Source organism: Colwellia sp. Bg11-12 (assembly GCF_014076955.1).
In the GTDB taxonomy this organism is placed as follows: Bacteria; Pseudomonadota; Gammaproteobacteria; order Enterobacterales; family Alteromonadaceae; genus Colwellia_A.
Genome location: NZ_JACGUZ010000078.1, coordinates 173015 through 230685, shown reverse-complemented (window position 1 = coordinate 230685; position 57671 = coordinate 173015). Strand labels below are relative to the sequence as shown.

Genomic DNA, 57671 nt, shown 5'->3' with positions numbered 1-57671 from the left:
GTTGTACGATTTACCCTGTTTTTTTTTAATCAACAATGTCGTTTAAAAAAAATAGGCAGCGGATTATATATTAAACAGGGCAAGTTACACAAGTTTTTTAAATAGAAAGTTTTGCTGGTCTCATCCATGATGAACAAACCCAGTAAACCTTTTATTAAGCGTAAAAAAAAAGGCTAAAGATTTAAATCTTTAGCCTTTTGTGTATTGGACAGTTTTAGTTTAGTGAGGTACTAGCCTTTTTCGACTTGACCAAACTCTAAATCTACTGGTGTAGAGCGACCAAAGATCAAAACCGAAACTTTAATACGGTTCTTATCGTAATCTAACTCTTCAACAACACCATTAAAGTCGGCGAATGGACCGTCAATAACACGAACCACTTCACCGGGCTCAAAGAGTGTCTTAGGACGAGGTTTATCGGTATCTTCGAGACGTTGTAAAATACGGTCAGCTTCTTTTTGTGAAATAGGTGCTGGACGATCACTGGTTCCACCAATAAAGCCTAATACGCGTGGCACACTTTTGACTAAATGCCATGCTTCAACATCCATTTCCATTTGAACTAAAACATATCCTGGAAAGAATTTACGTGAACTCTTACGCTTTTGACCTGCGCGCATTTCAACAACTTCTTCGGTAGGAACAAGTATTTGACCAAACTTTTCATGTAAACCCTGAATCTCGATATGCTCAACTAATGTTTTTTGCACACGACCTTCATAGCCAGAGAAAGCTTGAACAACATACCAACGCAATTTTGGGTTAGTATTCACTACTTTTTCTTCGTTTTGTTCATTCTCTTCAGATGGTAAATTTTCTTCAGTCATAATTAAACCTGTAAACCTGTAATAAAGCCAACTACCCAAAATAGAGTAGAATCAAGTCCCCACATAACGAGTGACATGATAAAAGTAGCAAATAAAACGATACCTGTCGTTTGTATAGCTTCTTGGCGAGTTGGCCAAACAACTTTACGAATTTCAGTACGTGATTCTTTTGCGAATGCAACGGCATTATGACCTTTAACTGTTTGCATGGCGATAAAGCCAGCAACAACTATACCTACAACGGCACCTATCGCACGATATAGAACGGATTCATCACCGTAAAAATAATTAGCGAAAACGACTCCAGCTAAAAGAAGGAGGACGATCATCCATTTTAGCGAATCAAGAGACCCGTTTGGCTGGCTTTCTGTACTTGCATTCATAATATTGACCCGTAAATATTTGCCTAAGGCATGTTAACTTCATCACTGAAGTTACTTCAAAGTATTAAAAACTACTTTATAAAATATGGCAGGGGTAGAGAGATTCGAACTCCCAACCGTCGGTTTTGGAGACCGCTGTTCTACCAATTGGAACTATACCCCTAATTTACTTTTCATCTTAGATGAAGAGTTACACTTTTCTGGTGAATCTTAGTTTTTTTGGGAATTTAAAGAGACTCAAGAAGTGAGGCGCTATTATACTAATGATATTACTTTTCTCAAGTGATATTTTGTTTTGTCTGCTGTTTGTTAGTTTGAAATATCTTTTTACTGTTATCTTAACTGATCACTAGTAAAAATCTATCGATGCAAGTTAAGATATTATTAGATAATTAGTAAATATAAGGGATAACAATGAAGGCAAGTGTAAAATGGATAGGTAAAGAATTATTTATGGGCACTTCTGATAGTGGCCATACAATTGTTTTAGACGCGAATGCAGGAGCGTCAGCGCCTAGTCCACTAGAAAATGTACTCATTTCTTTAGGGGCTTGTTCCTCTGTTGATGTTGTTAGTATTCTAGAAAAATCGCGCCAAAACATCAGTGCTTGTCGTGTAGATATTCAAGCAAAACGCGTAGATTCTGTGCCTAAGCTGTTTTCAGACATTCATCTTCATTTTGTTATCTCGGGGCAAGAAGTCGCTGAAAAGCATGTTGAAAGAGCGGTTAAACTTTCGGCTGACAAATATTGCTCTGTTGCATTAATGTTGAATAAAACGGTTAATATTACTCATGACTTTGAGATTGTTGACGATTAGCTCATATTACTGGTGCTGTAGTTTTTTTGAACACAGCACCTTTATTCTATAAATCAGTCATCCAATCTAACTGCTGATTAGCTTTATGCTTCTTGTTCATTAAATCTTGAATAAGCGGTGTTAACAGTAATTCCATGGCAAGCCCCATCTTCCCCCCAGGCACAACTAAGGTGTTAATACGTGACATAAACGCTCCGTCAATCATTGATAAATAATAAGGAAAGTCTACGCCAGTTGCTTCACGAAAGCGGATGACGACAAAGCTTTCGTCAAGACTAGGGATTGCTTTTGCACTAAAAGGGTTCGAGGTGTCCACCGTTGGCACACGTTGAAAATTGATATGTGTTTTTGAAAACTGCGGTGTAATGTAAGAAATATAGTCTTCCATGCTACGAACTATACTTGCGGTTACTGCTTCTCGACTGTGACCACGATGGTTGGTATCGCGAATTATTTTCTGGATCCATTCTAGGTTTACTATCGGCACCATGCCAATTAATAAATCAACATGCTTAGCAACATCGTTTTTTTCGGTAACCACCCCACCATGTAATCCTTCATAGAAGAGTAGATCTGTGCCATCCCCTAACTTCTCCCATGGCGTAAACGTACCAGGCATTTGGTTATAAGGCACCGCTTCATCGAAAGTATGAAGATATCGGCGCATCTCCCCTTTACCTGTTTCAGAATAATTTCTGAAAAGCTTTTCTAAAGCATCGAAGTCATTAGCCTCATCGCCAAAATAACTGATGTTTCTTCTGTCTTCTCTTGCTTTCCGCTTCTCAAGATCCATTTCTTGTCGGGAATATCGATGAAAGCTATCTCCTTCTACGGTAGCTGGAGTAACTCCAAGAGAGCGAAATATATGTGCAAACGACTCTATTGTAGTAGATGTTCCTGCTCCTGATGATCCGGTTACAGCAATAATAGGATTGCGTGATGACATAGTTAATTCTCTTTGGAGTGGGGTAAATGTTATACGGAGAATTTGAAGGTGGGTCAAGTTTTACAAAAATATCATTTAGCTTATTTTAAAAACAAAAACGGAGCCGAAGCTCCGTTTTTAATTTTAAAGCAAATTTAGCTAAGCTAAATTAAGCTTCAGTTGACTCTTCAACTTCTTCAACAGCAATATCTGCTGCAGGACGGTCTACTAATTCAACATAAGCCATAGGCGCTTTATCACCAGTACGGAAACCACATTTTAAAATGCGAGTATATCCACCTGGACGTTCTTGGTAACGAGCACCAAGTTCGTTGAATAAAATACCTACTACTTCTTTATCTTGTGTACGAGCAAATGCTAAACGGCGATTTGCAACACTGTCGGTTTTGGCCAATGTAATCAGTGGCTCAACAACGCGACGTAGTTCTTTAGCTTTAGCTACAGTCGTTTTAATAACGCCGTGCTTAACTAGTGAACTTGCCATATTGCGGAACATCGCTTGGCGATGACTGCTATTACGGTTTAACTGGCGACCGCTTTGACGATGGCGCATAAGTTAATCCTTCTCTCAAACTATTAAAAAACGATAAACGAATTAGTCGTTATCAGCAATGCTTTCAGGTGGCCAATTTTCAAGGCGCATACCTAAAGATAAACCACGAGACGCTAAAACGTCTTTGATTTCTGTTAAAGACTTCTTACCTAAATTAGGTGTTTTAAGAAGCTCAACTTCCGCACGCTGTACCAAATCGCCAATATATTGAATTGCTTCTGCTTTTAAGCAGTTTGCTGAACGAACTGTTAATTCAAGATCATCTACTGGACGAAGCAAAATAGGGTCAAATAAAGGCTTAGCTTCTACTTGCTCTACTTCTTTAATATCACGCAATTCTACAAACGCATCTAGCTGTTCAGCTAAAATTGTTGAAGCACGACGAATAGCCTCTTCTGGATCCAATGTACCATTGGTTTCCATATCAAGTACAAGTTTGTCTAAATCGGTACGCTGTTCAACTCGAGCTGAGTCAACATCGTAAGCAATTCTTACAACTGGACTGAACGAAGCATCTACTAACAAACGTCCTATAGCACGATCTTCATCCTCGGCGTCGCGTCTTACTGAAGCAGGAACATAACCACGTCCCATTTCAATTTTGATGCGCATACTGATAGAACCTTCACCTGTTAAATTACAGATTACATGATTTGGATTTGCAATTTCTACATCACCATCATGTTGGATATCAGCTGCCGTTACAGGGCCTTCACCGGATTTAGTTAAAGTAATAACAGCTTCGTTTTTACCTTCTAAACTTATAGCTAATCCCTTAAGGTTCAACAATATTTCGATGATGTCTTCTTGAACACCCTCTTTACTACTGTATTCGTGTAGAACGCCATCAATTTCAACTTCAGTTACAGCACAACCTGGCATTGAAGATAAAAGAATGCGACGTAACGCATTACCTAAAGTATGACCAAAACCACGTTCTAATGGCTCTAAAGTTACCTTAGCACGAGTTGCACTAATGGTTTCAATACCAACCAGTCGTGGTCTAAGGAATTCGGTTACAGAACCCTGCATATGTGTCCTCTCTTAAGTGCTACTTTACTTAGAGTAAAGTTCAACAATTAACTGTTCATTAATTTCGGCAGACAAGTCAGAACGATCAGGAACACGTTTGAAAACGCCTTCAAGTTTCTTGTTATCTACTTCAACCCAGACTGGTTTCTCACGTTGTTCAGCTAATTCTAAAGCAGCGATAATACGTGCTTGAGTTTTAGACTTCTCACGAATAGAAACTGCATCTTCAGCTTTAACATTGAAAGATGGAATATTAACAACTACGCCGTTAACTACGATAGCTTTATGGCTAACTAGTTGACGAGCTTCAGCACGAGTGCTTGCATAGCCCATACGGTATACTACGTTATCAAGACGCTTCTCTAAAAGTTGTAACAAGTTTTCACCTGTATTACCTTTCAAACGAGCCGCTTCTTTATAGTAATTACGGAATTGTTTTTCTAGTACGCCATATATACGACGAACTTTTTGTTTTTCACGAAGTTGAATACCGTAATCAGACAAACGACCGCGACGTGCGCCGTGCTGACCTGGTATTGTTTCGATTTTACATTTAGTGTCAATTGCTCTAACACCGCTTTTAAGGAACAAATCTGTTCCTTCGCGACGACTAAGCTTTAACTTAGGACCTAAATATCTAGCCATTTTCTTTCTCCAACTATCCTAGAAAAGTGCGATTAAACGCGACGTTTCTTAGGAGGACGACAACCATTATGAGGAATAGGTGTAACGTCAGTAATGTTGGTGATTTTAAAACCAGCAGCATTTAAAGCACGGATAGCAGACTCACGTCCTGGTCCAGGGCCTTTAACGAACACTTCAATATTCTTCAAACCAAACTCTTTTGCAGCGGCGCCAGCGCGGTCTGCAGCTACCTGAGCAGCAAAGGGTGTAGATTTACGTGAACCACGGAAACCTGAACCACCTGCAGTTGCCCAAGATAAAGCATTACCTTGACGATCTGTAAGAGTTACGATTGTGTTGTTGAAAGAGGCGTGGATATGAGCCATGCCATCAGCAACTTGTTTTTTAACGCGTTTACGCGTACGTACAGGTGTTTTAGCCATTGTCTAGTTCCTCTTACTTCTTAATTGGCTTACGAGGACCTTTACGGGTACGCGCATTTGTTTTAGTGCGTTGACCACGTAGAGGAAGACTGCGACGATGGCGTATGCCACGGTAACAACCTAAATCCATAAGACGTTTAATATTCATTGAAACTTCACGGCGTAAATCACCTTCTACGGTGTATTTATCCACTTCAGCACGTAGCAAATCTATTTTTGCTTCGTCTAATTCACTGATCTTCGTTGATTCTGCGATACCTGCGGCTGCACAAATTGCTTTTGCGCGAGTCGCTCCGATACCGAAAATCGCAGTAATGGCGATTACTGCATGCTTACGATCAGGGATGTTAATGCCAGCGATACGGGCCACTAACACATCTCCTATTTAAGGTTAAAATTATCAGGTTGGAAAGCCCGTTAGGATACCCAACCCGTCTTCTTTTCTGCAAATCGAAGCGGCATTATACAGAAATCTCTGCACAATGCTACTTCTAAAAGATATTGCTGTCAGCTTAGATTAATCTAAACTTAACCTTGTCTTTGTTTGTGCTTAGGTTCAACACAAAGAATGCGTACTACGCCTTTGCGTTTAACCACTTTACAATTACGACAAATCTTTTTTACGGATGCACGTACTTTCATTTTATACTCCGTTTACCTATTAAATTAAGCCTAACGGCCTAACCTTTTAAGTTAGCTTTCTTAAGCACATTATCATATTGATGAGACATCATATGCGTCTGTACTTGTGCCATAAAGTCCATAATAACCACTACTATAATAAGTAATGATGTACCACCAAAGTAGAACTGAACGTCCCATGCGATGATCATGAACTGAGGTACCAAACAGATAAAGGTAATATACAACGCACCCGCTAAGGTTAAACGTGTCATCACTTTATCTATATATTTAGACGTTTGCTCGCCAGGACGAATCCCAGGAATAAACGCACCTGATTTCTTTAGGTTATCTGCTGTTTCACGCGGATTGAAAACAAGAGCCGTGTAAAAGAAACAGAAAAATATTATCGCTGCCGCAAGTAACATAACGTACAACGGCTGACCTGGAGAAATAGCAATAGATACTTCTTGTAAAAAGTCAGCAACTGCACCTTCACCTTGTCCGAACCAGCTCGCTAGAGTGCCAGGGAACAAGATAATACTTGATGCAAAGATCGGTGGTATAACACCAGCCATATTCACTTTTAGCGGTAAATGTGTACTTTGGGCAGCAAAAACCTTACGGCCTTGCTGACGTTTAGCATAGTTAACAACAATACGTCGTTGACCACGTTCCACAAATACTACAAAAAATGTTACAGCGAATACTATGACACACATCAGCAATAATACTAATAAGTGCAATTCACCTTGACGCGCCATTTCAGCTGTTTGTGCAACAGCCGAAGGCATGCCAGCAACAATACCTGCAAAAATCAAGATTGATATACCGTTACCAATACCACGTTCAGTAATTTGTTCGCCTAACCACATTAAAAACATGGTACCGGTTACTAAACTTACTACCGCAGCAAAGTAGAAACCAAAACCAGCGTCCATTACTAGACCCGGCATCATTCCTGGTAAACTTCTTGCAATTGCAATTGATTGTACTGTCGCTAAGACTAACGTGCCGTAGCGGGTGTATTGGCTAATCTTACGACGTCCAGCTTCACCTTCTTTTTTCAGCTCTGCCATTGCGGGATGAACCACAGTTAGCAATTGCATGATAATTGAAGCTGAGATGTACGGCATAATACCAAGCGCCAATACAGAGGCTCGCTCAAGTGCACCACCAGAGAACATGTTAAACATTTCTACAATGGTGCCCTTTTGTTGTTCAAACAACTGAGCTAATACAGCGGCGTCAATACCAGGGATTGGCACAAATGATCCTAAACGGAACACAATGAGGGCGCCGAGAACAAACCATAATCTTTGCTTAAGCTCAGACATTCCGCCTGCGCCTTTACCACTTTGTGAAGTAGCCATTCCTGGTGTAGCCATGCTGTACTATTCCTCGATTTTTCCGCCAGCAGCTTCAATAGCTGCACGTGCGCCTTTAGTAACACCTAAACCACGAACCGTAATTGGACGGTTAATTTCACCAGACAACATAATTTTTGCTGTTTTGATGTTACGTGTAATTAGGTTTGCATCTTTAAGAGCAAAGATATCGACAACATCACCTGTGATGTTGTTTAGTTCATGTAAACGTACTTCAGCGCGAACTAAAGATTTACGTGACGTGAAACCAAACTTAGGTAAACGTTGTTTCAATGGCATTTGACCACCTTCGAAACCTGGACGTACACTACCGCCAGAACGAGACTTCTGACCTTTGTGGCCACGTCCGCCTGTTTTACCAATGCCTGAACCAATACCACGCCCACAGCGCTTCTTAGCTTTCTTTGCACCTGGTGCAGGAGATAAAGTATTTAAATGCATAATTAGTCCTCCACCTTAACCATATAAGATACTGTGTTAATCATACCGCGTACAGATGGAGTGTCTTCTAACTCTACTGTATGACGGATACGACGTAATCCAAGACCTCTTAATGTAGCTCTATGCTTCGGTAAACGACCGATAGAACTTTTCATTTGAGTTACTTTTACTGTTTTAGCCATGCTCAATTACCCCAGTATGTCTGCAACGGTTTTGCCACGCTTAGCTGCAACACCTGCCGGCGATTTCATATTCGCAAGAGCTGAAACAGTAGCACGAACTACGTTGATCGGGTTAGTAGAACCGTATGCTTTTGACAATACGTTCTGAACACCTGCTACTTCTAGTACTGCACGCATCGCGCCACCGGCGATGATACCTGTACCTTCAGAAGCTGGTTGCATGTAAACTTTAGAACCAGAGTGCTTGCCAATAATGACATGCTGAAGAGTTGTACCCTTCAAATCAACGGTTACTATGTTACGGCGTGCTTTTTCCATTGCTTTCTGGATTGCAGCAGGCACTTCACGTGCTTTACCGTATCCGAAACCAACGCGACCAGCACCATCACCAACTACTGTAAGAGCAGTGAAACTGAATATGCGACCACCTTTAACCACTTTTGAAACGCGGTTAACGGCGATTAGCTTTTCAGCCATATCACTTTGTTGTGAGTTTTCTTGATTATGATTAGCCATTATCAACTCCTAGAACTGCAGACCAGCTTCACGAGCTGCTTCTGCTAACGCTTTTACGCGACCGTGATAACGGAAACCAGAGCGATCAAAAGCAATGCTTGTGATCCCTTTAGCTACTGCACGTTCAGCAATTGCTGTACCGACTGCAGTTGCTGCGGCAACGTTACCTGTTTTATCTAACTGAGCACTGATTTCTTTGTCTAAAGTAGACGCAGATGCGATAACTTCAGAACCCGTTGGAGCGATCAATTGCGCGTAAATGTGGCGAGGAGTACGAAATACAACTAAACGATTCGCACCCAACTCGCTAATTTTTGCACGAGCGCGTTTAGCGCGGCGCAAACGAGATGTTTTCTTATCCATAGTATTATCCTACTTCTTTTTAGCTTCTTTACGGCGAACATGCTCGTCACTATAACGTATACCTTTACCTTTATAAGGCTCTGGCTTACGGTATGAACGAATGTCTGCAGCAACTTGACCAACCAACTGTTTATCAGCACCTTTCAGTATGATTTCAGTTTGACTAGGAGTTTCAACGGTAATCCCATCAGGGATAGCGTGGTTAACTGGATGTGATAAACCTAGAGATAAGCTTAATGACTTACCTGCAGCTTTTGCACGATAACCAACACCGTTTAATAACAATGTTTTTGCATAACCTGTACTAACACCTTCAACCATATTATTGATTAAAGCACGTGCAGTACCTGCTTGAGCCCATGCGCCTTTAACATCAGCAACGATATTAGTAATGATGCTATTTTCTTCTTGAGAAATAACAACGTCACTATGGATCGTGCGAGATAATTCGCCCATTGGACCTTTAACTTGAATGTCTTGACCTGATAACGTAACAGTAACGCCAGCAGGAACAACGACAGGTGCTTTTGCAACACGAGACATATATTTCTCCTTACGCTACGAAACCGATGATTTCACCGCCGATACCCGCAGAGCGAGCAGCGCGATCAGTCATCAGACCTTTAGAAGTAGATACAATCGCAATACCCATACCTGCTAGAACTTTAGGAAGTTCATCACAGCTTTTGTATATACGAAGACCAGGACGTGAAACACGTTTGATCGTTTCTATTACTTCTTTACCTTCAAAATATTTCAAAGTTACAGATAACTCAGGCTTAACTTCGCCTGACACTGAAAACTCTGATACATAACCTTCTTCTTTAAGCAAGTTGGCAATAGCAACTTTAACCTTAGAAGATGGCATTGTAACTGCAACTTTAGCTGCAGATTGACCGTTGCGGATGCGTGTAAACATGTCCGCGATAGGATCAGTCATCATAACAATTTACTCCCGTGAATTACCAACTAGCTTTCTTAAGACCTGGAACTTCACCACGCATCATTGCTTCACGCAATTTGATTCGGCTTAAACCGAATTTACGTAAGAAACCATGCGGACGACCAGTAATATTACAACGGTTACGTTGACGACTACTTGATGAATCACGAGGTAAACTTTGAAGTTTCAATACAGCATCCCAACGATCTTCTTCAGAAGAATTATCGTTAGAGATGATTGCTTTCAATGCACTACGCTTTTCAGCATATTGTGCTACTAATTTGGTTCTTTTAGCTTCACGAGCTTTCATTGACGTTTTAGCCATAACTCTACACCTTGTTCTTAAACGGGAAGCTGAAGGCAGACAACAATGCGTGTCCTTCTTCATTATTCTTCGCGCTAGTAGTGATAGTAATATCCATCCCACGAATTTTATCGATTTTATCGTAATCGATTTCAGGGAAGATTATTTGCTCACGTACGCCCATGCTGTAGTTACCACGGCCATCGAATGACTTAGGGTTCAAGCCACGGAAATCGCGGATACGAGGAATAGAGATCGAAATTAAACGCTCTAAAAATTCCCACATACGTTCGCCACGTAGAGTTACTTTTGTACCAATAGGGTAACCTTCACGAATCTTAAAGCCCGCAACAGATTTGCGTGCTACAGTCGTAACTGGTTTTTGTCCTGAGATTGCAGTAAGATCATTTGTGGCATGGTCTAATACTTTTTTATCAGCAATAGCTTCACCAACACCCATGTTAAGGGTGATCTTTTCAATCCGAGGGACTTGCATGACACTCTTATATTCGAACTTCTTTTGAAGGTCGTCTACAACAGTATCTTTGTAAAAATCATGCAGTTTCGCCATCGTTTACTCCAATAATTAAACTAGTTCGTTGTTAGATTTGAAGAAACGAACTTTTTTGCCGTCTTCAACTCTAAATCCTACACGATCTGCTTTACCCGTTTTAGGGTTAACAATCGCTACGTTTGAAACTTGTAAAGAAGCTTCTTTTTCAATAATCCCACCAGGCTGCTGTAACTGAGGTACAGGCTTAGTGTGTTTCTTGATTAAGTTTATGCCTTCTACAAATACTTTACTGTCTTCAACAAGAACTTTAGTGACTTTACCAGTCTTACCCTTGTCTTTGCCAGCTAGTACAATAACTTCATCATCACGACGAATCTTAGATGCCATTATCGTGACTCCTTATAGTACTTCAGGTGCAAGTGAAACGATTTTCATGAACTTTTCATTACGAAGTTCACGCGTCACTGGACCGAAAATACGAGTACCAATTGGTTGTAAGTTAGCATTTAACATTACAGCCGCGTTTTCATCAAAACGGATGGTTGAACCATCTGAACGACGAACACCTTTCTTAGTGCGCACAACTACCGCAGTCAGAACATCACCTTTTTTAACTTTGCCGCGAGGATTTGATTCCTTCACTGCAATTTTAATGATATCACCGATACGCGCGTAGCGACGGTGCGAACCACCAAGAACCTTTATACACTGTACACGTCGAGCGCCGCTGTTATCAGCTACGTTCAGTTGTGATTGCATTTGGATCATTGAGTTTTACTCCGCTATTTATCTAAATTAACTTAGATATAATTTAAGGCCAGAAATTTGACCCGTCACTGCCTTCTGCTCCCCCATAAAATCGTCAGACGAATTCGGAGGGCGCGAGATTATAACACCGCAAAAGTTAAAGTGATACCTTATTTAGCTAAAAAACAAACAATTCCCAAGCTTGTAAATAATTAATACCTTTAATATTGTAAAAATTATCGACTCTGATTTTCACTATTACCACTAGGGCTGTCTTTCAGGCATAAAAAAACCCTATCACATTGTGATAGGGTTTTTATTAAACACGTTCGTTAAAACAAATTTACTAAAAGTAAATTATGCCTTAGTAATTACGTCAACTAAAGTCCAGTTTTTAGACTTTGAAATTGGTGCAACTTCACGAATTGTTACTAAATCACCTTCGTTGCATTGGTTAGTCTCATCATGCGCTTTCAACTTAGTTGAACGCGTAAGGTACTTACCATACATTGGGTGCTTAACACGACGTTCTATTAATACAGTGATAGACTTATCCATTTTATCACTGACAACACGACCTTGTAGTGTGCGGATTTTAGCTTCGCTCATTACTTACCTGCCTTTTCAGTTATGATAGTCTTTACACGTGCAATATTGCGACGTACCGTTCTTAGCAAATGAGTTTGTGCTAATTGTCCTGTGCTTGCTTGCATGCGATAGTTAAACTGTTCGCGTAATAATGCAAGCATTTCAGTATTTAGCTCTTCAATGCTTTTATCTTTTAATTCACTAGCTTTCATTACATCACCGTTCTAGTTACGAAAGATGTTTTGAACGGAAGTTTAGCCGCTGCTAAAGCAAATGCTTCGCGTGCGATTTCTTCCGATACACCTTCCATTTCATAAAGAACACGGCCTGGTAGAATTTGGCATACCCAATATTCCACTGAACCTTTACCTTTACCCATACGAACCTCAAGAGGCTTTTTAGTAATTGGCTTATCAGGGAATACACGTATCCAGATTTTACCTTGACGCTTAACGTGACGAGTCATTGCTCGACGTGCCGCTTCAATCTGACGCGCAGTCATACGACCACGTTCCATTGATTTTAAACCGAAAGTACCGAAGCTAACTGAACTACCGACGTGTGCAAGACCACGGTTGCGCATTTTAAATTGCTTACGGAATTTAGTACGTTTTGGTTGTAACATTACTTAGCTCCTACTTAGGCTTGCGGTTGTTTTTTCTTTTAGGTTTAGCCGCTGGTACTTCTGCCTGTAGAGGCATGTTACCAATGATTTCACCTTTAAAGATCCACACTTTGATACCAATAACACCATAAGTTGTGTTACCGCGTGCAATAGCATAATCGATGTCAGCACGTAAAGTGTGTAGTGGTACACGACCTTCACGATACCATTCAGCACGTGCAATATCTGCACCGCCTAAACGACCACTTACTTGTACTTTAATACCCTTTGCGCCTAAACGCATAGCATTTTGTACAGCACGTTTCATAGCGCGACGAAACATCACACGACGTTCTAATTGACTAGCAATGCTGTCGGCAACAAGCTGCGCATCCATTTCTGGCTTACGTACTTCAGCGATGTTGATTTGAGCAGGAACACCAGCAATTTTAGAAACAGCTAAACGTAATTTTTCAACATCTTCGCCTTTCTTACCGATAACTACACCCGGACGAGCCGTGTGAATTGTTACGCGGATAGATTTAGCTGGACGTTCAATCACTACTTTAGATAATGATGCACGGACAAGCTTCTCTTTCAAATATTCGCGAACCAAATGGTCACCGCGTAAATTTTCAGCGAAGTCTTTATTACTTGCAAACCAAGTAGACGCGAAAGGTTTCGTGATACCTAAGCGAATACCGTTAGGATGAACTTTTTGACCCATACTAATATACTCCTAGTTATCAGATACAATCACAGTTATGTGGCTTGTACGTTTAATTATACGATCCGCGCGGCCTTTTGCACGAGGTCGAATACGTTTCATTGTTGGACCATCATCAACTGTAATAGTTTTTACGATAAGTTCATCAATGTCTGCACCTTCGTTATGCTCAGCATTAGCAATTGCAGAGTTAAGTACTTTTTTAACTAATTCAGCAGCTGACTTGTTGCTGAAAGTTAGTATTTCAAGTGCTTTCTCAACATGTAAGCCGCGGATTTGATCCACAACTAAACGTGCTTTCTGAGCAGAACCGCGGGCAAATTTATGTATAGCGATAGCTTCCATTCAATTTCCCCTATTTCTTCGCTTTCTTATCAGCGATATGACCGCGATAAGTACGAGTTGGTGCAAATTCTCCTAATTTGTGACCGATCATTTCATCAGTTACAAATACAGGTACGTGTTGACGGCCATTATGGACAGCTATGGTCAATCCGATCATCGTAGGGATGATCATTGAACGACGAGACCAAGTTTTAATTGGCTTTTTATTCCCGCTTTCCAGAGCTTTCTCTACCTTCGTCAGCAAGTGTAGGTCTATAAATGGACCTTTCTTGAGAGAACGTGGCATGGTGAATCCTCTTTATTTACTCTTCATGTGAACTTAACCTTACCGAAGTAACCTAAGCTCCACATTCAGAGTATTAATTAAATGTACTATTTAGTACGACGACGCACGATAAATTTATCAGTACGTTTGTTTGAACGAGTCTTGTAACCCTTAGTTGGTACTCCCCAAGGGGATACCGGGTGACGACCGCCAGATGTTTTACCTTCACCACCACCGTGTGGGTGATCAACTGGGTTCATGGCAACACCACGAACAGTTGGGCGAATACCGCGCCATCTTGAAGCACCAGCTTTACCCAAAGAGCGAAGCATGTGTTCAGAATTGCCGATTTCACCTAAAGTAGCACGACAGTCAGACTCAATTTTACGCATTTCGCCAGAGCGAAGACGTAAAGTGACATATGCACCGTCTTTAGCAACTAACTGAGCGTAAGTACCAGCAGCACGTGCAATTTGTGCACCTTTACCTGGCTTAAGTTCGATTGCATGCACAACACTACCTAATGGTGTGTTGCGAAGTGGCATTGTATTACCTGGCTTGATTGGAGCATCGATACCTGACTGGATTGTATCTCCAGCGCTTAAGCCTTTAGGGGCTAAGATATAACGACGTTCACCATCTGCATATAATACAAGTGCAATGTTAGCAGAACGGTTTGGATCATATTCCAAACGCTCAACTTTTGCAGGGATACCATCTTTGTTACGTTTAAAGTCGATCATGCGGTAATGTTGCTTGTGACCACCACCAACGTGACGAACTGTAATACGACCGGTATTGTTACGGCCACCAGACTTAGACTTAGTGTCTAATAATGGTGCGTAAGGCTTACCTTTATGCAACTCCGTGTTTACCACTTTAACTACGTGGCGACGACCCGGAGAAGTAGGTTTACATTTAACTATAGCCATTTTCGTAAACTCCTATGATTCCGCGCCGACGAAGTCGATGTCGCTGCCTTCAGCAAGAGTAACGTAGGCTTTTTTCCAGTCGCTTCTGCGACCAAAACGAGCACCAGTACGTTTCACTTTACCTTTAACATTTAATGTGCGAACACCGTCTACTGAAACTTCAAAAAGTTTCTCAACAGCAGCTTTGATTTCAGCTTTAGTAGCACTAGTAACAACTTTGAAAACAACAGTGTTGTTTGCTTCAGCGGCCATTGTGCTTTTCTCAGAAATGTTCGGTGCTAAAAGCACTTTTAACAAACGTTCTTCGCTTATCATCCTAACATCTCCTCAAGTTGTTTAACTGCAGTAGCAGTCATCAAAACTTTCTCGAAACCAACCAAGCTAACTGGGTCAATACCGTCTACGTCACGAACGTCAACTTTATACAAGTTGCGTGCTGACAAGAACAAGTTCTCATCAACTTCTGGAGTGATGATTAATACATCTTTTAACTCCAAGCCGTTAAGTTTAGCTACTAATTCTTTAGTTTTTGGTGTTTCAACAGTAAAATTTTCTACCACTACTAAGCGATCTTGACGAACTAACTCAGATAAGATGCTTTTGATCGCACCACGGTACATTTTACGGTTTACTTTTTGGCTGTGGTCTTGAGGTTTAGCAGCGAATGTTACGCCACCAGAACGCCAAATTGGACCACGGGTAGTACCAGCACGAGCACGGCCAGTACCTTTTTGACGCCAAGGTTTTGCGCCACCGCCGCTTACTTCTGAACGAGTCTTTTGAGCACGAGTACCTTGACGAGCGCCAGCTGCATATGCAACTACTACTTGATGTACTAATGCTTCGTTAAACTCAAGTCCAAAAGTTGCTTCAGAAACTTCAAGAGCACCTGAAGCGTCTTTTAATGATAATTCCATCACGAATCTCCCGGACTAGGCTTTAACAGCTGGTTTGATGATTACGTTACCGTTGATTGCACCCGGAACCGCACCTTTAATAAGGAGCAAGTTACGTTCTGCGTCAACGCGAACCAATTCAAGGTTTTGTGTAGTACAACGCACAGAACCCATGTGACCAGACATTTTCTTACCTTTGAAAACGCGACCTGGTGTTTGACACTGACCTAACGAACCGTTAGAACGATGTGATAAAGAAACACCATGAGTGGCATGTTGCATAGTAAAGTTCCAGCGCTTAATACCGCCTTGGAAACCTTTACCTTTTGACGTGCCAGTTACGTCTACTAATTTTATGTCATCGAAAATTGAAACAGTTAATTCACTGCCCAACTCTAAACCTTCGCCTTCATTTTCGTTTAAGCGGAATTCCCACAGGCCACGGCCTGCTTGAACGCCAGCTTTAGCGAAATGACCCGCTGCTGGTTTTGTAACACGGCTAGCCTTGCGGCTACCTGTTGTAACTTGAAGCGCTGAGTAACCGTCAGTTTCTAAAGTTTTCACTTGAGAAATACGGTTGGCTTCAACTTCTAGAACGGTTACAGGTGTTGATACGCCATCTTCAGTGAAGATACGAGTCATGCCTACTTTACGTCCAACTAGACCAATAGTCATTGTTAAAACCCCTTAACCCAAGCTGATTTGAACGTCAACGCCAGCTGCAAGATCTAAACGCATTAATGCGTCTACAGTCTTTTCAGTTGGCTCTACGATATCAATCATGCGTTTGTGAGTACGAATTTCGTACTGATCTCGCGCATCTTTGTTAACGTGTGGAGAAGTCAAGATAGTAAAACGCTCTTTACGTGTAGGAAGTGGAATTGGACCACGAACCTGTGCACCAGTGCGTTTTGCAGTATCTACGATTTCAGCTGTTGATTGATCAATCAAACGATGATCGAACGCTTTCAAACGAATGCGAATTCTTTGATTTGACATTAATCAAATCCCCATTTTTAAAGAACAACAAAATACATCCCATCACCTTTTATATGTAAAAGGGGGGTGTATCGCTAATAACATTCAACTCCCTATCGGAGCTGCTGTAGTACTTATCCATGTTGGCATAAGTAGAAATCCGCACAAAGCCTGAGCTATGTGCGGATGCGTATTATACATAAGCAAAAATATTTAGCAAGACAAAGATATTCGTTAACTATTTTCCTGAGCTTTTGCTTTCTTTTCCTGATCTCTTGTTACTCGATTGCCAAGGTGAAGACGGCCCCTTCCCGGAAATCCTGCTACTTGTAGGAGAACTCCGATTTCCCTGGCTGTTCCTAAGTAACTGTGTGAAATCTTTAACATCTTTGTTCACACTTTTTATCGAAGCTAAGTTAGCGTAATAGGTGTCCACAGAGTCGAGTTCTATTATTAAATTGAAAGATAAAAAAGCACTTGCTGTAAATTTCTCGGTCAAAGCTATACTTTTACCTTGGCGTTCTATAGCTATAGTATACTCTTCCCCTACTGCTAGATTTTTTAACGTTTCATTAATATGCGTAATATATTGTGTGTTCATTACTTTATCATTCACTGATACTATTATATCACCAACTTTAAGTCCTATAGCCTTAGCTGCACTATGAGGCAAGACTTCATCAACAACAATGCTATATTTTGAACCTGAGATTTTGTCTAATGTACCTATAAGACCAAATTGTTCGTTTAAGGTATTGTCTCTTACTATGTTGAGCCGACCTTTGTAATTTTTATTTCGATAGTATTCTGTAATTTCAAGCATAAGTCGTTCATATTCAAACTGTAATTCATGATCAAACTCTACCCCTTCAATAAGTGTTTTTTGAATATCGTCTTTATCGCGACCATAGGTTACTTGTGGCACAACAACAGGCTCATACACCATGTTAAGCGCAACTAATGAACTATTTCTTAAGACCTCAAGTTTCATTTCTTTTTTATAGTCAAGTGCCGTCAGTAATTCTGTTAAGTTGCTATAAGCAGGATCGCCGTAACTTACTATTACATCTCCGCTAAGTAATCCCAGTTTATGAGCTAATGAAAAAGGCAAAACGCTTAGTAATCTTACCCCGCCGTCTTTGTCTTTATAATTGTCGTCTTTAACCGCACCAAAATATTGACTTACTTCACTATTAATAAGACCTAAAGGTTGCACATTATCAAAGAGTTTATTCATCACCACCCTTAGGCGTTTTTCAAGTTCAGGCGGCAATTTTTCACTACTTTTAATCTCATCAACTTTGCTCGTGATAGCTCCAAGAATATAATTATTGTCTAATACGCATAATGACTTTTCTGCACTGAGTGTTACCTGACCATCGAGACTAAAAACCACCTGATATGCATTATTATCTTCTACTCTCAATCTAAAGGTTGATAAGCGTTCAGGTGATTTAGGGCTATCGGTTCCACGCATAAAATCTGTGTAATACTTCTCCAAATCGTCCTTTTTCCATAGTTCCACTGTTACGCTGTGTTCACCTGGTTCTAAATAATAGAGTTTACTGCCGTTTAGCGTCCTTAATTCATCTCCACCAATAAGACCGGTACGAAGTGTTCTAGTGCTGAGACCACTTGTATACTTTTTAATTTCACTCTCTAACATCAAACCATTGCTAAGTCTTATTCTTGAGAGGTAAGTTTCACCTTCTATTTCGGTCTGTTTTAGTTGTAAAGATGAACACTCCTTAGCTGAAACTGTATGCGTCGTTATCCCCAATAACAAAACTAAACCTAATACAAATTTATGACTTTTATATACTGAATACATCGCTGACTCCCTGTTGTGTTTTATAGAGCTCTAAAATAAGAACACTTCGCTTTTGAAGAAGTGTTACTTTTTGCTCTAAAGAGCTAATATTTTGTAATTTTTTATCAATATCATTTAATTTTTGAACAAAAAACACTTGTTCATAGGTAGTGACTTTAGGATTTATAAGTTTTGATTCTAATTGTTGATTTGTTAATAACACTTGTTCTAATTGATTGTGTAATTGATAATTGCTAAAAACTAGCCAGCCCATTGCTAAAAAGATTGTTGATGCAGCGACAGCAAAAGATTTAATGTAAAAAGGCACGACAGTTGGCTCTTTAACGGGATGTGGAGCTGCAATTATCGGTTGAATACGGCCTTGAATTTTAAGCCAGTTAATTTCATTAGGGACGCTAACTGCAGACATTTTAGAAGATTGTATTAAGGCTGACATCTTAACTCGCTCATCTTCATTGTCAGTAATTTCCCTCACATGAACTTCGTCTGCAGGTGTTAGTAAATCTGCACTTTGAATTTTATTATCCTGCATATTTTTTAGCCTCAGATTTTATTTTTAACTTTTTTAAGGTGCGTGAAAGCGTAGATTTTGAAAAGCTCGCGGTTTTATTGAATATACGCCCTATTTCACCATGCTTATATTGCTCAACCACTGACAACCATAAAACCATTCTCTCAGTCTCCGTTATTTGTGCTAATAAGTTATCTAATAAGTTTTGATTTTCTGCTTCATTATTTACATAGCTGCCATCAGTAAAAAGGTAAGTTAATTGTGAAAACACCTCTTGTTGTCTTTTTACTTTCTTAATATTATTTAAGGTATTATTAAAACCGATCCTCTTTATCCATGAAGCAAAGCAGCGATTCTTATCAAACGATCCTATTGAATTAAAAGCGTCCACAAATGTATCTTGCAATAAATCATTAGCGGTAGATTCATCTCGGCAAATCCTAATAATAAAACCATAAAGTGCAGGGGAGAAAAGCCGATAACACTTTTCAAAAGCCTCATTCTCACCGGCTAACATTCCTGATAAAACTTCAATTTTTAACATCTACTCCTCCAAATCCCTTTTCTTCAATGTGTGTGCCCCTATTATTGATAAAGTGTGCTTTCATTGACTTGACAACTTACAACGCAATTACCAGCGTTAGCACCGGCGGTCTATCATATCGATACGGTATAATATGATATTTTAATAAGTCACTTAGTTTATCTTAAGCTTTTTACCTTGCATTGATTTCTATCCTTATCCTTTCATACTTAGTAATACATCTGTCAACAATAAATGGTCGCAAAGAATGGTAAACTTTTTGATTTTTCTTTTTATTTATAGAGAAAGGGTTAAGTGACGCTGATTCAAAGCATCATATAAATAAAGTGCAAACTTACCGACATGGATCCTTTTTCAACCGTCTTATTACCGATAAATATAACGGAGAAATATGATTTTATATTTACAATTGGTGTGGGTATTATGCAGTTTATGATATGAGTTAACGTAGATAGACGTAACTTTTATTCACAGAGGATAGGTTGAGGCTCTGTAGCACCTAAAGATAAATTATCCTGAAGGTGCTACATTACATTGTTAAAGTATTTTCAGCTTTATTGTTAGCTACTTGTGTGCATATTAAGTTATTTGTAATGCTCAGCGTTCACTGCATGTTATTCATTAAGTTGAGATATATAATGACTTATTTAAAGTCGATGATGTTAAGACTCTACCCCCCCATATTATAATTAAGAACGCCTGAACTTCTCGATTCTCTACTCCTTAATTTATGATAACTGCCCTTTCCTTCAATGCTCGCTTTCAACATTTCTTTTTGCGCATTCTCTACAGAAGCCAAATTTATTGAGAGTTGAAATATTGGTTCTTTAACAATGACGATTTTATTACCTTGCCCCATTTGTTGGTAATAATTGTTCATTGCTAACAAAAACTGGTCAAATTCGAAGGCTAGTTGTGCAGGTAATATTGTTTGATTAATAACATCATTCATTGAGCCTTTAACAATGGTGTAAGATGCTTCAGGGACAACCACTGGGATATAACGGCCAGTGAGCTTCATTGCTTTCCCTGCACGAAGGATGTCTAGAGATATTTGTTCACCATAGGCACGCCCTTTCAAGTAATTATTTATTACTTGGCTGGGTGTATTACTCGCCGTATTAAATATTTCTTCTCCCAATTTAATAATTAAGTCTCCTGCCTTAATATTAACGCCGGCTGCAAGTGAATGGCTTATCACTTTATCTACCTTTATATTCTCACCGACAAAATCTCTTGCCAACACAGTGCCAAAATGTTCGTTTAGCTTACGAGATTGAACATTAGTATCATCACGCTTGTCAGCTGTTTGTTGATGAAAGACGGTAAGGCTATGCATCATTGACGTTAGCTGCTGCTGAAGATTTTCGGGTAGGTCTACCGCAAGTAATTCAGGATAATTAGTTTTTGCTTTTGCAATGAATATCCCTTCGCACTCTTTACTGTCTTGTTCCTTAATTTCGATTACAGAACCAAGTCCCATTTCACTCACAGATAACTGATAATGTTGATTAGCCAATACTTGCATAGTAACTGCAGACTGCAATGGCACAGGTGGATTACTTGCCGTTACTCCTCTACGTAAACTTTTATGATATGAAATAAAATCACGTTTATCCCATTGATTTAAAATCAAGGTATGCGTACCAGGAGCAAGAAAGTATGCATGGTCTCCTTTGAGCGTTTTTTGATATTTCTTAGGTTGAGGGACCGCTTTACCATTAGTTCCCAGTAATTCTAAGATAACTTTATTTCCAGAGATTTCACCACTCGCCAAACTAACTGATGCACAATCTGCTGCATATACTGTTTGTAGCAGCAAGGCTGGAATCAATGCAACTAATGCTGATTTTGCCAATCTGTATTTATTCATCTGTAATCCTTTATTTTAACTGAATACGTTCATAGGTTTAGCCATTACCGCTTAATTAAGTCAATATTTGTTAATAATATTGATTAATAATGGCTCTTAGTTTGGAACTATATTTCTGATAAATCGTTGGTTAATTCGGTTTTAGAATGCTGCCTGAGTTATTAACTCAAGCAGCGTTAAACCTTAATTCTTTGATGAAGATTTTGAACTCGAACTCGATTTTGATGGCGAACTTGGTTTTGAACTTGATCTCCAGCTTGCATCAGAACGATGACTTCTCGGAGTTCTTAACGTACTCGAACTGTAGTCATATAATTCAATTCCATAGTTATAACGCAACTTGCGTTCCTTGGTAAATTCCATAGGATTATTCGCTAAATCAAATAAAGCGTTTAACGCTAAGCTTCTCTCGGCTAAATCTACAGTCATTTCAAATTTAGGAAATAGTATTGGTGTATATATCCCCGTTAAAACCTGTTTAATACCACTACGTAAAATAGACACTGTATATACTTTATTTTTCTCTAGGGCTCTAATATTACTCGCTAGAATAACCGATGCAGCACCGGTAAATTCTTGTTCATTAATAGAAACAATCATATCTCCTTGCTTTAAGTGTAAGTTTTCAGCTGGACTATTTTCAGTAATACGCATCACCATAAACGCTGATTTGTTGCCTATCGTTGTATTTTTTCCTGTAATACCAAAAGAAACATCATATTTCTCAGGGCTTTTTATCATAATCGCAGTATCATCCAGATCATTATTTTTGGCATATTCCGCTATTTCCACCATCAAATTATTATATTGATATTTAATGCTTTCAGGTAAAGCACTAGCATTAGTTAACGGCAGTACTGTATCTAAATTGGTTGTTTTATAGTTCACGCTTGGGACAATTGCTGGTAAATATTTATTTGACAACTTATGCTGTTTTCCTGCTCTTGAAATAGTCATGTTTACGTCATGACCTAACTCTAACTCTCCTAACAAGCCATAAAGAACACTATAAGGATCCGAAGTTATACTTTTGACATCGACACCATTAATTTCAAGTATTTTGTCGCCACTGGTTAGTTTTAATTTGCTCGCAAAAGAGTATGGAAAGACGGCGAGTGTTTTAAAACTATTTTGATTAGTGTCAAATACGGCCCCAAACGACCAATTAAACTCTAATGGGAATAAATTATTCTCCTGAATGGTTTTCATTTTTGCCATTAGATGCTTCAGTTTGTAATCAAGGTTGTTATTAAGTTGGATCTCGCGCGCCTTAGTTGATGCTATATAAGTTACTTTGTCTTCATCACATAAGTCGCTGCTTATGTCCTCAATAGATTCAATACTAAAAATAGGGAGATTATCTTTGCCTGATGACTTAGCAGCAACATTGTACCTTTTATTTTTCTCTACAATCATTTGAATAGAGCTGGGCACGGTTCTCTCAAAACGCGGTTGCAGCCCCCTTTTAAATCGTTGATAGTAACGTTTATCCCATTGATTGAAAGTCAGTGTATGTAGACCAGGGGCTAAGTAATACTCTTTAGTTCCATCAAGTACGGCATTGAAATAAGAATGTTTATTATGCCCTTCTGCAAATGCCCCGTTGTGCCCCACTAATTCATAAACGACATCATGCTCTTGAGGATTTGCTGAAGTTATTTTAACTGCCGCACATTCGTTGGCGTGTATATTCAATGAAAAAATCAGAGCACTAATTACTAATAATGATTTTTTATATAGTCTAGATTGATATTGCATCGTTATTTTCCTTTTGTATATTTACAATTTCCTGAATTAGTAACTTTCTTTTATTCAGTAAAATTAATTTTTCTTGAGCATTCGTTGATTGAGAAAGTTTTAATTCGATATTCCTTACCTTGTTCAAAACACCTGCTTGATGAAATGTTGGGGTCGCATTGTCGAATAATTGTAATTCTAACGATTGATTAACCATTAGCACTTGTTCTAACTGGCTCTGTAACTGATAGTTACTCCAAACTAACCAACCTACTGCAATAAAAAAGGTGGAAGCGGCAATGCCAATAAATTGTTGAAAAAAATAGGGTCTAGCCCTTTTAATTTTTCGCGGAATGGCGACTGATTTTTTATCAATAGTGTGCCTTCTAATAGCTTGCCAATTCGATGCTTCTGGTATTATTACCGGCATCACATTCGCAGAAGCTTTTAATTGCTCTAACAACTTAATATCTTCTTGGCATTGTTCACACTCTTGTACATGTAAGCGCTCTGCTTCGGTATATTTATCATAAGTTTGCTGTAAATTAATATGCATAATTTTTAATCTCTTGCTTTGCTCTTAACTTTTTTAAACATCTTGAAACTACTGACTTCGAATAACTGGGGCTTTTCTTCACAATATTTCCAATTTCTTCATGGCTATATTGTTCAACAACATACAACCAAATAATCAAACGTTCTTTTTCTGAAATTTTCAGTAATAAGGCACTTAAAAAATTATGCTGTTCGTGTAGTATTTCTATTGAAAAGTCTGTTGACGTTATTTGGTTTTCATTTTCTATACCGATAACGGTTAATTTATGTTTTTTCAAAAAATTAAAAGTATGGTTAAAGGCAATACGTTTTATCCAAGCCGGAAACAATTGTGGTCCAGATGTGTAGCTGTGAATTTTTTCAAATGCGGCAATAAAGGTATCTTGCAATAAGTCATTAGCATTGCCTTGATCACGACATATATTAAAAATTGCCGTATAAATAAGGGGAGATAGCTGTCGATAGCATTGTTCCAATGCATCTTGATCTCCGGCTTTCATTTTATCGACAAGCGATTCATTCCATTGCACCAAAAGTTTACCCCTTTATTTTTCTTATATTTATATAACAACGCTTGTCCATGAAGGGTCGCATATATTTTATAAAAGTTAACCTTTTTAAAGTTCTACTTATATAGAGGTAACATTAATTCGAAATATATAGCCATAATCCAAATCCAAATAAATACTCTTTGTACAATTTTTTTTCATTATCTATACAGATTTAGATAAAGTAATGGTATACTCGCGCGCAAATTTTCAATAATTCCGCTTTTTTAGTAGCGACTTAAATAGAGTAAAGTAATGGCAGATTTATCTAAATACAGAAACATTGGTATCTTCGCTCACGTTGATGCGGGTAAAACCACAACAACTGAACGTATCCTTAAATTAACCGGTCAGATCCATAAAACTGGTGAAGTACATGATGGTGAATCTACGACTGACTTCATGGAACAAGAAGCTGAGCGCGGTATTACCATCCAGTCTGCTGCGGTAAGCTGTTTTTGGAACGATCACCGTTTCAATGTCATCGATACTCCTGGTCACGTTGATTTCACTGTTGAAGTTTACCGTTCACTTAAAGTACTTGATGGTGGTATCGGTGTGTTCTGTGGTTCTGGTGGTGTTGAACCGCAATCAGAAACTAACTGGCGTTACGCGAACGACTCAAAAGTTGCTCGTATTATCATGATTAACAAACTTGACCGTTTAGGCGCTGATTTCTACCGCGTTTGTAAGCAAGTTAAAAACGTTCTAGGTGCTACACCACTTATTATGACTTTACCTATTGGTGAAGAAGATGATTTTGTTGGTGTTGTAGATCTTCTTAGCGAAAAAGCTTACATCTGGGATGACACAGGTCTTCCAGAAAACTATGAAATTACCGATATCCCAGCTGATATGGTAGAAAAAGCTGCTGAGTACCGTGTACAGTTAATTGAAACAGCTTTAGAAGTTGATGAAGATATGTTGATGGAGTTCTTAGAAGGGGAAATGGTTCCTACTACAGAACAAATCAAAGCGTGTATCCGTACTGGTACTCGTGATATGACTTTCTTCCCAACTTACGGTGCATCTGCATTTAAAAACAAAGGTATTCAATTAATTCTTGATGCTGTTGTTGATTACTTGCCTTCACCTACAGATGTTAATCCACAACCTCTTACTGATGAAGAAGGTACACCTAACGGCGAATTCGCAATCGTTTCTGCAGAAGAAACCTTCAAAGCGTTAGCATTCAAAATCACTGATGACCGTTTTGGTACATTAACTTTCGTACGTATCTATTCAGGTACTTTGAAGAAAGGCGATACGATTCTTAATGCTGCTACAGGTAAAACTGAGCGTGTTGGACGTATGTGTGAAATGCAAGCTGATGACCGTAACGAACTTACTTCAGCACAAGCTGGTGATATCATCGCGATTGTTGGTATGAAAAGTAATGTTCAAACAGGTCACACATTATGTGATCCAAAACACCCTATCGTTCTAGAAGCTATGGTATTCCCTAAGCCGGTAATTTCTATCTCTGTAACACCTAAAGATAAAGGTTCAACTGAGAAAATGGGTCTTGCTATCGGTAAAATGGTTGCAGAAGATCCTACTTTTAAAGTTGAAACTGATATCGATTCAGGCGAAACAATTTTATCTGGCATGGGTGAGCTTCACTTAGATATCAAAGTAGATATTCTAAAGCGTACTTACGGTGTTGAATTAGAAGTTGGTAAGCCACAAGTTGCCTACCGTGAAACAATCACAACGGCAATTGAAGACTCTTACACACATAAGAAACAATCTGGTGGTTCTGGTCAGTTCGGTAAAATTGATTACCGTATCAAGCCTGGCGAACCTGGTTCTGGTTTCGTATTCAGCTCTGTTGTTGTTGGTGGTAATGTTCCTAAAGAATTCTTCCCAGCAATCGAGAAAGGCTTCAAAGGCATGATGGATACTGGTGTTCTTGCTGGCTTCCCTGTACTTGACGTTGAAATTGAATTATACGATGGTGGCTTCCATGCTGTCGATTCATCTGCTGTTGCATTTGAATTAGCTGCTCGTGGTGCTTTCCGTCAATCAATTCCAAAAGCTGGTGCACAGTTAATTGAACCTATCATGAAAGTTGATGTGTTTACGCCTGATGATCACGTTGGTGATGTTATTGGTGATTTAAACCGTCGTCGTGGCATGATCGCAGGTCAAGACGCGGGTGTTTCTGGTGTTCGTATTAAAGCTGACGTTCCTCTTTCAGAAATGTTCGGTTACATCGGAACGTTACGTACAATGACATCAGGTCGTGGTCAATTCTCAATGGAATTCTCTCACTACATGCCTTGTCCTAACAACGTAGCAGAAGTTGTTATCGCTGAAGTAAAAGCAGCTAAAGCAGCTAAAGATGCCGCTAGAAAATAGTAAGCATTAAAGTACTAAAACAAAAAAGGACGCTTCGGCGTCCTTTTTTATTGTCTTAATATTACAGATAATCAACGATTTAAATTTTATAATATCCGTTTAATTAATGAGTGGTTCTATTTTCTCATGAGGCAAAAGGGATAAACTTAGTATAATTATTAGATATCCGTATCATTTTCTATATCCGTGACTGCTATAACAGTAGCCCAGGGATCTGCAGATTCATCAGCTTCTTTTGGTAAGGCTGTTTTCGTTGACGTCGCTACCGCAGCATTTATTTCGGTCATTTCTTCTTTCGTTAAATTTCGCCATTGGCCTGACTTTAAGTCGCCCAGTTCAACGGTCATAATACGTGAACGTTTGAGTTTCAATACTTCATAATCTAAATATTCACACATGCGGCGAATTTGGCGATTCAAGCCTTGCGTAAGAATAATGCGAAATTCAAATTTGCTGTGAACTTTAACAATACAAGGTTTTGTAATAGTACCAAGAATAGGCACACCTTTAGACATACGCAGAATAAAACGCTCACTGATAGGTTTATCAACGGTCACAATATACTCTTTATCGTGTGCATTTTCAGCGCGTAAAATTTTATTAACAATATCTCCATCACTGGTAAGAAAAATTAATCCTTCTGATGGTTTGTCTAAACGACCAATAGGGAAAATTCTTTCTTGGTGACCAATAGCATCAATAATATTACCCCTGACATTTAGTTCAGTTGTACAAGTGATGCCAATAGGTTTGTTGTAAGCAATATAAACCCTGTCTGATTTATTGGTAGGCATTGCACCGACTTGTTTACCATCAACAAAAACAACATCACCTGGCTGTACTTTAGTACCTAATTCAGGGCTTTTGCCGTTAATGGTAACTCGGTTTTCTTCAATCAGCTTATCAGCACCTCGACGCGAGCAATAACCTGATTCACTGATAAATTTGTTGAGTCTTTTTTCTTGATCGCTCACGAGATATTCCAAAATAGTACAAAGTAGTGAATATGTATTTTACCTGAACTTTTACAGACATTGATAAAAGCTTTATTATTATTTAGCTTTATTCCACAGGTTTTGGTTAATCTTTATAGCAAAGAACTCTCCGGGCTCCCAACAGCGTGGAATTAAGTCTAATTTCTTACGTTCATGATAATTTGACACTAAAAGCTCTAATATTTCATGGAGCCGTTCTTTGCTGATGCTAGAAAAACTTTTTGCTGTTTCTGTATAATACAAATTATTAGACTTTTTGAGCACAACCTCTTGTCCATGGGATATGAAAGCTAAATTACGCGTTGCCGTTCGACAAATAGGATTTTCAGGATCATTAGGGTAAAGCTGACTGACTACCGCATATTCATAGCGGTCAGCCATATCTTGTTCTACCGGAATATAGGTAACACCATAACCTTGAGGGAAATGGCCTGTGATTTGAGCGAGTGCATCAACAACTATCTGGCTACAAGCACCGCGCTCTGCATTCTGGTTTAAGACATGATAAACTTTTGGTAATAATTTGTAGTTATAGCTATCTTTGGTCGACAAGATTATTGAACTATAGATTTGTGGCACTTTAAGTAAATTGCCAATCCCCTGTTTTGGATTCACGGCGCTTTTTAACAAGTGCTTAATAAATAATAATTTTTTGTGTTCAAGAGCATTGTATTTATCACGATCTGTTTTTGAGTTACCTATATAAATAGACGCGCCAATACCATCTACAAGGTATTTTACTGTTTCCCGGTAGTTAATTTGTAATAATGCTTTTCGTTCTTCTATCGGTAATGTTCTGTGAGGATCTTTTTCATTTTTTTCGCCATACAAAATAGCTATAGCTTCAGGGTGGTTATTACCCATATCTTGTAATAATGACGCCATTATTAAAGGAATTTTAACCTTTTCAACAAAAGCCTGATACGCTTTGGGTTTGTCTTGTGAAAAAGTTTTATATTGTTCTGAAGATATATTACCCAAGGCAACTTTAATGTATGGTTCAACAATATTTTTATCTATACATAATTTGTCGAGTAAACGTAAACACAGCACACTTTTATAAAGAGGCTTGTTCTGCTCATTGAATAAAGCGACTTTTTTACCTTGGGTAGGGCTAACTAATTGGATAGTACCTAACAACTGCCCTGATTTACGATTACTTTCCTCAAAACTATCACCTTCGCATAAACTGATAATTTCTTTACACAGCAAAAATAAATGCTGATGACGCTCATTACGTTCAAACTTCAATTCTTCCTGATAGGCACGTTCCTCTCGCTCTAACCGAACCCGTTGTTGTTTAGTTTTATCGCTAGGGACTTGGGCCGTTATCTTTTCAATATTATTTTGAAGTTCATCGAGCTTATGTTGAATAAAGGGTTGTTTTTCATAATATTCAATCGCACGCTCGAGTACTGAATCGTTTAGCTGGCTACGTCCGTATATCCTTGTTAAAAGGCTTTTTACTTGTGCGGTAAAGTTTGTATCGCTGTTACTTTTATTTGCCATAAAAAATAAAACTGAGCCTTAATAAGTGTATTAAAATTTTTATTAACTAGATGCTAGTTAATAATACTACGGAAACAAGTATTTCGTATACTTTAGATAATAAAAAAGCATAACGTATAAGGCTATGCTTTTTAAATTTAAATTTCGATTATTAAGCTAATGGTGTATCTAACTTAAACCTTTAATTTTAACTTGGTGTTTTTTACCTGCCAATTGTTGACAGATACTAACTAAATCTGAGTGTAAGCCACCAGCGGTAACATCACGTCCTGCACCAGGTCCTTGGATAATAAGTGGGTTATCTTGATACCAAAGACTTCTTATTAAAAATATATTATCGCACGGTGTTAAACGAGCAAATGCGTTATTATTGGGTAAAACGGCTAAATAAACCTTAGCTGTTGATTTACCTTGTTCATTTACAGCAAACTTTGCAATATAACGAATACACGATTGCTTTGCCGACGCTTGCGCTAACTGTTCAGCAAAATAAGTATCTAATTGATCTGCTTTTGCTAAAAAATCTTTTATTGATAGATCTTGTAGTGCTTCAGGTACTAGGTTTTGACACTCAATATCTTCAAGTGATAATTCAAAACCAGCCATACGCGCTAATATCAGTAATTTTCGTTGTACGTCTCGCCCCGATAAATCTTCACGTGGATCAGGTTCGGTAATGCCTTGTGACAGTGCATCTAATAACAACCGTGAAAACGGTACACTACCGTCATAAGTTTCAAATAACCAAGAGAGTGTTCCAGAAAAAATTCCGGATATTTCAACGATTTGATCACCACTATTAAGTAAATCGTTAATCGCAAAATTAATCGGTAAGCCTGCACCTACGGTCGTATTGCCTAACCATAAGCTTTTATTTTCGGCCGCTGTCCTTACTAGGGTATTGTATTGTTTAGTACTTGAAGATGCCGCCCACTTATTTGCGCCAATGACATGAATTCCCTCTTTAAAAAAATCTCCGTATAGATGACTAAAATGTTCACTGGGTGTTATATCAACAACAATTAATTCATCGTAAGGGTGATTGGTCAACCATGACATTAATAATGCATTATCATAAGGTTTAGCATCTCGTTCATAAAGCTTTATCGCTCGAGCAACATCGATACCGTCGGTATTAAGAAGTGCTTTATTCGACGCAACTAAACCGACTAAATGTACGTTCTCTAACGCCGGGATCCGATTGAGTTGCCTAGGCAATAACTCTAAGAACCGTTGACCAATATTACCAAGTCCTGCTACAACAACCCCTATATGACGTGCGTCTTTAGTCATATCATGATGAACATTATTGAGTAACTCCCCCGTACAACTCTGCTGAAGAACGGCAATAATACTATGTTCACTTAACGAGTTAACCACGTAAAGCACTTGTGAATGTTTGAGAGCACGCTTAAAACGCGCTTGAATATTACCTTGGTTAACTACACTGTGACCAACAATAGCTAAAATTGAAACGGGTGTGAATGACACTTCGGTATCATGACTGGCTAACCATTGGCTAACAAACTTTTGTTGTGCTTGGTGAATAACAATAAAACCTTGTTTAACATCACAGCAAATAGCAGAAAACTCATGGTTAGCCTGCTCACCCAATGAGCCAGTTAAACTTGTTGATTGCACCAGTAATAAATCATTGAGTGAAGTCACTGATAGTTCTTGTTTAGCAATTTGACCAAATTTACCAATTTCTGTACCGGATATTTCGGGATCAAAACTGCTTGCTACATGTAAATGCGTACTGTGATTAGTGAGCGGTTGTAAAGTTTTTGCATGTAAAACGGGGTTACCCAAACGACCAAGCTCTTTTGCCACACCGTTAGGTAGACGGTGTAATTTACGAGCAAGTGGTACAACACGAGGATCAGCACTATATATACCATCAACATCAGTCCAGAGCGTGACATTCAACGCACCTGACAGCGATGCGATTATTGTTGCTGAATAGTCACTGCCATTACGCCCTAGTGTACAGGTCTTACCTTGAGCGTTTTTAGTAATGTAGCCAGTAATGACTGCCAACTTTCCCTTTTGCAAATTTTGCTGAAATTGTTTACTGCTACTTTGGTTATCAACTGCACAGTCTTTATCGTTATTAATGACTAGAAAATCACGCGCATCAATTGAATAACTTGGACACACTTGCTCACTCAGTACTGCAGATAATAAACGCGCAGACCACAGCTCTCCATAGGCCAGCATATCAGCATGATATTGACACGGTTGCTCTGTTAACCAAACGGTTAATTGTTCTATATCATCTGACAAAATATCAATTAAGACAGCTGCACTGCTCTTATTTAATAGTTCACTAATTAATACACTTTGTGACTGTTTTAATGCCTCAATGGCGACTAAAAGATCCTGACTATTTTCAACAGCGAGTTCATAAATATTGAATAAGTCATCCGTCGTATTACCATTAGCCGAGACAACGACTAAATCATCTAACTGACAATTTTGGCGGATAATATCAACCACACGATCAATACATTGTGTAGTTGCTAAGCTGCTACCACCAAATTTATGTACATGTATAGCATGTTTGGCAAGTTGATTATTCCCTGATGATAACGGTTCTACTGTATTTGACTTTGTCATTTTCACTCATTAATTATGCTATTAAAATAGTCTAAAACCTTAAATTTGGCTCGCAAGTAAAGCTTGTTCCAAATCACTGATAATATCAGTAATGTCTTCAATACCTACAGAAATTCTAACTAAGGATTGCGTGATGCCTGCGGCAATTTGTGCTTCAATTTCCATACCTGCGTGAGTCATCGTTGATGGATGACTTATTAAGCTTTCGACACCACCTAACGATTGTGCCAAAGTAAAGAGTGCTAACTTATCAAACAACACTTTAACCGCTTCAACACCGCCTTTTATTTCAAAACTCATCATAGCGCCAAAATCTTTTTGTTGTCGCTTTGCAATTTCATGTCCTGGATGGTCTTTCAAACCAGGAAAATACACGGCATTAATTGCTGAGTGACTTTTTAGGTATTTTGCCACAACATTCGCATTCTCTTGATGTTGTTTCATGCGAATAGGCAATGTTTTTAAACCACGTAATGCAAGATAGCTGTCAAATGGTGAACCGGTAATACCAATACAATTTGCCCACCACGCAAGCTCTTCACCAAGCTTCTGCTCTTTTGTTACTAATACGCCGCCAACCACATCACTATGACCGTTAATATATTTAGTTGTTGAGTGAAAAACAATGTCTGCACCTAATAATAACGGCTGCTGCAAAAGAGGTGAAAGAAAAGTATTATCTACCGCAACTAAAGCTCCTACAGCATGACTCGCCTTAGTAACCTTTTCTATATCAACCAAACGTAATAAGGGGTTACTGGGTGATTCAACCAGTACTAATCTTGGCTTTTGCGCCAGAGCTTGAGCTAAGGCTTCTTGATCATTTTGATCAACAACAATAACATTAAATTGGCCACGTTTTGCTAAATGGGTAAATAATCGATAACTGCCACCGTAACAATCATGGGGGATAATAACAGTGTCTTGTGTTGTCAGTAATTGACAGATTAAGTGAACAGCAGACATACCAGTACTAGTGACGATACCCACTGCGCCGTGCTCTAAATCAGCAATAGCTTGCCCGAATGTACTACGTGTTGGATTTCCTGTCCTAGAATAATCAAATTGGCGCTTATCATTAAAGCCTTTTAAGGCGTAAGTACTCGATAAATGAATTGCAGGAACAACCGCACCATGGTGTTTGTCACTATTAATACCGGCTCTAACAGCCAATGTTGCTGGTTTTTTGCTTGTCATTTTTTGCTCCAATTGGACAGTAAAATCAAATAGATGTTTGGACGTCTATAACTCTAAACGCTTTGCTTTTGTCGGTCAAGGACTTTAGACTTCTAAACTTCTACACATTCGTTATTGACTCAACGCCAACAACCAGTAAAATCTAACTTATAAAAAATAATTTAGCTAAACAAGGTAATTAAATGGCAAAGTGGAATGGCGATTATATAAAACCATACGCCGAACATGGAAAAAAAAGTGAGCAAGTTAAAAAAATCACTGTATCAATTCCGTTGCGTGTACTTAAAGTATTAACTGACGAACGCACCCGTCGACAAGTTAATAACTTACGCCATGCGACAAACAGTGAATTGTTATGTGAAGCTTTTTTACATGCTTTTACTGGGCAGCCTCTTCCTGATGATGGTGATTTAACAAAAGATAATACTGAAATTCTCCCCAAAAGTGTTCGAGATGCATTGATAGCAAAGGGGATTACCGACTTTAGTCAATTTGAAGTAGATGACGAGTAGTGCTTATTTACACTCATTTAAAAGACGCTGTAGCGTCTTTTTTTATGCCTAAACGATAAGCATCAATAACACCCAACCCCCAACAAATTACGAGTATATAGGTTAATGTGCTCACCCATAACTGATCAAGAATAATCGGGTGTTTTGCTATTTCATCTGCAAGTGCTTGGCTGTTTAGCCCAATTTCACCTGATTTTACTTTTTCAATAAGTGGCTGATATTTACTGACCACCTCTTCAATATACAAATAAGCCGTTATTGAGAATATCAAAATTAGCGCTATTGCACGCCGATAGGCCTTAAAGATCAGCTGACCAACTCCTGGATAAACAAGCGCAGAGAGTAAAACTGCTTTTGTTGCATTTTTCATTATGACTCTCCAACGTGTTTATCTCAGCTTATTGGCATGACACGATTATATTTTACTGGTTATTCCATATAATTTTCAGGCATCGCTAATGCGGCAACGCCAGAATCAACCGCAGCTTGGGCAACAGCAAGTGCAACTCGACCACATAAACCACGATTGTTCCTTTGCGCTAATTATTCCATATAATTTCAGGCATCGCTAATGCGGCAACGCCAGAATCAACCGCAGCTTGGGCAACAGCAAGTGCAACTCGACCACATAGACCACGATTGTTCCTTTGTGCTGATTATTCCATATAATTTTCAGGCATCGCTAATGCGGCAACGCCAGAATCAACCGCAGCTTGGGCAACAGCAAGTGCAACTCGACCACATAGACGTGGGTCCATTGGTTTAGGAATGATATATTCCTTACCAAAAGTTAGACTTTGCTCACCGCTAGCATCTAGCACTTCCTGCAAAACAGGTTCTTTTGCTAAGTCACGAATAGCATTAACAGCGGCAATTTTCATTTCATCGTTAATGGTTCTAGCACGAACATCTAGTGCTCCACGGAAAATAAACGGAAAACATAAAACATTATTCACTTGGTTAGGGTAATCAGAACGTCCAGTGGCAATAATAAGATCATCGCGAACAGCAAGCGCTAATGCTGGTTTAATTTCCGGATCAGGGTTTGAACAAGCAAATATCACCGGATTCGCCGCCATCAGTTTTACATTTTCAGCAGAAAGTAAGTTCGGCCCAGAAACACCAACAAAAACATCTGCGCCATCAATAACATCTTCTAGCGTACGTTTATCGGTGTTATTAGCAAACATGCGCTTGTATTCATTAAGATCGTCACGACGAGTATGAATAACACCTTTAGTATCTAGCATGTAGATTTTTTCTCGCTGAGCGCCACATTTTATTAATAGTTCCATACAAGCAATTGCTGCAGCACCTGCCCCAAGACATACTATATTGGCATCTTTAATATTTTTACCCTGAATTTCTAGGGCATTAATCATACCTGCAGCAGTAACGATAGCGGTACCATGTTGATCATCATGAAATACAGGTATTTTACAACGTTCAATAAGGGCCTTTTCAATAGCAAAACACTCTGGCGCTTTAATATCTTCTAAGTTAATGCCGCCAAAACTATCAGCAATATTAGCCACCGTATTAACAAATTCTTCAACCGTCTTATGCTTAACTTCGATATCAAATGAATTAATGTTTGCAAATCGCTTAAACAATAACGCTTTACCTTCCATCACTGGCTTCGCAGCCATACCACCTAAATTCCCTAAACCTAAAATAGCGGTACCGTTAGTAATAACAGCAACCGTATTTCCTTTGCCGGTATATTTGTAAACATCATCTGGATTTGCTGCAATTGCACGTACCGGCTCAGCAACACCTGGGCTGTATGCGAGCGCTAAATCAAGGCTAGTTTCAGCAGCGGTGGTTAATTCGACACTTATTTTCCCTGGCGTTGGGAATTGATGGTAATCAAGTGCTTGTTGGCGAAAATCAGTCATGATGAGTCCTATGCGTTAGGTAAATTTATTGTATTTTTTATGCTATTTTTTAAGTTTTATTATTTTTATATACAGCATAGTTATATATATTATTGCAATCTTACATGTTGTTCCAACATTATTCTTATATAAAAAAGTGCTAGAAGCCATAACAAACATACCCTCAGCACTTTTCTATTGCACATCATAAAACTAAATATTCGTTATATAGCTTAATCTATTCATCTCATATTTATGTGTACTTTATAAACTTCATTCACTGGTTAAACTTAGTTTTCAACTTTTCTTTTTTTCAATGCACAACAGCGAATTTATCACTAAATTTTGACATTAAAGCGTTAACTTTCATTAACGTTATGACTTATGATTGTAGAGTTAGTAATTTGTTTTTGCATTTATATTCAAATCACTGTTTGAATATATTTTATTTTTGATGAAAAAAAACCACCTAAAAGGTGGTTTTAATAAAATATTTTTTTACAAAATATAATGCGTTATGTGTTAATCAGTAAACGGATTAACTAAAATAATAGTTTCATTACGCTCTGGTCCTGTTGAAATAATATCAACCGGTACGCCTGTTAATTCCTCAATACGCTTGATGTAAGCGATTGCATTAGCAGGTAAAGCATCACGAGAAGTTGCTCCAACCGTTGTTTCAGACCAGCCCGGCATTTCTTCGTAAACAGGTGTAATACACTCATAACCTTCAGCAGCCGTTGGCGGCACAGTGATAATATCACCCGCTTGAGTTTTGTAGCCTGTACAAATTTTAAGTGTTTTTAAACCATCTAAAACATCAAGTTTAGTTAAACAAAAACCTGTTACGCTGTTAACTTGAATTGCGCGATGCATTGCAACGGCATCAAACCAACCACAACGTCGCTCACGACCGGTAGTTGCGCCAAATTCATGGCCAACGGTACCTAAGTGTTCACCCACTTCATCGTCTAGTTCTGTTGGGAAAGGACCCGAACCAACACGCGTTGTGTATGCTTTAGTAATACCTAAAATATAATCTAAGTGACGAGGTCCAAAACCACAACCGGTAGCAACGCCACCTGCAGTAGTATTTGAAGACGTTACATAAGGGTAAGTACCGTGATCAATATCCAGTAAAGTGCCTTGGGCACCTTCAAACATAATTGACTCACCGTTCTTACGCGCTTGATCAAGCATTTCAGGTATATCAGCAACCATCTTAAGGATCACATCACGCACCGCGAGGGCATCAGCAAGCACTGTTTCATAACAAACAGGCTCAACTTTGTAGTAATGTTCTAAAGAGAAATTATGGTATTCAACAATTTCTTTTAATTTAATTGCAAATGTTTCTGCACAGACTAAGTCACCAACGCGTAAACCACGGCGAGCCACTTTATCTTCATAAGCTGGACCAATTCCGCGTCCTGTCGTACCAATTGGCTTATTACCACGAGCAATTTCACGCGCCGCATCTAAAGCATTATGGTAAGGAAGAATTAACGGACAAGCATCACTAATAAGTAAGCGTTCGCGAACAGGAACACCCTTAGCTTCTAACATTGCGATTTCTGTCATCAAGGCTTTCGGACACAAAACTACGCCGTTACCGATTAAACATTTCACATTGTCACGTAATACACCCGATGGAATTAAATGAAGTACGGTTTTTTCACCGTCAATTACCAAAGTATGACCTGCATTATGGCCTCCTTGATAACGTACTACGTACTTAGCTTTATCTGTGAGTAAATCAACAATCTTACCCTTACCTTCGTCACCCCATTGGGTGCCTAGAACTACGACGTTTTTGCCCATGTTTTCAATTTCGATAAAAAATTAGGCGGGGATTTTATCAAAAATAAAATAGTAGTCCAAGTAATATATGACGATTTTTAGTTCAATTTTAAAATATTCAATTAACTAAAGGGCTTATAAAAAATATTTATATCGAACTTTAGCCTATTTACTCACCAACCATAAAATAATCACGCCAAAAAACAGTAAACTCATGCCGATATTACGGATAGATGAAGTCGGTTGTTGTGTTAACTTTATTAGGTAGTTTTGCCATTTATTGGGAAAAAGGGCTGGTACCAAACCTTCAATGATGAGAACTAGCGCGAAAGCGGTTAACAGTGTATCTATCATCTTAATACTCCCAGAGTTATTTGATTCGTATTGCAATAAGGAATTATCCCTATGAACAATTTATTGATTGTTTGCTATTTATAGCAGATACAAAAAAGCCATGACAAGTCATGGCTTTTTGATCAAAAGAATAAGCTATTTTTGAACTTTAGCGCCTTCTTTTAAGTAGTTAAAGAAATCACTATCGGGTTTAACCACTAGGATATCACTTTTACTACTAAAACTTTTTTCATAAGCTTCGAGGCTACGATAGAAACTGAAAAACTCAGGATCTTGTCCATATGAATCAGCATAAACTTTAGCGGCTAATGCATCACCTTCACCACGCATTTCTTGTGCTTCTTTTTGCGCTGTTGCTAACATAACTGTTACTTTAGCGTCTATTGTTGCACGAATGATTTCAGCTTGCTCTTGACCTTTAGAACGATGCTCTTTTGCAACAGCGGTTCGTTCTGCTCGCATACGGTCGTAGATTGACGCACTGACTTCGGCGGGTAAGTTAATCGCCTTAATACGTACATCAATAACTTCAATACCTAAATCTTCGCGACTACTTTCAGCGCTTGCTAAAGCCTTAGCCATAATGCCGTCACGGTCACCTGAAACAATTTCTTTAATAGTGCGAGTACCAAATTCGGTACGCAGACCATTATTTACTTTTTGCTTTAATAGGGCACGAGCATTCTCTACAGAGCCTGAGGTGCGTAAGTAAAATGTTGAAAAATCAACAATACGCCACTTAACAAAAGAGTCGACCATCAAATCTTTTTTCTCAGAGGTAACAAAACGATCAGGTGCTTCATCAAGTGTTTGAATACGCGCATCAAGTTTACGAACGTTGTTAATAAACGGTATCTTAAGATGTAAGCCCGGCTCGTAGACAATCATTTCACCGGTATCAGCATCACGTTTAATTTTTGTAAACTGAAAAACGATACCACGTTGTCCTTCAGAAACGACAAAAACAGAAGAGACAGTTAATACCAAAAATAATACAATTAATGCAATTATAAAGTTTTTCATTGCTTAATTTCTCCCATCATTAAATCTGTCTGTACGGCCTGACAAGTCAGGAGCAGAGCTTGACGTATTAACCGGTGGGTTTATACGTGACTGACTCTGTGGCATGCTGTTCTGGTTTGATGACTGACTTTGCATCATTTTATCTAACGGCAAATACATCATGTTATTACCGCCTTCAACATCAACCATTACTTTGCTGGTATTCGCATAAACGCTTTCCATCGTTGATAAATACATACGCTGGCGAGTAACTTCTGGAGCCGCTAAGTATTCAGGTAATAATTTATTGAATTTAGCGACTTCACCTTCAGCATCTAATACTGTTTGTTGCTTATACGCTATGGCTTCTTGCTCCATACGTTTCACTCGGCCACGTGCTCTCGGTTCAATACCTCGTGCATAGGCTTCAGCTTCACGTAAAAAACGCACTTCATCTTCTTGTGCTGAAATAGCATCATCAAAAGCATCTTTCACTTCTTCAGGAGGACGTGCATCTTTAAAGTTGACATCGACAACAATTAACCCAAGATTATACGGGGCAATAATGTCATCTAATTCTTTCCAGACATCTTGACGAACTTTTTCACGACCACTTGTTAAAATATCATCCATTTTAGAATCACCAATAACAAAGCGTAAGGCGCTGTCTAGTGACTGGCTTAAACTGTCATCTGCATTGGTAACGCTGAAAATATAATTACGCGCATCAACAACACGATATTGTATCTGCATTTCAACACGTACTACATTTTCATCTTTTGTTAACATGAAGCCAGATGCAGGTAAATCGCGTGTTGTTTGCATATCTACAGGAATAATACGTTCCGCAAATGTCCACTTCCAACGCAAACCTGGTTCTACTGTGCCAGAATATTGTCCAAAACGTAAAACAAGGCCTTTTTCAGCTTCTTTAATGGTATAAAAACCACTAAATGCATATACAAGAATACCCACGATTAAAGCAATAGCGATACCAACATTCGAAGCGCCTTTTTTGCTACCACCGTTTGATGATTTACCGCCAAAAATACCGCCAAATTTATTACCAATATCTTTAAGTAAATCGTCTAAATCTGGTGGCCCTTGATTCTTATCATCTTTCTTTTTCCAGGGGTCTTTATCATTATTCCCCGGTTCATTCCACGCCATGGTCTTCTCCACTCACTATAAATTTAAATAAATACTAAAACTTCTATTTACCCATTACGGTAATATATCAGTCTGTTTACGTTCAATAAAGCCTTCAATATCAGCTTCGTTGAGTTTAATTAATCTATCCCACTCTCTTGCAGGTAATTTAATTTTCAATAAACAATTTCCGTCTTCATCATAACTTTCATCAACAATAGAATTTAATTGATAAAATACACCGCGTAATTTACCTTCACTTGGAGGTAAACATAAGTTGTGCTTAACTATTTTCTTTCCGAGGCGCTCAGCTAACGCTTGAAAAAGTAATTCGATTCCTATGCCTTTCTGCGCAGATAACCAGACCCTAATAGGTAAACCTGTATCATCTCTATCGATGCGAGGCTGAATATCTTCCAAAGCATCTATTTTGTTACAAATTAATAATTGCGGTACGTCGCCCGCTTGGATCTCTTTTAAAACCGTTTCAACTTGCTCAATATTTTCAGTTCGCCTATCGTCTGAAATATCAATTACATGCAGTAATAATTCAGCTTCACGCGTTTCAGTCAATGTCGCTTTAAAAGCAGCGACTAAATCATGAGGTAAATGACGAATAAAACCTACTGTATCAGCAAGTATTGCCCGCCCTACATCCTCAATCTCTATTTTTCGTAACGTAGGGTCTAAAGTTGCAAATAATTGATCAGCGGCATAAACATTTGCCTGAGTAATAATGTTAAACAGGGTCGATTTGCCAGCGTTGGTATAACCTACTAAAGAAATAGTCGGTATTTCAGCGCGTGTTCTTGCTCTTCTACCTTGCTGGCGTTGTTTTTCAACCCGTTCTAAACGTTTACGGATATTAACCATACGGTCTCGAAGTAAACGCCGATCAGTTTCTAGTTGAGTTTCACCAGGACCTCGTAGGCCTATACCACCTTTTTGTCGTTCAAGGTGTGTCCAGCCACGAATAAGGCGAGTACTCATGTGTTTTAACTGTGCAAGCTCAACTTGCATCTTCCCTTCATGGGTTCGAGCGCGTTGTGCAAAAATATCTAAAATAAGTGTCGTGCGGTCAACAACACGACATTCACACAACGCTTCAATATTTTTTTCTTGAGAGGGGGAAAGTTCGTGATTAAAAAGTACGACATTGGCTTGATATAGCTTTACCGCCTCGGCTACTTCTTCAGCCTTACCACTACCAACAAAGAATTTAGTGTGAGGTGTACTGCGTTTGCCGGTAATAATAGCAAGCGCATTCACGCCCGCAGAGCTCACAAGCATTTCAAATTCTTGTAAGTCTTCACGTGCATTTTCATCAGGGAAATCAAGGTGAACAAGAATAGCTTGCTCACCTGCTTCATAACGATCAAACAATTGAGTATTACCTATAAACTAAATAGTTAAACCAAAAAAGACTTTTGGACATTTAATATTTGGCGTATAACCAAACTCAATAAAATCATTAATCTTGCTGTTCCTGATTATAATCACCCGTTTGCGGTGCTGGCATAGTAGAAACTGCCCGTGAAGGAACAACAGTAGAAATGGCGTGTTTGTAAACCATTTGACTTACTGTATTTTTAAGTAAGATAACAAATTGATCAAATGACTCTACTTGTCCTTGTAGTTTAATGCCATTAACTAAATATATTGCTACCGGAATGCGATCACGTCGTAAAGCATTCAAAAATGGGTCTTGTAAAGATTGCCCCTTTGCCATTGTGTGGCCCCTTTTTTGTTATTTTTAATAAATGTATTGTCGAGTTTTTTCGTTATAAAACTAGTTACTTACTATGCAACTGTTTTCATTATACATCAAGGTTTAAAGTTTGCTTACAGAAGACAGAATTAGTTTTAAATTATTTTCATCTTCCATATGCAGCCATTGTAAATTTGGCCAATTTCTCAGCCAAGTCAACTGTCGTTTTGCCAATTGACGTGTCGCACAAATGCCTTTGAAGACCATTTCATCGTGGTCGACTTCATCATTTAAATATTCCCACATCTGGCGATAACCAACACAACGGATGGAGGGTAAATCTTTATGCAAATCATTACGTTGCTTTAAATTGACAACTTCTGATTCAAAATTTTGTGCTATCATTTGCTCAAATCTTAGCGCGATACGAGCATGTAAATCTTTACGTTCTTTAGGTGAAATAGCAAATTGTAGAACATCGCCGCTAAGTCTTTCACCTTTAACTTTCGTTAATTCAGTCATGCTTTTGCCAGTAAGTCGATAGACTTCTAACGCTCGCATTAATCGTTGTGGATCATTTTTATGAATACGTTCGGCAGAAATTGGGTCTACGACAGCAAGTTGCTGGTGTATATTGTCCCATCCCAACGCTTCAGCTTCAGCTTCTATGCCTTCACGAATACTTGCATCTGCGGATGGCAGAGGTGATATCCCGTCAATTAAGCTTTTAAAGTACATCATCGTACCGCCTACCAATAAAGGTATACGGTTGTTTGCTCGAATTTTAGCAATTTCTATTAATGCATCACGACAAAAATCAGCGGCTGAATAGCTTTCACTAGCATCAATTAAATTAATTAAACGATGTGGGTACTTTGCTAACTCTTCAGTTGTTGGTTTTGCTGTGCCAATATCCATATCTCGGTATACAAGTGCAGAATCAACACTGATAATATCGCATGGTAGTGCATCACATAATGCCATTGCTAACGCTGTTTTTCCCGATGCAGTCGGCCCCATCAAACAAATTACTGGCGGTAATTTAGTTTGTTTACTGTCAATAACGTTTGTAGATAGAACTTCAGACATCGGCTTACTTGGCATTCGTTAACTTTGTTATTGAAGATGTGAGGTCTACCACTACCGAATTCAAGCGTAGCTGCTGCTCAAAAGTAGAATTAAATTTTTGTTCACCCAAATGAAGTAGATTATTAGCTTGTTGGCTATCATAGGTGCCTGCGGTCAACAAACTTGCAAACGCCTGTTGCCAATCACTATTTTCGAGTTTATGGACATCCTGTAAAAACAAAAATTTTAACAGGTTATTAAAGCTCAAGTTAACATCTTTATTTCTCAATAAGGCAGGGAATTCGCGAACCTGGACACTATATTTTGTCAAAACACTGGCGACAATGCCTATTTTTTTCAAAGCATCCGTCTGCTGTTCAACAAAATCGACGTGCTTGTTATCTAGCGATATTTTTATCGGTAATAATAAGGGTTGGCTGACAAAGTTGTGTTGCCACCTGTTTTGAACGTCAAGCAATTTAAGCGCTTGTTCTAGTTTATTTAACGCTAATAAACGCAGTTCATTATTAAGTGTGATCACAGCATATTGTTCGTCAACGACATCGCCCAGTACTAAGGTTTGGTTGTCATTAATGGCTTGTGGTCTTTCTTGAGTATTGTCTTTGTCAGACAAAGGTGTCATTAATGTTTGATAAGCTTGAGCCGCACTTCTACTGACTTTGTTATTGCTTTGTGTATAAGAGGATTGATTATTTTGAGGGCGATGTTCATAAGATTGAGCATGTACATCAGTCACTTTAGTCAATGGCTTAATATAGTCACGCTCTACTTGGTGAACGCTTTCGTGTTGATTGGCTTGTGGGTAATTTACCCCGCTCATTTCAGGCTGAATGTGTGAAAGAGTGGCAGATTGATTACCTTGAACAGGCACCTCAGCCACATTTGCATTTTCACTTAACGCGTCATGACAAACCGAGTAGATGAAATCATGTATATAACGGCCTTGATGAAAACGTACTTCATGCTTTGCCGGATGCACATTAACATCAACTTCACGCACATCAAGCACCAGAAAAAGTACAAAAGCGGGATAAGTATCCGCTGGCAGCATATTACTGTAAGCTTGGCGAATCGCGTGATTAATCAACTTATCTCGCATCATGCGACCATTAACATAGCTAAAACATAAGTCATTTTGGCTGCGCGCGAAGCTTGGTAGCCCTACCCAACCCGACAATTGCAAATCACCATGATGACAATCAACTTCAAGTGAATGTTCAATAAACTTTTGACCACAAATTTGTGCTACGCGCTTCGCATATAAGCTTTTATTATTAACCGCTTTGAAATGTTTTATCACTTTTTGGTTATGCGACAAAATAAAGCTCACATCAAACCGTGCCAAAGCGATACGCTTAATGACTTCTTCAATATGAGAAAATTCTGTTTTCTCGGTTCGCAGAAATTTTCGCCTAGCTGGCGTATTGAAAAACAAATCAACGACATCAATAGTTGTACCATTGGGATGTGCGGCTGGTTGCAATGCCACCGCCATATCTCGGCCTTCAGCAATTGCTTGCCACGCTGATTCTTGCTCAGCAGGCTTTGAGGTCAACGTTAAACGAGCAACAGAGCTAATACTTGCCAGTGCCTCACCACGAAAACCTAGACTGCATATACCTTCTAAGTCATTTAAATCTTTAATTTTACTGGTTGCATGGCGACTTAGCGCTAAGGTGAGTTCATTTTTAACAATGCCCGCGCCATTATCGCTAATACGAATACGTTTAGCGCCACCTTTTTCAATATCTATTTTAATGGTCGTTGCGCCAGCATCTAAACTGTTTTCAACTAATTCTTTCACCACTGATGAAGGGCGCTCTACGACTTCACCCGCGGCAATTTGGTTAGCAAGACGAGCTGGAAGGATTTCTATGGTCATAAAATTTGATCTATTAACTATTTTATAATGAAATTAATCGGCACGAGGTATTCTTAATGTTTGACCTATGCGTACGGTATTAGACGTTAGATTGTTTGCGAGTTTTAATTGTCTTACTGAAACGCTATAACGCTGCGCCAACACAGACAAAGATTCACCACGAGTAATTTTGTGCTGACGTTCTTCAATAGAGGCATAAAAACTTCCCATCGGTGGTTGAGACAGAAAATGATTTTTAATGCCTTTAAAAATACCTTTAGCGAGTTTTCTTTGATGGGCACTAGAATTTAAATTTTGCTCTTCTCTGTGGTTAGAAATAAAGCCTGTTTCTACCAAAATTGAGGGGATATCAGAAGATTTTAACACACCAAAATTACCATTTTGTGGATATTTCTTATGCATCTTAGTGATTTTTTTTAATTGTTTAATTACGCTCGCTGCCATACTGATACTCACACCTTGTGAGTGCTCTTTATTCATGTCAGCTAAGGTTTTCGCCAAATTATCATCACGGGTATTTTTGATTACGCCCCCTCCACCACCTAATAACTCTGAGTTGTTAGATCGGTTACGCAACCATTTTGCCATTTCTGACTCTACACGTTTATGCGATACAATCCACACTGACGCACCACTTGGCTGTGGGGTTCTAAAAGCATCGGCATGAATGGACACTAAAAAGTCGACCTGGCTTTTTCTGGCTATTTCACTACGTCGCCCGACAGAGACATAATAATCTCCATCGCGAACCATTACCGCTTTCATCCCTTTTTCATTATTGATATAAGTCGCAAGTTTTTTTGCAATCGCTAGCGTAACGCGTTTTTCATAAGTCCCCTTCCCACCCACCGAGCCTGGGTCTTCGCCGCCATGTCCGGCATCAATGGCTATGATGATATCGCGTTGATTATTTTGTGGCGTATGCGCACGCTGGGTGATTTTTTCCTGATCGAATAAATCAATCACTAAACGATTGCCGTATTGTCCTGCGGGGGCAAGGGGGAAAACAGCTAGAGAATAATTGTCAGCTAATTCTAATACTAAGCGTGTTGTTCCTTTAGTAGGAGACTTGCTGGTACGAATACGTGTAATACGCTTGTCTTTTTTAAGAAGATTCTTAAACGAAACGTGATTTTTACTATTTTTAAAATCAATGACTAACCGTTGAGGTTTTTTTAAACTGAAATACTTATAGTCAGGTACTCCACTTAAATCAAAAACAATACGTGTATTCTCAGGTGCAGGCCAAACACGAACGCCGTCAATACTATTACCGTAGGCAGAAGAAAAACCGCTAAAGAGTAATAAAATAGCTAAAAATAACGATCGAATATTCATTTACTGCTTTCCCTTCCTTTTGCTTATTTCAAACTACATTAAGCCAGTGAGCTCAGCACAAGCTGACCCAGCGTGGTTTTTGCTTGGAAATTAATAGTTCTTTGTTCATCACTATACGCTAAGTCGATACGTAAATCAGGCGCCTTAATCATACCTTGCCCCTTTTCCGGCCACTCTATAAAGCAGCAGCAATTCTGCGCAAAGTAATCTCGAATGCCCATATACTCTAATTCTTCAGGGTCAGACAATCGATATAAGTCAAAATGGTATACTAACCAATTATTCAGTTCGTAAGGTTCAACTAAAGTGTAAGTTGGGCTTTTAACGTGACCAATATGCCCCATACCTTGTACAAAACCTCGTGTTAACGTCGTTTTTCCTGCACCTAAATCACCGTATAAATAAACAACAATACCTTGTTTAAGTTTTTTTTGTACAATATCAGCCAGTTTTTTACCCATGGCTATGGTTGCGGATTCATCAGGTAATAAGTAGTGTTTGTTTGTAAGTATTTCTTTCATTAGTATATTCTAAAGTTTCTTATTAATAAGTTGCGGGATAATAGGCAATAAGTCGCTTGCTAGCATACCAATTTTACCATGCTTTTGTGCAATAAAATCGCCGGCTTTCCCATGAATATAAACAGCCAGAGCAGTAAGTTGTGCATAATTGATGGTCTTTTGCTTTTTGCTCCAACCTTTAACCATATTTTTTTGCATAACGACCGCTGCAATCATACCTGACAAGACATCCCCCATACCACCACTAGCCATACCTGAATTTCCTGTTGTATTTATCCAAGCATGTTGTCCATCACTGATTAAGCTCCCTGAGCCTTTTAATACACAAACACAGTTATATTGTCGGGCAATTTTTTTCACTGCACTAAAACGGTCTCTTTCTATGTCTGCTACTGTACAATCTAATAATGCAGCCGCTTCACCAGGATGTGGCGTTAATATCCAATCATTATTTTTAAGGTACTCTCCCAATAGACCTTGATAATAATCGCTTGCCAATAAACGCAAGCCATCCGCATCAATGACACAAGGTTTATGTTGAGCTAAAACCAAATTAAATAACGCCATACCCCAGTTATTTTGACCTAACCCCGGGCCAAGCACATAGATTTTAGCGTTAATAAATGCATCATTAGTTGATAATTTTTCAGCACAAGTCGGTGCTAACATCAATTCAGGCCGCCCATTAAATACGAATGCTTGGTTGGCTTGATGACAACAAACACTGACCAATGCTGCGCCACTTCGTAAAGCAGCCTCTGCAGATAACCTAATGGCCCCCGCAAAACCTTTCTCGCCACCAATCGCCATACATAAGCCAATATTTCCTTTATGGCTGCTGGCCACACGTGTTGGCAGATACTGAAATACCGACTCACCTAACACGGAAGCTTCATTAGAGATTTGTGCTGAAAACTCGCAACCCAGATCTAAATCAGCAAAATATAACTGACCAACGTGATTCATTGCTTGCCCTGTTAACAAGCCACTTTTAAGCGCAATAAAAGTGACTGTACTCTGCGCAACAACCGCTGAACTTTCCACATAGCCAGTTGTTGCACAAAGTCCAGACGGAACATCAACACTGACCACTGGCGCTAAATGCTGATTAATAGCTTTAACCAAAGTAACGATGCATGGCGGCAAACTTCCTTTAAAACCAATACCAAAAATTGCATCAACGATTAGGGCGCCTTGAAAATTCACCACCGTTTCATCATTGCAGTTTTGCTGTTCAAATAAAACCAGTGCATCTTTAGCTTTATTAATCACTGTGTAGTGTTGGTAAGCAGTTAAAGCATTACCTGAGAGTTCCTGTGGGGGGACGGTAAGTAAAACAGTTACTTGAAAGCCTTCCTGTGCAGCTAAACTCGCCAAAACAAAACCGTCACCACCATTATTTCCTTTACCGCAAATCACTAAAATTTTCGGCTTTAAAAGATACTCGTTTTCTAGGTTAGACTTTAATAAATAGGTTTGTTGTATATGTTGAAAAGTAACCTCACCTGCACTTTTCATTAATGAATACATTTCAATTTTTTGCTTTTTTGCAACTTTTTCTTCATTGTTCAACACTTGCTTCGCGGAAAAAGCCGCTTGTGGTAAACTTGCTGCTAAGATTTTTACATTCATTATTTTTATCCAACTTTCGGTTAATTTTCCTGCGACAACAATGTAACTATGACAACATCTACGATCAACTATCAAGAATTAGCCGAAAAAATCAAGCTTTGGGGTCAAGAATTAGGCTTTTCCCAGGTAGGTTTCAGCGATATTGACTTATCAAGCCATGAAAAAGCATTAACCCAGTGGTTAGAAAACAACTACCATGGTGAAATGGACTACATGAAAAAGCATGGTTTAATGCGAGCACGCGCTCAAGAGCTTGTTGAGGGCACAACACGAGTAATTAGTGTACGCATGGACTATTTACCTACCGATGCTAAATTTGCTCGTACCCTTAAAAAGAAAGATCATGCCTATATTAGCCGTTATGCTTTAGGCCGAGACTATCACAAATTAATCCGTAAACGGCTCAAACAACTTGGTGATAAAATTAGTGAATATTGTGAAACGTTTAATTTTCGTCCATTCGTTGACTCTGCCCCTATTTTAGAAAGGCCGTTAGCAGAAAAAGCCGGGTTAGGCTGGGTAGGCAAGCACTCACTCTTGATCAACAAAAATGCGGGTTCATGGTTTTTTCTTGGCGAACTTTTAGTTGATATCCCCTTACCGACCAGTGATAAAACAGCTAATGAATGTGGTAGTTGCGTCTCTTGTATTAAAATTTGTCCAACACAGGCGATAGTGGCCCCTTACGTCGTTGATGCCCGTCGTTGTATCTCTTATTTAACCATTGAATTACGGGATGCGATCCCTGAAGAATTTAGACCCCTAATTGGTAATAGAATTTACGGTTGTGATGATTGTCAGCTTATTTGTCCATGGAATAAATTTGCGAACTTGACAGATGAAGGTGATTTTTCGCCACGTCAAAGCCTTGATAATATTGAATTGCTGACTGTCTTTAGCTGGGATGAACAAACGTTTCTCAGTAAAACCGAAGGCTCACCGATCCGCCGTATTGGTTTTAATAGCTGGCAACGAAATATTGCCGTTGCACTGGGTAATGCTCCGTATAACGAAGCAAATATTCAAGCACTACAGCATAATTTAGTTAGCGCGGAGTCTATGGTCGCAGAGCATATTACTTGGGCACTGAACCAACAAGAAAGTAAGCGTATAGCAATAGAACAGCAAAATAACACACACGTAAAAAATCAACGGTTAACTGAACGATTGATTCGCAGTGTTGAAAAAGGTTTGCCTAGAGATGCTTAGCCGGCTCAGCGCTTTTCCACTTTATTTTTAGCTTCTCAATAGCGTCTAAACCACTGCCATTAACTTTTGCAGACAAGAGCAATTCAATCGCTTCATCACCCAACTTTTCATGGCCAGCGTCAAATTCATTACTTTGCTTTATCATGATTAATATCTTTAATAGGCTCATGGTAAGTTTTACATTGTTAGGCGTTAATCTCAGTGCTTGTTCAATCGCGTCAAGTGCTGGCTGCATACGTTTTTTCTCAAAATGTTCCACCGCCATACTGTTCAACTGTTTTGGGGTAAAATTAATTTCAGCACGTTCAATACTTTCTTGTTCGATATATTTATTGATCACTTGGCTCGTCAGTGAATCGCCAGAAATTTGGTTACGAATTGCATCTAACATTTTTACCGCTTCTTCACGCATACCCAGCTCATGAAATACTTTTACTTTGTCGAGGTTGTCTTCAATTTGTGGAGACGCTTTCAAATTAACATGGTTTTCAATGAGCTTAGTCGCTTTATCTGAGTGTTCACGAACGTTATATAAACGTGCCTTTACTACCAGTAACTGCTGTTTAAACTCATTTGCATTGTCGTAGTCATTTTCGAGTTGTTCAATGTATTTGTCAGTTTGTTGCAACACTCTAGTAGAGCGTTCGTCGGTAATAGCCGACGCTAAATCAATACCCGCACGAATCACATTTAAAATGAGCTCAGGGGAGTCATGAATAGAGTTTTTTGCTTGTTGAGCAATATTACGCGTCGCAATATATTGCCCTTCGTGATCATGATTAAGGCGTGCTAAATCCCATGCTTTTTTATTACGTTCAATATTTCTTGGTGACAATGCCGTCGCTTTTTTAATTTCGTCGTAGGCTAAGCTATATTGTTCACGTTCAATATAATATTGGGCGAGCAAATCATGAACGCCAAAGCGTGTTTCTGGTTTCTTTGTTAGTGTGTCAAGTAGGTCATTAATTTCTTCAATGCGCCCTTGCTTGAGTAAGGATCTGACATAGCCCAAATATACCCACGCATATTTATAGGTTTTCATCAATTCTTGAAAAAAAGATTCTGCGGTTTTAAACTCCTGCAAACTCAAATATGCTTCACCTTTCATACGAAGTATATTGGGATGATATTTTTTCAAACTTTCATCAAGCAAATGTCGTTCGGCAAAGTAAATCACGTTAGAAAAGTTCTTCGTATCCGTAGCACGGTACATATTAAAGAGTTGTTTTTTAGTTTGCAGTGTATGTATCAGGCGTTCTTGAACCTTTTTAGCAGCTAACGGTTTTACCCAAAAATCATCAGGCTGTAATTCGACAATTGAATTAACCAGCGTTTCACTGGTTTCTGCACTCAAGAATATCAATACGGTGGTTTTATTAACGTACCCTTTAAACTTTAACTCTTCGAGTAAATGAAAGCCGTCTTTATCACTTTTTACATTGAACGAACAAATAATCACATGGAAGTGAGTGCTTTCACAAAGCCTTAAACCGTAATAAGCAGTTTCAGCACACTTTACGTGCTGAATACCTAGGTCATATAAAGCACATTTTAAGGTGTCATGAACCAATAAGTTATCATCTATTAATAAGACTTTAAGTTGAGAAAAATCATCTAGCTCATTTTTTTCTGTAATTTCCATTTAACATTTACCTTTAGAGCATTTTTCTTGCGCAGCAACTCGCCTGTGTTCACACGTCTTAATCACGTTATTTTTCTCGTGATTTTCATAGCTTTTCCATGCCAAAATTTCATTAATATGTCGAAAACAGCCAAGGCAAACATCATCGGTATTCAAACAACAGTTTCTCGTACAAGGACTGGCTACGTTAGTGTTTTTATCTGCTTCAAAAGTCACTTTATATTGCCTCAGCAAACTGACTTAACAGCCGTTTCTGATGATTCAATTGTCCGAACAACACCATAACCTGCTGATGTTCATGTGTTTTATCTTGATTAAGTTCAAGCAGTAATGGTTTACACGCATCAAGCAAACTTTGAGCGGCTAATATCGCACTTGTTTTCATTAAATTATGGATCAAGCTTATACCTAATGGATAATTTTGCTCATCAAGGGCTGACGATAATTGTCTGACCACATCATCAATATCAGCAATGTAATCATCAAGCATCACGATTGCCAGTTCTGCAGAACCTTGGATTTTTGCATATTTTTCTAAATTAAGCGGCTCTGACTGATTAGTCTTCGATGCGGGAGTTAAATCTAACGCCGAGTGTACTTGGTCAATTTTTTTACTGGTTTGTCGCTTTTGAGCATCAATATTTCTACGCTTTTGGCTGTCGTTATTTTGCTTTTCTAATGGTGCATTAGAAATTACTTGAGTTTGCTTGGCCTTTAACCAAGGCTGTAAAAGTGTCACTAAAGCGTCAATATCATCAAGTGCGGGTACAACAGAGACACGCCACTTATCTGCTAATGATGGAATATTTTTTGTTGAAAAGCTATTTTTACTAAAAGTAAATATATCGCGGCGAACGCCTTTACCTGCAGCCATTGCAATAAAAGGTGATTGCTCAAACTCAGTAAATAATAATAAATATCGCCCAGAACTCCAAAATTTAGACATAGCCTTAGCTTGAGAAACGATTTTCACTTGTAATCCTAACCACTGTAAAATACGTATTAACGTTAGATGTTTAGTAGGAGCTTCTACAGCAAAAAGTACCTCAACCTGTGTCACTAAATACTGATGTTTGATAAACGTACTCGCATTAAGTTTACGATTACTCGCTTTTTCTGCCGTTAAAAAATCATAGATACTTTCTTGTAATGCCGATATTTGTAGTGGGTTAGCTACTTGTTCAAACAAGCCATGCCGTTCTAAAGGAGCATTTAAAGAGGGTTGTATAACGAAGAGTTTTGGCTGAATATTTGTTGCTAAACCCGATATATGTAGCTCGATTTTTTCAAACCACTTTATATAAAGATCGCTACCTAAAATAACCAGATCAACGTTGTTACTCATCAGCTTTGTTGTGCTTAAACGCGGAAAAATTAACGCGGGTTTTGATAAGTTTTCGATTAAACCATTAGCTGAAGCAAGCGCTTTATCGATAATGCCACAAATGTTGTTGTCACTTGAGAGTAATAAAACATTCGCTTGCTGCAAATCAATTTTATTTACTGATATTTCTTGAGCAATATCAGCAAAAGCAATCGGTAACGTAAATGAGAATTGGTAACCGTTTTCTTGTAATTGAACATTTTTGTCTGTGACATTTAAAGCATCAAAAAGTAGGTTCAAGTAAGTAAGGGTATCATTTGCTGTTATTTTTGCAGACTCCGAACTTTCAACCAATAATAGACGCTCTATTTCCTCAGGTACTTTTGCTATTGCCTTTGGGGTTGTGACAGAAAAATCAAAACGCACCATTTGCTGACCTTCATTTTTATCAATGACACGGGTACATATTTGTAAGGTAGCTTTAAATAAGTCAACAAGCAGTAATCGACAAATGCCATTTAAAAGTCGGTGGAATAAACGTATATCCAATTTCGCGTGCGTTAATAATTGTTCGTCCTGCTGATAGTAAATGTTATTACGCTGAAAGTGTGCATCGCTAATAATATTAAGTAGTGCCGCATCTATTTCGTTGTACAAGGCGACATCGCTCAATGTCATCGGTTGTAAAGCAGACGAAAACTGACTTCGAATTTCATTTTGTCGACACCAATCAAAGATGCGCGATAATTGTCGGTAAACCTGAAGTGAGGTAACGCCAGAGCCAATGGATACACTCTGGCTTTGCAACATAGTACGTACCACCATATTACTTAACTTTTCGTTATCGGTGTTATGTTTAGAGATTAACTGCAAACTTTCGTTATCACTGGCCTGTTCTAATTTCTTTATAAAACTTTTCAGATTTTTAATTTCTTCAACTTGTTGACTACTATTTTTATTAGCGATTTGTTGTTCTACAAGTTGTTGCTGAAATTCTTTTTCGCTATATATAGGATTGATCATTGTTTCTAGGGCTATTTGCATTTGTTCTGCAATTTGTTTATTTTCCATAGAATTCAAACAATCGGGGGTAAGTTTTTCATCTCCATTGTTAACCCTACTTTCAATAAATGTCATAAATAGCAGTACACTTTCTTGGCCATATTTTTTTATTTTTTTCTTGGTACTGAATATCATATTCACTAAAAATAAAAAAAGTAGCGCGATAAAACCAAGTATCACTAGCTGTAAATGTTGGTTGCTTAGAAAGATTCTTTGTTGGCTTAATAAGGTTGTTACCTTGGCAGGAAGCCAATCGATTAATAGCAACTTATTATTTAGTGAAAGAGACTGTTCGACTGAAAAGTCCAACACTAATTGCTGCAATTGTTGCTGCTGTTGTTTTATAAATTCGACATATAAACGCGATAACCGTAAATGGCTACGCCACTTTGCCACAGTATTCTGTTGTAAAAATAACAACTGTTCTAACGTTATTAATTGTTTTGTTAATAACGAAGTATTTTTACTGACCACATTTCCTGTCGGTAAATAAATAGTTAAAGCTTGCCTTAGCTCAGTACTTACATCGTCAAAATCAAGAATAGAATACTGAAGGTTTAATTGTTGAAAGGCTAACAATGCACGGATAATTGTTTGCTGTAATTGTTGTAATTGACTCAGTTCCGTTATTTGCGTTGCGTAGGCTTTAGCCCTAGTGGCAGTTACGTTGTCAGTAAATTTATCTGAATTAATCTGCTGAAGTAATAGGCTTTTTTGTCGCTGCTTTTGTTTAATATCAGCCGCTATCTGATCATTAATAAGCTGTAGTTGAATAATCGTATTTTGTTTTAGCTGATGGTTTCTATCATGATTTTCAGTCAATTTATCAACAACGCCAGCAAACTCTTTATGCCCTATATACATTAAATCTAGCTGAGATTTATTATTGTTTATCAATAATGAAATATTATTAATTTTTTGTTGGGCCTGTGCGTAGTCATACTTTAACTTATCGGCATGTGTACGTTGAGCTAAATTTTCTAGCGCCAAGTAAGTAAGTAATACTTGCTGTTGCTGTTGGTTTTGTTTCGTTAAAGAAGGCAGATCTTTCTCTGCTAATGTGGTAACTTGATTGTCGCGAAAGACTAAAAGTGCGGTTATCGCGGAGAATAAAAAAAAGGAAAGTAAAGCAATCCTAAAAAATCGTCCTGATAATTGCTGCGAAAAGTAACGAGAAGCGTCCATATTGTTCTATACCTTCAACGGTAAATTTAGAGAAAAATACAGTGTAGGGAATTATCACTAAGAATCAACGATTTTTAATGACTATCAACGCTTTCATTTTATAAAAACTTAACTTCTTTTGGTGACCCAGGCCCATTCCATTTCACAAACAATAGGCTGTTTTTGTGATTCATCGGTAATTTCTACACTGACCATTAAGCTACCCTTGTCGGCACTTTCTATCTGTTCAATGTCAGCTTCACTTAACACAGCCACCGCAGATAAACTTCCCTGCATTCGCCTTTCAAAGTTAATTGTCATGCTCTTTAGTAAAGGCACGCAACGATCAGGTACATTCATACCAAAAACAATACCCGTTGCTGATTCTGCCAATAATGCAGCAGCAATGGCGTGAATACCGCCAATATGATTTTGTACTTTCTTTTTATTTTCTAAAAACAATACCGCTTTCGTGTGCGAAACTGAAATAAGCTTTATCGATGAAGTACCAGCAAACTTTACCGTAGTACAAAAAATTTTAGTCAGTAAAAAAGAGCGTGTAAAACGCGGCATTTTATTAACTTTACTAATGATTTTTCCGAATTTATTCGCCATAAGTTATTCACATTCTGTGGATTTAAAAGTAGTGTCGCGCAAACTGGTCAGACCTGCAAGCTTTATTACTACGCTAAAAACTAAGTATTAACTACAAGATTAGAAAACAAAAAAGCGCCGTTAGCGCTTTATTTACATAGAGTTTCACAGCACTTTATAGTTTAAAAAAGTGCTCTTTATACACTTTCATTTCAGCAATTGACTCTAAAATATCATCAAGGGCTAAATGAGCACCCGTTTTTACCACTTTATCTAATACTTCAGGTTTCCAGCGACGCGCTAATTCTTTAACGGTACTGACATCTAAATTTCGATAATGAAAGTAATCTTCAAAATCAGGCATGTACTTATTGATAAAGCGCCTGTCTTGTCCAATGCTATTGCCACACATTGGTGATTTTCCTTTTGGTACATATTGCTCAACAAATTTTATTGTTGCCTGAGTAGCATCGGCTAAAGTACTTAAACTTTCACGGCAACGCGCGGTTAAACCTGATTCACCATGGTGTTCTATACACCACTGACTCATATTATCTAAGACTTCATCACTTTGATGAATCGCAAAGACTGGCCCTTGCGCTAAAATGTTTAAATGGCTGTCGGTGATAATACTGGCAATCTCTAAAATCACATCTGTATCAGGCTCTAATCCTGTCATCTCTAAATCTAACCAAATTAAATTTGTGTCGCTACATGTCATACCGCTTCCTTAATAATGCCAACTGTTTACTGAGACCAATTTCATCCATTGATCGCCCACATATGCAGGGTTAAATACGCTAAGGCAGCGTTGTTTTAATCTTCAACGTCTCGGCAGAAATCAATTGCGCGCCTTGCTTTGATTTATTTTCCCTATACATAATAAAATCACAAACGTAATAAAACTGATATTACTATTACAAGTATATTAGATGAATTGTGATTTAGTCAGTATAATACGTACAATGTACTGTGATTAAAACTTTTTGTCGCATTAGCCTTTTTTTAAACAAGAGTGAAACTCCATAATTAACATGATAAAACCGCATGTCTAAGATAAAAAAACTGACTAAAGGTCAGACAAGACGCATTAAAGATAATCAAGCGAAAAAACTGCGTAATAAACCTGAACAAGTGCAATGGCAAGACACTGAACTAGGTGAACCTGAAAACGGTACAATTCTCAGCCGTTTTGGTCAGCATGCTGATGTTGAGGCGGAAAATGGCGATTGCATTCGCTGTAATATTCGCCGTGGTGTTAAGTCTTTAGTCTGTGGCGATAAAGTGCTATGGCGTAGAGGTAAAGAAACTCAGCATAGTATTTCAGGCGTAATAGAAGCTGTACATGAGCGTACGTCGGTATTAAGCCGCCCTGATGTTTATGACGGTGTAAAACCTATTGCTGCCAACATTAGCCAAATACTCATCGTTTCTTCCGTATTACCTGCCTTTAATCCAGATATTATCGACCGATATTTAGTGGCCGCAGAACAAACAGGTATTACACCGGTTATCTTACTCAATAAAACCGATTTACTTGATGAGGCCACCAAAGCAGACATTGAGAAGCACCTTGATATTTATCGTGATATTGGTTATCAAGTAATCTATGTCAGTAATGAATCTCAACACGGTATAGAAGAACTCAAAAAACAACTCAGTGAACATACCAGTATTTTTGTTGGCCAGTCGGGTGTTGGTAAGTCAACACTTACTAACACGCTAATGCCTGAACTAGGTTTAATGACCAAAATAGTTTCTGAAAATTCGGGATTAGGCCAACACACCACAACAGTTGCTCGTTTGTATCATTTTAAACAAGGTGGCGATTTAATTGATTCACCTGGTATTCGAGAGTTTGGCCTTTGGCATTTAACTCCCGCAGAAGTTTATGGTGGTTTTATTGAGTTTGCAGATTACTTAGGAGGTTGCCGATTTAGAGATTGTAAGCATCAGCAAGACCCCGGTTGTGCATTAATTGCCGCAGGAGAAGAAATGAAAATACACCCTAAACGTTTAGCGAGTTTTCAACGAATATTAGCCAGTTTAGGCGATAATAAATTAACCTCCCGTTTTAATGACTAAATTAATATAGATAATATAAAGGAAATTCAGTGCTTTTAAATAAATTAAAAATCACCCTTCAATACCTTATGCCTAAACATTTGATTTCTCGTTTAGCTGGAAAATTTGCTGCTGCAGAATGTGGCCGAGTAACAACGAAAGCCATTGAAGCATTCATTAAAAATTATGACATTAATATGTCTGAAGCCAAGCTTAAAAATGCAGAAGACTTTAAAACCTTCAACGATTTTTTTACGCGTGAACTTGAAGATGGTGCCCGCCCCATTGATAAAGATGAAACAACACTTTGCTACCCTGTTGACGGTGCCATTAGCCAACAAGGTGATATTGAAGACGGACGTTTAATTCAAGCTAAAGGCTTTGATTATTCATTAGAAACCTTACTCGGTGGCTCATATAACACCGCAAAGCCATTTCAAGGCGGTAAGTTTTCTTGTATCTATTTAGCACCGAAAGATTATCATCG

Annotated in this window: 66 protein-coding genes and 1 tRNA gene (1 of these 67 cut by a window edge); 6 read left to right on the top strand and 61 right to left on the bottom strand. The window is 38.5% G+C overall.

Annotation, left to right across the window (positions count from 1 at the left end; all coding sequences use genetic code 11):
• Window positions 1-230 precede the first annotated feature (230 nt).
• From nusG to H4J39_RS15915, 3 genes are all read right to left on the bottom strand, one after another.
• Window positions 231-827, bottom strand: a complete 597-nt coding sequence (nusG, locus tag H4J39_RS15925; RefSeq protein ID WP_220460067.1) for a transcription termination/antitermination protein NusG — start codon at window positions 825-827, stop codon at window positions 231-233.
• A 2-nt stretch (window positions 828-829) separates the two neighbouring features.
• Complete coding sequence (gene secE, locus H4J39_RS15920) at window positions 830-1210, bottom strand: preprotein translocase subunit SecE (RefSeq protein ID WP_182180530.1); 381 nt, start codon at window positions 1208-1210, stop codon at window positions 830-832.
• 86 nt (window positions 1211-1296) lie between these two features.
• Window positions 1297-1373: transfer RNA gene (locus H4J39_RS15915), tRNA-Trp, on the bottom strand.
• Between the two features lie 251 nt (window positions 1374-1624).
• Between H4J39_RS15915 and H4J39_RS15910 the strand changes: the two genes are divergently transcribed.
• Window positions 1625-2029, top strand: coding sequence for an OsmC family protein (locus H4J39_RS15910; RefSeq protein ID WP_182229342.1), 405 nt, complete (start codon window positions 1625-1627; stop codon window positions 2027-2029).
• A 46-nt stretch (window positions 2030-2075) separates the two neighbouring features.
• Here the strand turns inward: H4J39_RS15910 and H4J39_RS15905 are convergent, their stop codons facing one another.
• The 36 genes from H4J39_RS15905 to H4J39_RS15730 form a co-directional block, all read right to left on the bottom strand.
• Window positions 2076-2975, bottom strand: a complete 900-nt coding sequence (locus H4J39_RS15905) for a phosphoribulokinase (RefSeq protein WP_182229341.1) — start codon at window positions 2973-2975, stop codon at window positions 2076-2078.
• 148 nt (window positions 2976-3123) lie between these two features.
• The gene (gene rplQ, locus H4J39_RS15900; RefSeq protein ID WP_182229340.1) at window positions 3124-3528 is read right to left on the bottom strand and encodes a 50S ribosomal protein L17; all 405 of its coding nucleotides are present in this window, start codon (window positions 3526-3528) and stop codon (window positions 3124-3126) included.
• Window positions 3529-3570: 42 nt separating this feature from the next.
• Entirely contained in the window at window positions 3571-4560 is a 990-nt protein-coding gene (locus tag H4J39_RS15895; protein WP_182180538.1) for a DNA-directed RNA polymerase subunit alpha, read from the bottom strand.
• Between the two features lie 24 nt (window positions 4561-4584).
• Entirely contained in the window at window positions 4585-5205 is a 621-nt protein-coding gene (gene rpsD, locus H4J39_RS15890; protein ID WP_182180540.1) for a 30S ribosomal protein S4, read from the bottom strand.
• Window positions 5206-5237: 32 nt separating this feature from the next.
• Window positions 5238-5627 carry a 30S ribosomal protein S11 gene (gene rpsK, locus H4J39_RS15885; RefSeq protein ID WP_070375058.1) on the bottom strand — a complete coding sequence of 130 codons (390 nt, stop codon included), beginning with the start codon at window positions 5625-5627 and terminating at the stop codon, window positions 5238-5240.
• A gap of 13 nt (window positions 5628-5640) precedes the next feature.
• Window positions 5641-5997: a 30S ribosomal protein S13 gene (gene rpsM, locus H4J39_RS15880; protein ID WP_070375059.1), complete on the bottom strand. Its 357-nt coding sequence runs from the start codon at window positions 5995-5997 to the stop codon at window positions 5641-5643.
• A 158-nt stretch (window positions 5998-6155) separates the two neighbouring features.
• Window positions 6156-6269 (bottom strand): 50S ribosomal protein L36, encoded by a 114-nt coding sequence (gene rpmJ, locus H4J39_RS15875; protein WP_083277954.1) that lies wholly within the window; start codon window positions 6267-6269, stop codon window positions 6156-6158.
• 38 nt (window positions 6270-6307) lie between these two features.
• Window positions 6308-7636, bottom strand: coding sequence for a preprotein translocase subunit SecY (secY, locus tag H4J39_RS15870; protein WP_182180542.1), 1329 nt, complete (start codon window positions 7634-7636; stop codon window positions 6308-6310).
• A 6-nt stretch (window positions 7637-7642) separates the two neighbouring features.
• Window positions 7643-8077 carry a 50S ribosomal protein L15 gene (gene rplO / locus H4J39_RS15865; RefSeq protein ID WP_182180544.1) on the bottom strand — a complete coding sequence of 145 codons (435 nt, stop codon included), beginning with the start codon at window positions 8075-8077 and terminating at the stop codon, window positions 7643-7645.
• 2 nt (window positions 8078-8079) lie between these two features.
• Entirely contained in the window at window positions 8080-8259 is a 180-nt protein-coding gene (gene rpmD, locus H4J39_RS15860) for a 50S ribosomal protein L30 (protein ID WP_070375062.1), read from the bottom strand.
• A gap of 6 nt (window positions 8260-8265) precedes the next feature.
• Complete coding sequence (gene rpsE, locus H4J39_RS15855) at window positions 8266-8775, bottom strand: 30S ribosomal protein S5 (protein ID WP_070375063.1); 510 nt, start codon at window positions 8773-8775, stop codon at window positions 8266-8268.
• A 9-nt stretch (window positions 8776-8784) separates the two neighbouring features.
• Window positions 8785-9138, bottom strand: coding sequence for a 50S ribosomal protein L18 (rplR, locus tag H4J39_RS15850; RefSeq protein ID WP_070375064.1), 354 nt, complete (start codon window positions 9136-9138; stop codon window positions 8785-8787).
• A gap of 9 nt (window positions 9139-9147) precedes the next feature.
• Entirely contained in the window at window positions 9148-9681 is a 534-nt protein-coding gene (gene rplF / locus H4J39_RS15845; protein ID WP_182180546.1) for a 50S ribosomal protein L6, read from the bottom strand.
• 10 nt (window positions 9682-9691) lie between these two features.
• Window positions 9692-10081 carry a 30S ribosomal protein S8 gene (rpsH, locus tag H4J39_RS15840; protein ID WP_146799770.1) on the bottom strand — a complete coding sequence of 130 codons (390 nt, stop codon included), beginning with the start codon at window positions 10079-10081 and terminating at the stop codon, window positions 9692-9694.
• Window positions 10082-10100: 19 nt separating this feature from the next.
• On the bottom strand, window positions 10101-10406 hold the full coding sequence (gene rpsN, locus H4J39_RS15835) for a 30S ribosomal protein S14 (protein WP_070375066.1): 306 nt from the start codon (window positions 10404-10406) through the stop codon (window positions 10101-10103).
• A gap of 4 nt (window positions 10407-10410) precedes the next feature.
• Window positions 10411-10956, bottom strand: a complete 546-nt coding sequence (rplE, locus tag H4J39_RS15830; protein WP_182229339.1) for a 50S ribosomal protein L5 — start codon at window positions 10954-10956, stop codon at window positions 10411-10413.
• 15 nt (window positions 10957-10971) lie between these two features.
• A complete protein-coding gene (gene rplX, locus H4J39_RS15825; RefSeq protein WP_182180550.1) occupies window positions 10972-11286 on the bottom strand; it encodes a 50S ribosomal protein L24 in 315 nt (104 codons plus the stop codon).
• Between the two features lie 12 nt (window positions 11287-11298).
• Complete coding sequence (gene rplN, locus H4J39_RS15820) at window positions 11299-11667, bottom strand: 50S ribosomal protein L14 (protein WP_070375069.1); 369 nt, start codon at window positions 11665-11667, stop codon at window positions 11299-11301.
• 336 nt (window positions 11668-12003) lie between these two features.
• On the bottom strand, window positions 12004-12255 hold the full coding sequence (gene rpsQ / locus H4J39_RS15815) for a 30S ribosomal protein S17 (protein WP_182224109.1): 252 nt from the start codon (window positions 12253-12255) through the stop codon (window positions 12004-12006).
• The gene (rpmC, locus tag H4J39_RS15810) at window positions 12255-12446 is read right to left on the bottom strand and encodes a 50S ribosomal protein L29 (protein WP_070375071.1); all 192 of its coding nucleotides are present in this window, start codon (window positions 12444-12446) and stop codon (window positions 12255-12257) included. Before rpmC ends, rpsQ begins: the two co-directional genes overlap by 1 nt.
• Window positions 12446-12859, bottom strand: a complete 414-nt coding sequence (gene rplP / locus H4J39_RS15805) for a 50S ribosomal protein L16 (RefSeq protein WP_070375072.1) — start codon at window positions 12857-12859, stop codon at window positions 12446-12448. The genes rpmC and rplP overlap by 1 nt, the downstream gene beginning before the upstream one ends.
• 10 nt (window positions 12860-12869) lie before the next feature.
• Complete coding sequence (gene rpsC / locus H4J39_RS15800) at window positions 12870-13565, bottom strand: 30S ribosomal protein S3 (protein WP_070375073.1); 696 nt, start codon at window positions 13563-13565, stop codon at window positions 12870-12872.
• A 12-nt stretch (window positions 13566-13577) separates the two neighbouring features.
• Window positions 13578-13910: a 50S ribosomal protein L22 gene (gene rplV, locus H4J39_RS15795; protein WP_182180554.1), complete on the bottom strand. Its 333-nt coding sequence runs from the start codon at window positions 13908-13910 to the stop codon at window positions 13578-13580.
• Window positions 13911-13920: 10 nt separating this feature from the next.
• Window positions 13921-14196, bottom strand: a complete 276-nt coding sequence (gene rpsS, locus H4J39_RS15790; protein ID WP_070375075.1) for a 30S ribosomal protein S19 — start codon at window positions 14194-14196, stop codon at window positions 13921-13923.
• A gap of 86 nt (window positions 14197-14282) precedes the next feature.
• Window positions 14283-15107, bottom strand: a complete 825-nt coding sequence (rplB, locus tag H4J39_RS15785; protein WP_182180556.1) for a 50S ribosomal protein L2 — start codon at window positions 15105-15107, stop codon at window positions 14283-14285.
• Between the two features lie 12 nt (window positions 15108-15119).
• Window positions 15120-15422: a 50S ribosomal protein L23 gene (gene rplW, locus H4J39_RS15780; protein ID WP_182180558.1), complete on the bottom strand. Its 303-nt coding sequence runs from the start codon at window positions 15420-15422 to the stop codon at window positions 15120-15122.
• The gene (gene rplD / locus H4J39_RS15775) at window positions 15419-16024 is read right to left on the bottom strand and encodes a 50S ribosomal protein L4 (protein ID WP_182180559.1); all 606 of its coding nucleotides are present in this window, start codon (window positions 16022-16024) and stop codon (window positions 15419-15421) included. The genes rplW and rplD overlap by 4 nt, the downstream gene beginning before the upstream one ends.
• Before the next feature lie 15 nt (window positions 16025-16039).
• Window positions 16040-16678 carry a 50S ribosomal protein L3 gene (rplC, locus tag H4J39_RS15770; RefSeq protein ID WP_182180561.1) on the bottom strand — a complete coding sequence of 213 codons (639 nt, stop codon included), beginning with the start codon at window positions 16676-16678 and terminating at the stop codon, window positions 16040-16042.
• A gap of 12 nt (window positions 16679-16690) precedes the next feature.
• Window positions 16691-17002 (bottom strand): 30S ribosomal protein S10, encoded by a 312-nt coding sequence (gene rpsJ, locus H4J39_RS15765; protein ID WP_070375080.1) that lies wholly within the window; start codon window positions 17000-17002, stop codon window positions 16691-16693.
• A 217-nt stretch (window positions 17003-17219) separates the two neighbouring features.
• On the bottom strand, window positions 17220-18812 hold the full coding sequence (locus H4J39_RS15760; protein ID WP_182229338.1) for a PDZ domain-containing protein: 1593 nt from the start codon (window positions 18810-18812) through the stop codon (window positions 17220-17222).
• A complete protein-coding gene (locus H4J39_RS15755; RefSeq protein ID WP_182229337.1) occupies window positions 18796-19344 on the bottom strand; it encodes a hypothetical protein in 549 nt (182 codons plus the stop codon). Before H4J39_RS15755 ends, H4J39_RS15760 begins: the two co-directional genes overlap by 17 nt.
• The gene (locus H4J39_RS15750) at window positions 19334-19867 is read right to left on the bottom strand and encodes an RNA polymerase sigma factor (RefSeq protein ID WP_182229336.1); all 534 of its coding nucleotides are present in this window, start codon (window positions 19865-19867) and stop codon (window positions 19334-19336) included. The genes H4J39_RS15755 and H4J39_RS15750 overlap by 11 nt, the downstream gene beginning before the upstream one ends.
• A 670-nt stretch (window positions 19868-20537) precedes the next feature.
• A complete protein-coding gene (locus H4J39_RS15745) occupies window positions 20538-21740 on the bottom strand; it encodes a hypothetical protein (RefSeq protein ID WP_182229335.1) in 1203 nt (400 codons plus the stop codon).
• Between the two features lie 183 nt (window positions 21741-21923).
• Window positions 21924-23498 (bottom strand): PDZ domain-containing protein, encoded by a 1575-nt coding sequence (locus tag H4J39_RS15740; RefSeq protein ID WP_182229334.1) that lies wholly within the window; start codon window positions 23496-23498, stop codon window positions 21924-21926.
• Window positions 23482-24033 (bottom strand): hypothetical protein, encoded by a 552-nt coding sequence (locus H4J39_RS15735; RefSeq protein WP_182229333.1) that lies wholly within the window; start codon window positions 24031-24033, stop codon window positions 23482-23484. Before H4J39_RS15735 ends, H4J39_RS15740 begins: the two co-directional genes overlap by 17 nt.
• Window positions 24023-24562 carry an RNA polymerase sigma factor gene (locus H4J39_RS15730; RefSeq protein ID WP_182229332.1) on the bottom strand — a complete coding sequence of 180 codons (540 nt, stop codon included), beginning with the start codon at window positions 24560-24562 and terminating at the stop codon, window positions 24023-24025. Before H4J39_RS15730 ends, H4J39_RS15735 begins: the two co-directional genes overlap by 11 nt.
• A gap of 273 nt (window positions 24563-24835) precedes the next feature.
• On the opposite strand from H4J39_RS15730, the gene fusA reads away from it, so the two are divergent.
• The gene (fusA, locus tag H4J39_RS15725) at window positions 24836-26941 is read left to right on the top strand and encodes an elongation factor G (protein WP_182229331.1); all 2106 of its coding nucleotides are present in this window, start codon (window positions 24836-24838) and stop codon (window positions 26939-26941) included.
• A 158-nt stretch (window positions 26942-27099) separates the two neighbouring features.
• Here fusA and rluF read toward each other — a convergent pair whose 3' ends face one another.
• The 4 genes from rluF to metB all read right to left on the bottom strand — a co-directional run bounded on the left by rluF (window position 27100) and on the right by metB (window position 33261).
• A complete protein-coding gene (gene rluF, locus H4J39_RS15720; protein ID WP_182229330.1) occupies window positions 27100-27915 on the bottom strand; it encodes a 23S rRNA pseudouridine(2604) synthase RluF in 816 nt (271 codons plus the stop codon).
• Between the two features lie 78 nt (window positions 27916-27993).
• The gene (locus H4J39_RS15715; RefSeq protein WP_182229329.1) at window positions 27994-29445 is read right to left on the bottom strand and encodes a hypothetical protein; all 1452 of its coding nucleotides are present in this window, start codon (window positions 29443-29445) and stop codon (window positions 27994-27996) included.
• Window positions 29446-29613: 168 nt separating this feature from the next.
• On the bottom strand, window positions 29614-32064 hold the full coding sequence (metL, locus tag H4J39_RS15710; RefSeq protein WP_182229328.1) for a bifunctional aspartate kinase/homoserine dehydrogenase II: 2451 nt from the start codon (window positions 32062-32064) through the stop codon (window positions 29614-29616).
• 39 nt (window positions 32065-32103) lie between these two features.
• Complete coding sequence (gene metB, locus H4J39_RS15705) at window positions 32104-33261, bottom strand: cystathionine gamma-synthase (protein WP_182229327.1); 1158 nt, start codon at window positions 33259-33261, stop codon at window positions 32104-32106.
• Window positions 33262-33443: 182 nt separating this feature from the next.
• Between metB and metJ the strand changes: the two genes are divergently transcribed.
• Window positions 33444-33773, top strand: coding sequence for a met regulon transcriptional regulator MetJ (gene metJ, locus H4J39_RS15700; RefSeq protein WP_182229326.1), 330 nt, complete (start codon window positions 33444-33446; stop codon window positions 33771-33773).
• A gap of 13 nt (window positions 33774-33786) precedes the next feature.
• Here the strand turns inward: metJ and H4J39_RS15695 are convergent, their stop codons facing one another.
• The 13 genes from H4J39_RS15695 to H4J39_RS15635 all read right to left on the bottom strand — a co-directional run bounded on the left by H4J39_RS15695 (window position 33787) and on the right by H4J39_RS15635 (window position 48125).
• Window positions 33787-34143 carry a hypothetical protein gene (locus H4J39_RS15695; RefSeq protein ID WP_182229325.1) on the bottom strand — a complete coding sequence of 119 codons (357 nt, stop codon included), beginning with the start codon at window positions 34141-34143 and terminating at the stop codon, window positions 33787-33789.
• Window positions 34144-34429: 286 nt separating this feature from the next.
• The gene (locus tag H4J39_RS15690; protein ID WP_182229324.1) at window positions 34430-35671 is read right to left on the bottom strand and encodes a malic enzyme-like NAD(P)-binding protein; all 1242 of its coding nucleotides are present in this window, start codon (window positions 35669-35671) and stop codon (window positions 34430-34432) included.
• A gap of 501 nt (window positions 35672-36172) precedes the next feature.
• Window positions 36173-37471, bottom strand: a complete 1299-nt coding sequence (locus tag H4J39_RS15685; RefSeq protein ID WP_182229323.1) for an adenylosuccinate synthase — start codon at window positions 37469-37471, stop codon at window positions 36173-36175.
• Between the two features lie 144 nt (window positions 37472-37615).
• Entirely contained in the window at window positions 37616-37804 is a 189-nt protein-coding gene (locus tag H4J39_RS15680; protein ID WP_182229322.1) for a DUF2065 domain-containing protein, read from the bottom strand.
• A gap of 135 nt (window positions 37805-37939) precedes the next feature.
• Window positions 37940-38827 carry a protease modulator HflC gene (gene hflC / locus H4J39_RS15675; protein ID WP_182229321.1) on the bottom strand — a complete coding sequence of 296 codons (888 nt, stop codon included), beginning with the start codon at window positions 38825-38827 and terminating at the stop codon, window positions 37940-37942.
• 3 nt (window positions 38828-38830) lie between these two features.
• A complete protein-coding gene (hflK, locus tag H4J39_RS15670) occupies window positions 38831-39976 on the bottom strand; it encodes an FtsH protease activity modulator HflK (RefSeq protein ID WP_182229320.1) in 1146 nt (381 codons plus the stop codon).
• 54 nt (window positions 39977-40030) lie between these two features.
• Window positions 40031-41338: a ribosome rescue GTPase HflX gene (gene hflX / locus H4J39_RS15665; RefSeq protein WP_182229319.1), complete on the bottom strand. Its 1308-nt coding sequence runs from the start codon at window positions 41336-41338 to the stop codon at window positions 40031-40033.
• Between the two features lie 88 nt (window positions 41339-41426).
• Window positions 41427-41684: an RNA chaperone Hfq gene (gene hfq / locus H4J39_RS15660; protein WP_182180602.1), complete on the bottom strand. Its 258-nt coding sequence runs from the start codon at window positions 41682-41684 to the stop codon at window positions 41427-41429.
• 102 nt (window positions 41685-41786) lie between these two features.
• Window positions 41787-42752: a tRNA (adenosine(37)-N6)-dimethylallyltransferase MiaA gene (gene miaA / locus H4J39_RS15655; protein ID WP_182229318.1), complete on the bottom strand. Its 966-nt coding sequence runs from the start codon at window positions 42750-42752 to the stop codon at window positions 41787-41789.
• Between the two features lie 4 nt (window positions 42753-42756).
• Complete coding sequence (gene mutL / locus H4J39_RS15650) at window positions 42757-44634, bottom strand: DNA mismatch repair endonuclease MutL (RefSeq protein ID WP_182229317.1); 1878 nt, start codon at window positions 44632-44634, stop codon at window positions 42757-42759.
• A gap of 33 nt (window positions 44635-44667) precedes the next feature.
• Window positions 44668-45972 carry an N-acetylmuramoyl-L-alanine amidase gene (locus H4J39_RS15645; protein WP_182224099.1) on the bottom strand — a complete coding sequence of 435 codons (1305 nt, stop codon included), beginning with the start codon at window positions 45970-45972 and terminating at the stop codon, window positions 44668-44670.
• A gap of 38 nt (window positions 45973-46010) precedes the next feature.
• A complete protein-coding gene (gene tsaE / locus H4J39_RS15640) occupies window positions 46011-46493 on the bottom strand; it encodes a tRNA (adenosine(37)-N6)-threonylcarbamoyltransferase complex ATPase subunit type 1 TsaE (protein ID WP_182180608.1) in 483 nt (160 codons plus the stop codon).
• A 9-nt stretch (window positions 46494-46502) separates the two neighbouring features.
• Window positions 46503-48125, bottom strand: a complete 1623-nt coding sequence (locus tag H4J39_RS15635) for an NAD(P)H-hydrate dehydratase (protein ID WP_182229316.1) — start codon at window positions 48123-48125, stop codon at window positions 46503-46505.
• A 48-nt stretch (window positions 48126-48173) separates the two neighbouring features.
• On the opposite strand from H4J39_RS15635, the gene queG reads away from it, so the two are divergent.
• Window positions 48174-49334 (top strand): tRNA epoxyqueuosine(34) reductase QueG, encoded by a 1161-nt coding sequence (gene queG / locus H4J39_RS15630; protein WP_182229315.1) that lies wholly within the window; start codon window positions 48174-48176, stop codon window positions 49332-49334.
• Here the strand turns inward: queG and H4J39_RS15625 are convergent.
• From H4J39_RS15625 to orn, 5 genes are all read right to left on the bottom strand, one after another.
• Complete coding sequence (locus tag H4J39_RS15625) at window positions 49321-50976, bottom strand: response regulator (RefSeq protein WP_182229314.1); 1656 nt, start codon at window positions 50974-50976, stop codon at window positions 49321-49323. The genes queG and H4J39_RS15625 overlap by 14 nt on opposite strands.
• Window positions 50977-51192 carry a DUF1289 domain-containing protein gene (locus H4J39_RS15620; RefSeq protein ID WP_182229313.1) on the bottom strand — a complete coding sequence of 72 codons (216 nt, stop codon included), beginning with the start codon at window positions 51190-51192 and terminating at the stop codon, window positions 50977-50979. It lies immediately after the preceding gene.
• A 1-nt stretch (window position 51193) separates the two neighbouring features.
• Window positions 51194-54547 (bottom strand): hypothetical protein, encoded by a 3354-nt coding sequence (locus tag H4J39_RS15615; protein WP_182229312.1) that lies wholly within the window; start codon window positions 54545-54547, stop codon window positions 51194-51196.
• A gap of 108 nt (window positions 54548-54655) precedes the next feature.
• Entirely contained in the window at window positions 54656-55141 is a 486-nt protein-coding gene (locus H4J39_RS15610; RefSeq protein WP_182229311.1) for a DUF4442 domain-containing protein, read from the bottom strand.
• 154 nt (window positions 55142-55295) lie between these two features.
• A complete protein-coding gene (gene orn / locus H4J39_RS15605) occupies window positions 55296-55841 on the bottom strand; it encodes an oligoribonuclease (protein ID WP_182229310.1) in 546 nt (181 codons plus the stop codon).
• A 326-nt stretch (window positions 55842-56167) separates the two neighbouring features.
• Here orn and rsgA point away from each other — a divergent pair, with 326 nt between their 5' ends.
• Window positions 56168-57205 carry a small ribosomal subunit biogenesis GTPase RsgA gene (gene rsgA / locus H4J39_RS15600; protein WP_182229309.1) on the top strand — a complete coding sequence of 346 codons (1038 nt, stop codon included), beginning with the start codon at window positions 56168-56170 and terminating at the stop codon, window positions 57203-57205.
• 29 nt (window positions 57206-57234) lie between these two features.
• Window positions 57235-57671: the 5' portion of an archaetidylserine decarboxylase gene (gene asd, locus H4J39_RS15595; RefSeq protein ID WP_310649766.1), read on the top strand. The gene runs 436 nt beyond the window's last position; only the first 437 of its 873 coding nucleotides appear in the window; the start codon lies at window positions 57235-57237; the stop codon falls past the right edge of the window.

Bases quoted from the DNA above. Each gene is read 5' to 3' on its own strand.
- nusG (WP_220460067.1), bottom strand. From the start codon at position 827: ATGACTGAAGAAAATTTACCATCTGAAGAGAATGAACAAAACGAAGAA.
- secE (WP_182180530.1), bottom strand. From the start codon at position 1,210: ATGAATGCAAGTACAGAAAGCCAGCCAAACGGGTCTCTTGATTCGCTA.
- H4J39_RS15910 (WP_182229342.1), top strand. From the start codon at position 1,625: ATGAAGGCAAGTGTAAAATGGATAGGTAAAGAATTATTTATGGGCACT.
- H4J39_RS15905 (WP_182229341.1), bottom strand. From the start codon at position 2,975: ATGTCATCACGCAATCCTATTATTGCTGTAACCGGATCATCAGGAGCA.
- rplQ (WP_182229340.1), bottom strand. From the start codon at position 3,528: ATGCGCCATCGTCAAAGCGGTCGCCAGTTAAACCGTAATAGCAGTCAT.
- H4J39_RS15895 (WP_182180538.1), bottom strand. From the start codon at position 4,560: ATGCAGGGTTCTGTAACCGAATTCCTTAGACCACGACTGGTTGGTATT.
- rpsD (WP_182180540.1), bottom strand. From the start codon at position 5,205: ATGGCTAGATATTTAGGTCCTAAGTTAAAGCTTAGTCGTCGCGAAGGA.
- rpsK (WP_070375058.1), bottom strand. From the start codon at position 5,627: ATGGCTAAAACACCTGTACGTACGCGTAAACGCGTTAAAAAACAAGTT.
- rpmJ (WP_083277954.1), bottom strand. From the start codon at position 6,269: ATGAAAGTACGTGCATCCGTAAAAAAGATTTGTCGTAATTGTAAAGTG.
- secY (WP_182180542.1), bottom strand. From the start codon at position 7,636: ATGGCTACACCAGGAATGGCTACTTCACAAAGTGGTAAAGGCGCAGGC.
- rplO (WP_182180544.1), bottom strand. From the start codon at position 8,077: ATGCATTTAAATACTTTATCTCCTGCACCAGGTGCAAAGAAAGCTAAG.
- rpmD (WP_070375062.1), bottom strand. From the start codon at position 8,259: ATGGCTAAAACAGTAAAAGTAACTCAAATGAAAAGTTCTATCGGTCGT.
- rpsE (WP_070375063.1), bottom strand. From the start codon at position 8,775: ATGGCTAATCATAATCAAGAAAACTCACAACAAAGTGATATGGCTGAA.
- rplR (WP_070375064.1), bottom strand. From the start codon at position 9,138: ATGGATAAGAAAACATCTCGTTTGCGCCGCGCTAAACGCGCTCGTGCA.
- rplF (WP_182180546.1), bottom strand. From the start codon at position 9,681: ATGTCTCGTGTTGCAAAAGCACCTGTCGTTGTTCCTGCTGGCGTTACT.
- rpsH (WP_146799770.1), bottom strand. From the start codon at position 10,081: ATGATGACTGATCCTATCGCGGACATGTTTACACGCATCCGCAACGGT.
- rpsN (WP_070375066.1), bottom strand. From the start codon at position 10,406: ATGGCTAAAACGTCAATGAAAGCTCGTGAAGCTAAAAGAACCAAATTA.
- rplE (WP_182229339.1), bottom strand. From the start codon at position 10,956: ATGGCGAAACTGCATGATTTTTACAAAGATACTGTTGTAGACGACCTT.
- rplX (WP_182180550.1), bottom strand. From the start codon at position 11,286: ATGGCATCTAAGATTCGTCGTGATGATGAAGTTATTGTACTAGCTGGC.
- rplN (WP_070375069.1), bottom strand. From the start codon at position 11,667: ATGATCCAAATGCAATCACAACTGAACGTAGCTGATAACAGCGGCGCT.
- rpsQ (WP_182224109.1), bottom strand. From the start codon at position 12,255: ATGAGCGAAGCTAAAATCCGCACACTACAAGGTCGTGTTGTCAGTGAT.
- rpmC (WP_070375071.1), bottom strand. From the start codon at position 12,446: ATGAAAGCTAGTGAATTAAAAGATAAAAGCATTGAAGAGCTAAATACT.
- rplP (WP_070375072.1), bottom strand. From the start codon at position 12,859: ATGTTACAACCAAAACGTACTAAATTCCGTAAGCAATTTAAAATGCGC.
- rpsC (WP_070375073.1), bottom strand. From the start codon at position 13,565: ATGGGTCAAAAAGTTCATCCTAACGGTATTCGCTTAGGTATCACGAAA.
- rplV (WP_182180554.1), bottom strand. From the start codon at position 13,910: ATGGAAGCTATCGCTATACATAAATTTGCCCGCGGTTCTGCTCAGAAA.
- rpsS (WP_070375075.1), bottom strand. From the start codon at position 14,196: ATGCCACGTTCTCTCAAGAAAGGTCCATTTATAGACCTACACTTGCTG.
- rplB (WP_182180556.1), bottom strand. From the start codon at position 15,107: ATGGCTATAGTTAAATGTAAACCTACTTCTCCGGGTCGTCGCCACGTA.
- rplW (WP_182180558.1), bottom strand. From the start codon at position 15,422: ATGATAAGCGAAGAACGTTTGTTAAAAGTGCTTTTAGCACCGAACATT.
- rplD (WP_182180559.1), bottom strand. From the start codon at position 16,024: ATGGAATTATCATTAAAAGACGCTTCAGGTGCTCTTGAAGTTTCTGAA.
- rplC (WP_182180561.1), bottom strand. From the start codon at position 16,678: ATGACTATTGGTCTAGTTGGACGTAAAGTAGGCATGACTCGTATCTTC.
- rpsJ (WP_070375080.1), bottom strand. From the start codon at position 17,002: ATGTCAAATCAAAGAATTCGCATTCGTTTGAAAGCGTTCGATCATCGT.
- H4J39_RS15760 (WP_182229338.1), bottom strand. From the start codon at position 18,812: ATGTATTCAGTATATAAAAGTCATAAATTTGTATTAGGTTTAGTTTTG.
- H4J39_RS15755 (WP_182229337.1), bottom strand. From the start codon at position 19,344: ATGCAGGATAATAAAATTCAAAGTGCAGATTTACTAACACCTGCAGAC.
- H4J39_RS15750 (WP_182229336.1), bottom strand. From the start codon at position 19,867: ATGTTAAAAATTGAAGTTTTATCAGGAATGTTAGCCGGTGAGAATGAG.
- H4J39_RS15745 (WP_182229335.1), bottom strand. From the start codon at position 21,740: ATGAATAAATACAGATTGGCAAAATCAGCATTAGTTGCATTGATTCCA.
- H4J39_RS15740 (WP_182229334.1), bottom strand. From the start codon at position 23,498: ATGCAATATCAATCTAGACTATATAAAAAATCATTATTAGTAATTAGT.
- H4J39_RS15735 (WP_182229333.1), bottom strand. From the start codon at position 24,033: ATGCATATTAATTTACAGCAAACTTATGATAAATATACCGAAGCAGAG.
- fusA (WP_182229331.1), top strand. From the start codon at position 24,836: ATGGCAGATTTATCTAAATACAGAAACATTGGTATCTTCGCTCACGTT.
- H4J39_RS15715 (WP_182229329.1), bottom strand. From the start codon at position 29,445: ATGGCAAATAAAAGTAACAGCGATACAAACTTTACCGCACAAGTAAAA.
- metL (WP_182229328.1), bottom strand. From the start codon at position 32,064: ATGACAAAGTCAAATACAGTAGAACCGTTATCATCAGGGAATAATCAA.
- metB (WP_182229327.1), bottom strand. From the start codon at position 33,261: ATGACAAGCAAAAAACCAGCAACATTGGCTGTTAGAGCCGGTATTAAT.
- metJ (WP_182229326.1), top strand. From the start codon at position 33,444: ATGGCAAAGTGGAATGGCGATTATATAAAACCATACGCCGAACATGGA.
- H4J39_RS15695 (WP_182229325.1), bottom strand. From the start codon at position 34,143: ATGAAAAATGCAACAAAAGCAGTTTTACTCTCTGCGCTTGTTTATCCA.
- H4J39_RS15690 (WP_182229324.1), bottom strand. From the start codon at position 35,671: ATGACTGATTTTCGCCAACAAGCACTTGATTACCATCAATTCCCAACG.
- H4J39_RS15685 (WP_182229323.1), bottom strand. From the start codon at position 37,471: ATGGGCAAAAACGTCGTAGTTCTAGGCACCCAATGGGGTGACGAAGGT.
- H4J39_RS15680 (WP_182229322.1), bottom strand. From the start codon at position 37,804: ATGATAGATACACTGTTAACCGCTTTCGCGCTAGTTCTCATCATTGAA.
- hflC (WP_182229321.1), bottom strand. From the start codon at position 38,827: ATGAAAAACTTTATAATTGCATTAATTGTATTATTTTTGGTATTAACT.
- hflK (WP_182229320.1), bottom strand. From the start codon at position 39,976: ATGGCGTGGAATGAACCGGGGAATAATGATAAAGACCCCTGGAAAAAG.
- hfq (WP_182180602.1), bottom strand. From the start codon at position 41,684: ATGGCAAAGGGGCAATCTTTACAAGACCCATTTTTGAATGCTTTACGA.
- miaA (WP_182229318.1), bottom strand. From the start codon at position 42,752: ATGTCTGAAGTTCTATCTACAAACGTTATTGACAGTAAACAAACTAAA.
- mutL (WP_182229317.1), bottom strand. From the start codon at position 44,634: ATGACCATAGAAATCCTTCCAGCTCGTCTTGCTAACCAAATTGCCGCG.
- H4J39_RS15645 (WP_182224099.1), bottom strand. From the start codon at position 45,972: ATGAATATTCGATCGTTATTTTTAGCTATTTTATTACTCTTTAGCGGT.
- tsaE (WP_182180608.1), bottom strand. From the start codon at position 46,493: ATGAAAGAAATACTTACAAACAAACACTACTTATTACCTGATGAATCC.
- H4J39_RS15635 (WP_182229316.1), bottom strand. From the start codon at position 48,125: ATGAATGTAAAAATCTTAGCAGCAAGTTTACCACAAGCGGCTTTTTCC.
- queG (WP_182229315.1), top strand. From the start codon at position 48,174: ATGACAACATCTACGATCAACTATCAAGAATTAGCCGAAAAAATCAAG.
- H4J39_RS15625 (WP_182229314.1), bottom strand. From the start codon at position 50,976: ATGGAAATTACAGAAAAAAATGAGCTAGATGATTTTTCTCAACTTAAA.
- H4J39_RS15615 (WP_182229312.1), bottom strand. From the start codon at position 54,547: ATGGACGCTTCTCGTTACTTTTCGCAGCAATTATCAGGACGATTTTTT.
- H4J39_RS15610 (WP_182229311.1), bottom strand. From the start codon at position 55,141: ATGGCGAATAAATTCGGAAAAATCATTAGTAAAGTTAATAAAATGCCG.
- orn (WP_182229310.1), bottom strand. From the start codon at position 55,841: ATGACATGTAGCGACACAAATTTAATTTGGTTAGATTTAGAGATGACA.
- rsgA (WP_182229309.1), top strand. From the start codon at position 56,168: ATGTCTAAGATAAAAAAACTGACTAAAGGTCAGACAAGACGCATTAAA.